Raw genomic sequence first — 55310 nt, forward strand, 5'->3', positions numbered from 1 at the left:
ATCCGGGACGGGTCGGCGGGTGATTCGGGCCGACTCGGCGGGAGGTTTGGGCCGGGTCAGCGAGACATTTGCGCCGGGTCAGCGCAGGCGGCGGGCGGTGAAGGTGGCGGGCGGGGTCGCGATCGCGTCCTGCGCGGCGACCAGCTGGATCTCGCGGGTGCCGGCGGCGAGGGTGGCCTCGAGGATGCCGAAGACCGAGGCGGTGGTGCGCTCGAGCGCGGTGCCGGGCGAGCCGGTGCTGCGCAGGTGCGCCAGGTAGAGCGCGGCGGTGACGTCGCCGCAGCCGTTCGGGCTGATCGGCAGCAGGGGAGTGGTGACCGCCCAGGCGCCCGTGTCGGAGACCGCGACGACCTCGAGGTGCTCGGCGGGCACCTCGTCGTGCAGCACGCTGGTGACCAGCACGTCGCGGGGGCCGCGCTCGCGCACGACGTCGACCGCGGCCAGCACCTCGTCGAGCGTGCGGGTCGTGGTGCCGGCCAGGAAGTCGAGCTCGAAGTGGTTGGGGGTGATCACGTCGGCGGCCGGCACGACGGTGTCGCGCATGAACTCGGGGATGCCCGGGCGCACGAACATGCCTCGCCCCACGTCGCCCATCACCGGGTCGCAGCAGTAGACGGCGTCGGGGTTGAGCTCCTTGACGCGCGCCACGGTGTCGAGGACGACGGCCCCCACGGCCGGGTCGCCCTGGTAGCCGGAGAGCACGGCGTCGGCGCTGCCGAGCACCCCGCGGTCGTCGATGCCCGCGATCACCTCGCGCACGTCGGCGGGGCCGAGCAGCGGCCCGCGCCAGGCGCCGTACCCGGTGTGGTTGGAGAAGTGCACCGTCAGCACCGGCCACACCTCGTGGCCCAGTCGCTGGAGGGGGAAGACGGCGGCGGAGTTGCCGACGTGGCCGTAGGCGACCGAGGACTGGATCGACAGGATGCGCACCCGGCCATTGTGGCGAGGTGTCCAGTCCGGCGGTGAACCGGAGCAGAAAACTAGAACAAGTTCCATTCGTGCCCTAGTGTGGGCGCCGACACATTCCGTGGGTATGTGAGGCCGTTCGTCGACTCGCACCGCCCGAGCGCATGGAGGCTCCGATGGCCAAGAAGGCACCCAGCAACGAGGCCGACTACGTCGTGGTCGGCTCCGGGAGCTCCGGCGCGACGATCGCGGGTCGGCTCGCGCAGTCGGGTGCGAGCGTCATCGTGCTCGAGGCCGGCAAGAGCGACGAGCAGTTCCTGACGAGGAAGCCCGGCATGATCGGGCCGATGCACGCGGTGCCGCAGATCAAGCGCACCGTCGACTGGGGCTACTACACGACCCCGCAGAAGCACATCCTCGACCGCACGATGCCGGTGCCGCGGGGCAAGGTGCTCGGCGGCTCCAGCTCGATCAACGGCATGGTCTACGTGCGCGGCAACCGGGCCAACTACGACTCGTGGGCGGCCGAGGGCTGCACCGGCTGGGACGCCGACTCGGTCAACCGCGCCTACCGGCGCATGGAGGACTACGAGGGCGGCGCCGACGAGTTCCGTGGCGAGGGCGGCCCCATCCGGGTCACCTACAACAAGGCGCCGCAGGAGGGGTCGCTGCAGTTCCTCGAGGCCACCGCCGACACCGTCGGCGCCCCGGTCCTCGACGACTACAACGGCGCCTCGCAGGAGGGGGTGGCGCGGATGCAGCAGAACGCCGCCGACGGCCTGCGCTACTCCGCCTCCCGCGGCTACATCCACCACCTCGCGCCCCCGACGCTCGAGGTCCAGTCGCGGGTGCTGGCCACCAGGGTCGTCATCGACAACGGTCGTGCCACCGGCGTGGTGGTGCGCGACAAGGACGGCACCAGCCGCACCGTCCGGGCCGCCAAGGAGGTCATCCTCTCCGCCGGCTTCGTGGGCTCGGCCCAGCTGCTGATGCTCTCGGGCGTGGGCCACGCCCAGCACCTGCGCGACCAGGGCATCGAGGTGGTCGCCGACCTCCCGGTGGGCGACAACCTGCACGACCACCTCTTCCACGCCCTGACCTTCCACGCCACGTCGTCGGCGCTGCGCGGCAGCGCCACCTTCTTCGGCAAGGGCGTGGCCAAGGAGGTCCTGCGACCGGGGTCGACGTTCCTGGCGAACTCCGTCTTCGAGGTGCTGGCCTTCCTGCAGACCTCGCAGGCCACCGGCGGCATCCCCGACCTGCAGCTGCACCTGCTGCCCTGGGCCTACGTCTCGCCCAACCAGGACGCCCCGGTGCGCCACGACGTCGACCAGCGCCCGGCGCTCACGGTGCTGAGCACCCTGATCTACCCCCGCAGCCGCGGGACGCTGCGCCTGGCCTCGGCCGACCCCACCGCGGCGCCGCTGATCGACCCGCAGTACCTCGCCGAGCCCGCCGACCTCGACCTGCTCGTCGAGGGCTCCGAGATCACCCGCGAGATCTTGGCCAACAAGGCCTTCCGCGGCGCGGTGAAGAGCGAGATCCACCCCGGCTCGCACCTGCGCGGCAGCGAGCTGCGCCAGGAGATCCTCAACCGCGCCACGTCGGTCTACCACGGCGTGGGCACCTGCCGGATGGGCGTCGACGAGCTCGCCGTCGTCGACCCCGAGCTGCGGGTGCGCGGGGTCGAGGGCCTGCGGGTCTGCGACGCCTCGATCATGCCGTCGATCACCGGCGGCAACACCAACGCGCCGGCCATCATGATCGGCGAGCGCGGCGCCGACCTCGTGCTGGGCCGGGGCTGAGCGATGAGCCTGCAGCGACCCACCGTCCTGACCGACGACTTCATGCGTGGCCTGGTGGCCCGGGTGCCCTCGACCTCGGGCGGCACCTGGAAGCTGACCGAGGTCTACACCGGCGAGCACCTCGTCGACCTGCCGCAGTCGACCCCCGCCGACATCGAGCGCGCCTTCGCCACCGCGCGCGAGGCCCAGCGCGCCTGGGCGGCCACCCCGCTGCGCCGCCGGCTGGCGGTCTTCAAGCGGGCCCACGAGATCTTCGTGGCCAACGCGCTGACCACCGCCGACCTCATCCAGGCCGAGAGCGGCAAGAACCGCCGGATGGCCGTCGAGGAGTCCTGCGACCCGCCGATGGTGATGAGCCACTACCTCAAGCGGGCGCCGCGGCTGCTCGCCCCCAAGCGGCACGGCGGCCCGGTGCCGGTGGTCTCGCACTCCACCGAGATCCGCCAGCCCAAGGGTGTCGTCGGCATCATCGCGCCCTGGAACTTCCCCTTCGCCACCGGCATCTCCGACGCGATCCCGGCACTGATGGCCGGCAACGCCGTCGTGCTCAAGCCCGACAACAAGACCGCGCTCTCCCCGCTGCACGGCATCGCGATGCTCGAGCAGGCCGGGCTGCCCGAGGGGCTCTTCCAGGTGGTCTGCGGGGAGGGACCCGACGTCGGGCCCACGCTCATCGACAACGCGTCGTACGTCATGTTCACCGGGAGCACCGCGACCGGGCGCACCATCGGCGAGCGGGCCGGTCGCAACCTGATCGGCGCCTGCCTGGAGCTGGGCGGCAAGAACCCGCAGATCGTGCTCGACGACGTCGACGCCGAGGAGTGGGTGACCAGCACGCTGTTCGGCGTCTTCGGCAACACCGGGCAGATCTGCATGCACATCGAGCGCATCTACCTGCCCGACAGCCGCTACGACGAGCTGAAGCAGAAGTTCGTGCGGGCCGCGGCGGCGCTCGACGTGCGCGCGGCCTACGACTTCGGGCCCGAGGTCGGCTCCCTGGTCTCGGTCGACCAGATGCACCGGGTGCTCTCGCACGTCGAGGACGCGGTGGCCAAGGGCGCGACGGTGCTGACCGGCGGGCGCCCACGCCCCGACCTCGGCCCGGCGTTCTTCGAGCCGACCGTGCTCGAGGGCGTGACCACCGACATGCTCTGCGGGGTCACCGAGACCTTCGGGCCCGTGGTCGCCCTGCACCGCTACCGCAGCGTCGACGAGGCGGTGGCACTGGCCAACGACACCGACTACGGCCTCAACGCCTCGGTCTGGGGCAGCGACCTGGAGCGCGCCCAGGCCGTCGCGGCGCGCATCGAGTCGGGCAACGTCAACGTCAACGACGCGCTGGCCACGGCGTACGCCTCGAAGTCGACGCCGTCGGGCGGGGTCAAGCAGTCGGGGGTCGGGGCGCGCCACGGCGACCAGGGGCTGCTGAAGTACACCGACGTGCAGAACCTGGCGGTGCTCAAGAAGCAGGTCCTCGGCCCGCGGCCGGGCCAGGACTACGACGCCTACGTCAAGCAGATGCTGAGCGGGCTGCGGATGATGCGGCGCACGCGACTGCGCTGAGCGGCTGCCGGTCCGGGCCGGGTCGACGCGAGATCCAGGCCGGGTCGGCGCGAAGTCTGGGCCGGGTCAGGGTGAGATCTGGGCCGGGTCGGCCGGGAGGGTCCAGTCGACCGGAGCGCCGCCCTGCTCGACCAGCAGCCGGTCGACCTGGGAGAAGGGCCGCGAGCCGAGGAAGCCCTTGTGCGCCGACAGGGGCGAGGGGTGCGCCGACGAGACGACCGGCACCGACCCGAGGTGGCGGCGCAGCCCGCCCGCCTTGGCCCCCCACAGCAGCGCGACGAGCGGACCACCGCGCGCCGCCAGCGCCCGCACCGCCTGGTCGGTGACCTGCTCCCAGCCCAGGCCGCGGTGCGAGTCGGAGACGCCCGCGCCGACGCTGAGCACCCGGTTGAGCAGCATCACCCCGGCGTCGGCCCAGGCGGTCAGGTCGCCGTGGACCGGGGCCTGGTGGCCGAGGTCGTCCTCGAGCTCGCGGTAGATGTTCGCCAGGCTGCGCGGCACCGGACGGATCGCCGCGTCGACCGAGAAGGACAGGCCCACGGGGTGCCCGGGCGTCGGGTAGGGGTCCTGGCCCACCAGCAGCACCCGCACCTGGCCCAGCGGGCGCTCGAAGGCCCGGAAGAGCCGGTCCTCGTCGGGCAGCCAGGCCCGTCCGGCGGCGCTCTCGGCGCGCAGGACCTCCTGCACCTGCTCGACCTGCCGGGCCACCGGCTCCAGGGCCTGCGCCCAGTCGGGAGCCATCCGGCCCTGGTCCACCAGCCTCGTCAACGCACTCATGACGCCGACGCTACGTCGTGGGACCGCGGCCTACACTGCGCCGCATGGCAGCGGGACGAGCACGGGAGCAGCGCGCGGAGCCCGCGGAGGGGACCGATCCGGCCCTGGGAGCGGTACGCCGCGTGCCCACGCAGGCGCGCAGCCGCCAGCGGGTCGGGGCGATCCTCGACGCTGCCGAGGCGCTGGTGCTCGAGCACGGGGTCGAGGCACTGACGACGCGGGCGATCGCCCAGCGCGCGGGCGTGCCCGTCGCCTCGCTCTACCAGTACTTCGGTGACAAGGAGGCCGTGCTGCTCGCGCTGGCCGGGCGCGACATGGCGGAGATGGACGAGCAGGTCGCCGCCGACCTGGCCGCGCTCGAGGAGCTCAGCGTGGCCACGGTGGTGCGCACGGCCATGGCGGCCTTCGTGACCGTCTACCGGCGCCGGGCCGCCTTCGTCGAGATCTACCTGCGCGGTCGCGGCAACGCCGCCGTCGCCCGCTTCGGGCGCGCCCACAACATCCGGATCGCCGCGACGCTGCGCGGCTTCGCGCTCGAGCACGGGCTGTGCCGTGACGACCTCAGCCCCGCGGCCGCCGAGCTGGCCGTCGAGGTCGGCGACCGGGTCTTCCAGCTCGCCCACGAGCACGACGCCGACGGCGACGCGCTGCTGGTCGAGGAGGGCGTGCTGATGATGACCGCCTACCTCGAGCGCTACGCCACGACCGCCGGGCTCGAGGGGGTCAGGACGACGGTCGGCTGAGCCGGTCGAGGAAGGCGATCATCAGCGCCTCGCGCATCTCGGGGGTGGCCAGGTCGAGCATCGCGTTGACCTCGGCCATCCGCTCGGGCAGCGCGATCGCGCCGCCGGCCCCGCCGTCACCGGCGAGCCCGGCGGCGACCAGCAGCGCGTCGAGGTCGGCGTCGCCCAGACCGGCCGGGTCCAGGGCGGCGATCACCGCGGCCACCTCGGGGTCCACGCGCACCGGCCCGAAGGCGCGCGCGGCCGCCACCGAGGCGGCCAGGGCCGCGACGAGCTCGTCGACGTGGGCCAGGGTCGCGGCCGAGAACGACAGGTGGATCGTCGCGGGCGCCCCGGCGTAGGACAGCTGCGGCTGCACGTGCCAGCCGCGGGCGGCCATCTCGTCGCAGACGGTGAAGGGGTCGAGGTCGTCGTCGGTGCCGAGCACCAGCAGCGTCGCGTCGGGCGGCGCGACCACCCGCAGCCCGGCCAGCCCGGCCACCGCGGCCACGACCCGGTCGGTCGCCTCCAGGGCCTGCGCGGTCAGCTGCTCGTAGCCCGCGTCTCCGAGCAGCTGCACCACGCTCCACGCACCCGCCAGCGGCCCGCCCGACTTCGTCGACTGCAGCGTCGAGTTCAGCATCGTGTAGCCCGGCCAGCGGGCCGAGGAGAACAGCTGGGGGCGCCGGTGCGCGCTGGTGCGGTGCAGCAGCAGGGAGGTGCCCTTGGGGGCGTAGCCGTACTTGTGCAGGTCGACCGAGACCGAGGTGACGCCCTCGACCGCGAACGACCAGGGCGGCACCTCGCGCCCCAGCCGCGCGGCGTACCCCAGGACCCAGCCGCCGATGCAGGCGTCGACGTGGCAGCGCACCCCGCGGGCCGCGGCGGCGGCCGCCACGGCCGGCACCGGGTCGACGACGCCGTGCGCGTACGACGGCGCGCTGGTCACCACGAGCACCGTGCGCTCGTCGATGGCCGCGGCCATCGCCGCGGGGTCGGCGCGGTGGTCGTCGCCGGTGGGCACCACGACCATCTCGACGCCGAAGTAGTGCGCGGCCTTGTGGAAGGCCGGGTGGGCGGTGTCGGGCAGCACCATCCGGGGCCCGACCACGTCGGGGCGGGAGTCGCGGGCGGACTGCACGGCCAGCAGGCACGACTCGGTGCCGCCGGAGGTGACCGTGCCCACCGCGCCGTCGGGCGCGTCGAGCAGCCGCAGCCCGGCGGCGACCAGGTCGTTCTCCATCTGCAGCAGGCTGGGGAACGCGGTCGGGTCGAGCCCGTTGGACCCGGCGAAGGCGGCCACCGCCTCGCGCGCCACCCGGTCGACCTCGTCGAGGCCGGAGTCGTAGACGTAGGCGAGGGTGCGTCCGCTGTGCACCGGGAGGTCCTGGGACTGCAGGTGCGCCAGCCGCTCGCGGACCTCCGCGGGGGTGCTGGGGGGAGTGCTCGTCGTCGTGCGGGTCACGCGTCCACGTCCTTCGCCTCGATGCGGTACCGGACCAGCCAGACCAGGCTGGCCAGGGTCAGTGCGGCCGGGAGCAGCGAGAAGCCCCAGGTGATGGCCGAGAGGGCCGAGTCGGGCTGCACCACGCCACCGCCCTGGCTGGAGACGTAGCCGCCCAGGGCCAGCACCACCGCGAAGGCGGCCGGGCCCAGCGCCAGCCCGAGGGTCTCGCCGGCCGTCCAGACGCCGGTGTAGACGCCGGCGCGGTTGCTGCCCGTGCGCCGCGCGTCGACCGCCGCCGCGTCGGGCAGCATCGCCAGCGGGAAGACCTGGCAGCCGGCGTAGCCCACCCCGACGAGCGCGACCGCGGCGAAGACCAGCCCCGGCGGCGCGACCCGCGCGGTCGAGGCGAGCAGGGCGCCGCAGGCCAGCACCACGGAGGCGGCCAGGTAGCCGTGCTTCTTGCCGACCCGTGCGCCCAGCCACGACCAGGCGGGGGTCAGCACCAGCGCCGGGCCCACGAAGCAGACGAAGAGGATCGTGGCCGCGCCGTCGCGGCCCAGCACCTCGCCGGCCAGGTAGTCGACCCCGGCGAGCATACAGCCGGTGGCCAGCGCCTGCAGCACGAAGGTGGTCAGCAGCAGCCGGAAGTCACGAGCCGCCGCCACCACGCGCAGCTGCTCGCGCAGCCCTCCCGGGCTCGGCTCGAGCACCGCGGTCGGTGCGCCCCGGGTGCCCCGGTAGGCCGCCAGCGCGCCGGTGGCGATGATCACCGCCATCACCACGCCCATCACCCGGTAGCCGTCGCGCCCGCCGACCAGGTCGCGGATCAGGGGCGCGCTCGCGCCGGCGACCATGATGGTCAGCGCCAGGATCGCCACCCGCCAGGTCATCAGCCGGGTCCGCTCGTCGTACGACGACGTCAGCTCGGCGGGCATCGCGACGTAGGGCACCTGGAAGAACGCGTACGCCGTCGCCGCGGCCAGGAAGCAGACCAGCACCCAGCCGGTCTCGACCACGCGCGAGTCGACGTCGGGGCCGGCGAAGACCAGCGCGAAGGTGGCCGCCAGGGCCAGCCCGGCCCGCAGCAGCCACGGCCGGCGCGGGCCGCGGGGGTCGCGGGTGCGGTCGCTGATGCGGCCCGCGACCGGGTTCAGCACGACGTCCCAGGCCTTGGGCGCGAAGACCACGAAGCCGGCGACCAGGGCGGCGACGCCCAGCTCGTCGGTCAGGTAGGGCAGCAGCATCAGCCCCGGCACGGTGCCGAAGGCGCCGGTGGCCACCGAGCCCGCGCCGTAGCCGAGGCGGACCCGGGTGGGCAGGCGCGTGGGGCTGGTGGCCGTCGACATGCGCCGCACGCTAGCGGCCCGCGAGCCCTCGCGGAGGCGGTTCAGCGCGACAGCGAGCGCGAGCCCCCCGACCCGTAGCGGCGCTGCGGGTTGGCGCCGATCGACTCCCTGGTGGCGGCCGTCCGCCTGGCCGGTGCCTTCTTGGCCGCTGCCCTCTTCGCCGGGGCCTTTCTGGCCGGCGTCACCGTCGGCTCCGCGTCCGGGGTGGACCACTCGGCCACCCACGCGTCGAGCACCCGCCAGGTGGTCTCGCGGGCCGCGCGACCGGTGAGCATGCCGAGGTGGCCGCCGGGCACGATCTCGAAGCGGACGTCGGGCGAGCCGGCGAGCAGCGGCACCAGCGCCTTGACCGCGGGCACCGGGGCGATGCCGTCGGTCGAGCCCCCGAAGACCAGCACCGGCACGTCGATGCGACCCAGGTCGATGGTGCGGTCGTCGAGCTCGAAGGTGCCCGTGCGCAGCACGTTGCCCTTGAGGAAGCGGTGGTAGAGCTGCCCGAAGGTGCGGCCGGGGTAGGCGATCATGCCGGCGGTGAACCGGTCGACGGCCTCGATCTGGGCCAGGAAGTCGGCGTCGTCGAGGTGGGTGGCCAGGGCGAGCGGCTTGGTGACGAGCTTCTGGAACGAGGAGAGCTGGAAGGCCCACTTCACCAGCGGCTTCGGCGCTCCGCCCATCGCCTGGTAGGCCCGGGTGACGGCGCCGCGACCGGCCGTGGGGTTGAGCTGGAGCAGCGGGCGCAGCGGCGCCACGATCGGCACCAACGAGGTGTCGACCGGGGAGCCCAGCACCGTGACCGAGGCGATCGGCAGGTCGGGGGAGTCCGCCGCGGTGAGCATCGAGAAGATGCCGCCCAGGCTCCAGCCGACGACGTGCACCGGCCGCCCGCCGGCGTGGGCCGAGGTCTCACGGATGGCGGAGGGGACCACCTCGTCGACCCAGTGCTCGAGCCCGAGGTTGCGGTTGCGGAAGGACACCTCGCCGTACTCCACGAGGTAGGTGGGCCGGCCCCCGGTCACGAAGTGCTGCACCAGCGAGCACCCGCGGCGCAGGTCGTAGCAGGTCGAGGGCGCCGCCAGCGGGGTCACCAGCAGCACCGGGTCGCCGACCTGCTTGGTCGTGGCCGCCGGCCGGTAGTGGTAGACCTCGCGCAGCTCGCCGTCGTCGATCAGCGTGCGCGGCATCGGGCGCAGGTCGGCGATGCCGCCGTACAGCACCTTGTGCGCCACGTTGCTGGCCGCCGACACCACCTGGTCGGGCTTGGGGATCAGGTCCACGATCCACCTCCTGCCCCGCAAACTACCCCGGCACCCGTGAGTTACGGGTGGCCCGCGCCACCCCTGCCCGCCAGGGCCGGGCGGAGGGGCGGGACGGCGGGTCAGGAGCGGCGGGCCGGGCGGACCGCCTTGCCGTGGGTGCCGACGTCGGAGAGCTCGGTCATGAACGAGTCGGCCCACGCGGCCACGTCGTGCTGGGTCACCGTGCGCCGCATCGCCCTCATCCGGCGCGTGGTCTCCTTCGACTCCGCCCGGTAGGCCTCGAGCAGCGCGCTCTTCATGCCGTTGATGTCGTAGGGGTTGACCAGCCAGGCCTGGCGCAGCTCGTCGGCGGCGCCGGCGAACTCCGAGAGCACCAGCGCGCCGTCGTCGTTGAAGCGGCAGGCGACGTACTCCTTGGCGACCAGGTTCATGCCGTCGCGGTAGGGCGTGACGACCATGACGTCGGCGGCGCGGTAGAGCGCCGCCATCTCCTCGCGCGGGTAGGAGGAGTGCAGGTAGGAGATGGCCGGGCGGCCGATGCGGCCCAGGTCGCCGTTGATGCGCCCCACGAGCCGGTCGATCTCGTCGCGCAGGATGCGGTACTGCTCGACCTGCTCGCGGCTGGGCACCGCGACCTGCACGAAGACGGCGTCCTCGACGTCGAAGTGGCCGTCGTCGATGAGCTCGCTGAAGGCCCGCAGCCGCGCGAAGATGCCCTTGGTGTAGTCGAGGCGGTCGATGCCCAGGAAGATCTTGCGCGGGTTGCCCAGCGCCTCCCGGATCTCCCTCGAGCGCTCGGCGACCGGCTCCGAGCGCGCCATCTCCTCGAAGCCGGCGGCGTCGATCGAGATCGGGAACGGCCGCGCCCGCACGGTGCGCCCGTCGGGCAGGTAGACCAGGTCGCGGTGGGTCTTGTGGCCGACCCGCTGGCGCACCAGCCGCACGAAGTTCTGCGCGCCACCGGGCATCTGGAAGCCGACCAGGTCGGCGCCGAGCAGGCCCTCGAGGATCTGCCGGCGCCAGGGCAGCTGCTGGAAGAGCTCGCCGGGCGGGAAGGGGATGTGCAGGTAGAAGCCGATGCGCAGGTCGGGGCGCAGGTCGCGCAGCATCTGCGGCACCAGCTGCAGCTGGTAGTCGTGCACCCACACCGTGGCGCCCTCGTTGGCCAGCGACGTGGCCTTCTCCGCGAAGCGCTGGTTGACCGAGACGTAGGAGTCCCACCACTCCCGGTGGAACTCCGGCTTGGCGACCAGGTCGTGGTAGAGCGGCCACAGGGTGCCGTTGGAGAAGCCCTCGTAGAACCCCTCGATGTCGGCCTGGCTCATCGTCATCGGCACCAGCTCGAGCCCGTCGTGCTCGAACGGCTCGAGGTCCTGGTCGGTGCCGCCGGGCCAGCCGATCCACACGCCGTGGTTGGCGCGCATCACCGGCTCGATGGCCGTCACCAGGCCGCCGGGGGAGGTGCGCCACCCCTTGGAGCCGTCGGGCAGCGCCACGCGGTCCACGGGCAGGCGGTTGGCGACGATCACGAGGTCGTAGGACGCGGGGGAGGGCACGGCCCGACCCTAGTCACCCGTGCCAGCCCCGCGCGTCGTCCGGTGGGGTGGTGGTGAGGTGTCGGGCCGGCCCCACCCGGGTTGTCGGGCTGGCAGGATCGTGACCGGCGCCCGAGCAGGGTTGCCTGGAGACCATGACCACCCAGACCACCAGCGAGATCCCGAGCCCGCCACCCATGTCGTACGACGCCCCCGCACCGCCGGCCCGGCCCGGACCCGGGCGGCGGCTGCTCCTGGACTCGGCGTACGCGCTGAGCGCCTTCTTCGTGGCGCTGCCGGCCTTCGTGCTCGCAGTCGTGCTGCTCTCCGCCGGCCTGGGCCTCGTGCTCGTCGTCGGCGGAGTGCTGCTGCTGAGCCTGGCGACCCAGGTCGCGCGCGGCGTGGCGCACCTGGAGCGCCACCGGCTGCGCACGCTGCAGCGGCGCCCGGCCCCCGCGCCGGTGCACCTGGCGCCGCTCCCATCGGCCGGCTTCTGGCGGCGGATGCTCACGCCGCTGCGCGACCCGCAGTCGTGGCTCGACGTGGCCTGGTCGCTGGTCGGGCTGGTCACCGGCACGCTCGCCTTCGCCGTGACGATCGCCTGGTGGGGGGTCGCCCTGGGCGGGCTGACCTACTGGGCCTGGCAGGGGTTCCTCCCCGACTCCGACGACGACCAGGGGCTGGCCGAGCTCCTGGGGCTGGGCGAGGGCAGGCTCGCCGAGAGCCTGCTCCAGCTGGTGCTGGGCGTGGTGGCGCTGCTCACCCTGCCGCTGGTGGTGCGGCTGGTAGCGCTGGTGCACGGCGGCACGGCCGCGCTGCTGCTGTGCGGCCGCGCCGAGCTGCAGTCGCAGGTGCGCCGGGTCGAGGGTGGTCGCGACGCCGCTCGGAAGGCCGAGGCCCAGGCGCTGCGCCGGCTCGAGCGCGACATCCACGACGGCCCGCAGCAGCGCCTGGTGCGGCTCGGCATGGACCTGGCGCGGGCCCGTCGCCAGCTGGAGCGCGATCCCGACCGGGTGCCCGAGATCCTCGACGGCGCGCTGGTGCAGGCCCGCGAGGCCGTGGAGGAGCTGCGCTCGCTCTCGCGCGGCATCGCCCCGCCGCTGCTGGTCGACCGCGGGCTGGCGGCCGCGCTGGCCGAGCTGGTCGAGCTCAGCGGCGTGCCGGTCGCGGCCGATGTGCGGCTGCCCGGCGACCTGGCCCTGGCCCCGCACGTCGAGACCGCGGTCTACTTCGTGTGCGCCGAGGCGCTGACCAACGTCAACAAGCACAGCGGCGCCGCCCGGGCGCGGCTGCTGGTGCACGCCGACGACGAGGCGGTGGAGGTGCTGGTGCACGACGACGGGACCGGCGGGGCCCACGTGTCCAAGGGCCTGGGCCTGGCCGGCCTGCAGCAGCGGCTGGCCGGGGTCGACGGCGAGCTGGCGGTGCGCTCGCCGGTGGGCGGCCCGACCGAGGTGCGCGCCCGCGTGCCCCGGGGGCGGCCCGCGGCGGGGGAGGCCGGCCCGTGAGGATCGTGCTGGCCGACGACTCGCTGCTGCTGCGCCAGGGCATGCAGCTGCTTCTGGCCGAGGAGGGCCACGAGGTCGTCGCCGCGGTGGGCGACGGGCCCGCGTTCGTCGCGGCGCTGCTCGAGCACCGGCCCGACCTCGGGGTCGTCGACGTGCGGATGCCCCCGACCCACACCGACGAGGGCCTGCGTGCCGCGGTGCAGGCACGTCGCTCCTGGCCCGGGGCGCGGGTGCTGGTGCTCTCCCAGTACGTCGAGGTCTCCTACGCCGACGAGCTGCTCGGCCCGGGCGAGGAGGGGGTGGGCTACCTGCTCAAGGACCGGGTCAGCGACCTCGACGACTTCCTGGCCGCGCTGGCCACGGTGGCCACCGGTGGCACCGTGCTCGACCCGATGGTCGTGCGCCAGCTGATGGGCCGGCGGCGCGACCCGCTGGCCGGGCTCACCGTCCGCGAGCGCGAGGTGCTGGCGCTCATGGCCGAGGGCCGGTCCAACGCCTCGGTGGCGGCCGCGCTCGTGGTCAGCTTGGGCGCGGTCGAGAAGCACACGCAGCGGATCTTCGCCAAGCTCGGCCTGCACGCCGACGAGGCCGCCCACCGGCGGGTGCAGGCGGTCGTGCGCTACCTGCAGGCCGGCTGAGCGGGCCGCCCGCAAGCCGCCCGCAAGCCGCCCGCAAGCAGCTCAGTCGTCGGCGGGGTAGCGCACCCCGACCTGGCGGCGTACGTCGTCGAGCTGGCGCATCAGGGTGAGCGTCTGGGAGTGCGGCACCAGCGGGCTCTCGCGCAGCCCCTCGCGCACGCAGCGGCTGACCTCGGCGACCTCGTGTGCGTAGCCGGAGCCGACCACCGGCTCGGCACCGCGGATGTGCAGCGGCTCCTCGCTGCCGCTCTCGTCGTTGGTGGAGCCGTCGGCGAACGGCGTGAAGACCGCCTCGTCGGGGTGGTGGAACTGCCCGCGCAGCTCGATGCGCCCGCGGTCGGTGGCGATGGCGGCCGAGCGGTCCGACCAGGAGGTCATCGAGGCGCTCAGCGTGGCGAGGACGCCGTCGGGGTAGCGGCCCAGCACCGCCACGTCGAGGTCGATGCCGGTGGGCGAGAGCACCGCGTCGGCCTGCAGGCGCTCGGCCTCGCCCAGCAGCAGGTGGGCGAAGGTGAGCGGGTAGATCCCCATGTCCAGCAGCGCCCCGGCGCCCAGGGCGGGGTCGAGGAGGCGGTCGTCGGGCAGGGCGTCGACGCGGAAGCCCAGCTCGGCGCGCAGGGTGCGCGGCCTGCCCAGCTCGCCGGAGGCCAGCCGGTCGCGCAGCTCGCGCACGACCGGGTGGCAGGCGGTCCACATCGCCTCCATCAGGAAGCGGTCGTGGTGGCGGGCCAGTGCCACCATCTCCTCGGCCTGGGCGGCGGTGAGGGTGACGGGCTTCTCGACCATGACGTGCTTGCCGGCCTCGAGCGCCATCCGGACGTGCTCGAGGTGCAGCGCGTGCGGGGAGGCGACGTAGACGACGTCGACGCCCTCGTCGGCGACCAGGTCGGCGTACGACGCGTGGGCCCGCGCCCCGGGGGCGTGCTCGGCGACGAACGCCTGCGCCGACTCGAGCCGGCGCGCCCCGACGGCGACCAGCTCCGAGCCCGGCACCAGCGCCAGGTCGGCGGCGACCTTGCGCGCGATCTTGCCCGTGGTGAGGAAGCCCCACCGCACCGTCTGCTGCTCACTCGTCATGCGCCCCACCCTAGGGACCCCTCGGGTGCCCGCGGGCGCGCGCCGGACACGCCTCGCGGTAATGACACGGGTGTAGTTCGGTGGTCTACGATGAGCAGCAGCCCACCCACCTCGTCAGCCCAGTCCGGAGATGCCGCATGGAGCCCCAGCGGGACGCCGCCCACGCCCAGCCCGTCACCGAGGGTCCGCTGCTCAGCGAGCGCGACAGCGAGATCCTGGCCTTCGAGCGCCAGTGGTGGAAGTACGCGGGCGCCAAGGAGAGCGCGGTGCGGGAGAAGTTCGACATGAGCTCCACGCGCTACTACCAGGTCCTCAACGCCCTCATCGACAAGCCGGAGGCCCTCGAGGCCGACCCGCTGCTGGTGCGCCGCCTGCGCCGCCTGCGCGCCGCCCGCCAGCGCCAGCGCTCCGCCCGCCGCCTGGGCTTCGAGGTCTGAGCGCCGTGGCCCCCCACCAGCGTCCCCGCACCGAGCGCGGCACCGTGCTGCCCTCGCCCGTGGTGATCCTCTCGGTCATCGCCGTGGCGATGGCCGCCTTCGCCTTCGTGGCCACCCAGGGCTCCGAGCCCACCGAGCGCGAGATCACCCCCGCGGCCCGGGAGGCGGTGCCCGACCAGGAGCCGGAGGTCGAGGAGAGCGAGCCGGCGAAGCCGAAGCCGACCAAGAAGCCCGCCCCGGCCATCAAGCGCGGCGAGGTCTACGTCGAGGTCTACAACAACTCCTCGGTGACCGGCCTGGCCGGCCGGGTCGCCCAGCGCGCCACCGGTGCCGGGTGGCAGGTGGTCGGCGAGGACAACTGGTACGGCACCGTGCCCGCGACCACCGTCTACCACCCGCCCAAGCTCGAGCGCGCCGCCAAGCTCCTGGCCCTCGACCTGGGCATCGACCGCACCCTGCAGGCCACCGGTGCGATGAAGCTCGACCGGCTGACGCTGATCCTGACCGGCGAGCTCGACTGAGCCTCGCGATGGAGTTCGTCTCCGCCGCGGCCGAGGGCCGGTACGCCGCCCTGGTGCGCGCCGCCGCCGAGAGCGTCGTGGGCCTCGACTTCGACGGCACCCTGTCGCCGATCGTCGACGACCCCGAGCAGGCGCACATCCACCCCGACGCGGCCGACGTGCTGGTCGCCCTGGCCGCGCAGGTGCGGGCGGTCGCCGTCGTCACCGGACGCCCGGCCCGCCAGGCGCTCGACCTGGGCGGCCTCGAGGAGGTCGCCGACGCGGTGCACGCCGCCGGCAAGGACCTCTACGTCTTCGGCCAGTACGGCAACGAGCGGTGGTCCTCCGACCAGCGGCGCATCGTCTCGCCGCGCCCGCCCGCGGGCCTGGCCAGCTTCGAGCGCGAGCTGCCCCGGGTGCTGCGCGAGGCCGGTGCCGCCGAGGCGTGGATCGAGGACAAGGGCCTGGCGGTGGCGGTGCACACCCGCCGGCTGCCCGAGCCCACCGCGGCGTTCGAGCGGCTCGAGGGCCCGGTCGGGGAGCTCGCGAGGGCCCACGACCTGGTGGTCGAGCCCGGCCGTCACGTGCTCGAGGTGCGCTCCCCGGGGATGCACAAGGGCCAGGCGGTCGACACCCTGGTCGAGCTGACCGGAGCGGCCGGCTTCCTCTTCGCCGGTGACGACCTCGGTGATGTCGAGGCCTTCGAGGCGGTGAGCGCCCACGGCCGGCGCGGGGCGGCCACCCTGCTGGTCGCCGTCGCCTCCGAGGAGCAGCAGGCCCTCGCCGCGCGCGCCGACGTGCTCGTCTCCGGGCCCGACGAGGTGCTCGAGCTGCTGCGCACCTTCGCCGCCGACGCCGAGGCCCTGCGCGCCTGAGCCGCCCCGGGGCGCCCACCCACCTCGGCGTCCGCATCCTGGATGCCCGGCTCGCATGTCGAGACGGCGACGGCGTACAGTGGCGCTCGCTCATCAAGAGGGACTGAGGGAACGGCCCGTCGACGTCCCGGCAACCGCCACGATCCTCCGCCCACCAGGGCGTCCGCCCCCCTGCGGACCACCTGCGCCAGCGGTTCGTGGAAACGGTGCTACATCCGGCCCGGTGCGAGAGACGCCCGGGGAAGATGAGGAGGAGGACTTCATGAGCGCTGTCATCACCGAGAAGCCCACCCTGCGCGAGGGTGCGTTCGGCCACGCCACCGGGCTGGTCTGCCGCGAGTGCGGTCACCAGGTCGAGCTCGGCCCGCACTACGCCTGCACCGAGTGCTTCGGCCCGCTGGAGGTCGCCTACGACTTCCCCGCGGTGACCCGCGAGGAGATCGAGGCCGGCCCCAGCAACATCTGGCGCTACAAGGCGCTGCTGCCGGTGCCCGACGACATCGAGCAGAGCCCCAACACCGAGCCCGGCTTCACCCGCCTCCTGGAGGCCCGCAACCTGGCCGCCGAGCTGGGCCTGACGAAGCTGTGGGTCAAGGACGACTCGACCAACCCCACCAACTCCTTCAAGGACCGGGTGGTGGCCTGCGCGCTGAGCGCCGCCGTCGAGCTCAAGGCCAAGGTGTTCGCGTGTCCGAGCACCGGCAACCTGGCCAACGCGGTCGCCGCCGCCGGCGCCCGGGCCGGGATCAAGACGGTGGTCTTCATCCCCAGCAACCTCGAGAAGCCCAAGCAGGTGAACTCGGCGGTCTACACCGACTCGCTGGTCGCCGTCGACGGCAACTACGACGACGTCAACAAGCTCGCCTCCGAGATCGCCGGCGAGGAGGAGGGCTGGGCGTTCGTCAACGTCAACGTGCGTCCCTTCTACGCCGAGGGCTCCAAGACGCTGGGCTACGAGATCGCCGAGCAGCTCGGCTGGCGCCTGCCCGACCAGGTCGTCATCCCCGTCGCCTCCGGCTCGCAGCTGACGAAGGTGCACAAGGCCTTCCGCGAGCTGGTGAGCCTGGGCCTGGTCGAGGACAAGCCGGTGCGCATCTTCGGTGCCCAGGCCTCCGGCTGCTCCCCGGTCTCGACCGCCTACAAGGGCGGGGTCGACGCCATCCGACCGGTCAAGCCCGACACGATCGCCAAGAGCCTGGCGATCGGCAACCCCGCCGACGGCATCTACGTGCTCGACATCTGCCGCGAGACCGGCGGCGCGGTCGAGGACATCGACGACGACGCCGTGCGCGAGGGCATCCTCCTGCTGGCCCGCACCGAGGGCATCTTCACCGAGACCGCCGGCGGCACGACCGTGGGCGTGCTGAAGAAGCTCGTCGAGACCGGCCAGCTCGACACCTCGCTCGAGACGGTGGTCATCAACACCGGCATGGGCCTGAAGACCCTCGACGCCGTGGCCGACTCCGTGGGCCCCGCGGCGACCATCGCCCCGTCGTACGCCGCCTTCGCGGCGACCGGCATCGCCTGAGGCAGGAGCAGCACAGATGAGCGTGTCCGTCCGGATCCCCACCATCCTGCGCACCTACACCGGCGGCGAGAGCGAGGTGCCGGCCTCCGGCGCGACGCTGGGCGAGGTCCTCGACGACCTCGAGTCGCGCCACCCCGGCATCCGCTCGCGCATCCTCGACGACAACGGCGCGCTGCGCCGCTTCGTCAACGTCTACGTCGGCAACGACGACGTGCGCTTCCTCGAGGACCTGGCCACCCCCACCCCCGACGGGGTGCAGGTCTCGGTCATCCCGGCCGTGGCGGGCGGCTGCTGAGTGGCCCGCGCCATGCGCGAGACCCGCCTGGTGGAGGTCGCCGAGATCCCGGCGGCGCCGGCACGCTTCACCAACGGCGTCGACCTGGCGATCACCCCCGAGCAGCTCTTCGAGGTGCTGGCCGACGCCGAGGCCTGGCCGCACTGGGCCACCGCGATCACGAAGGTGACCTGGACCAGCCCGGGTGCGGCCGAGGGCGACATCGCCGTGGGCGCGACCCGCACCGTCGAGATGCAGGGCGGGATCGTGGGCGAGGAGGTCTTCCTCGACTGGGACCCGCCGCGCACGATGGCCTTCTGCTTCACCCGCACCAACGCCCCGGGCATGGCCGCCTTCGGCGAGCACTACCTGGTCGTGCCCACGCCCGAGGGCTGCCGGCTGACCTGGACGCTGTCGATGTGGCCGACCGGTGCCCAGCGCTGGCTCCTCAAGCTCCTCGCGCCGGTCCTCGACATCACCTTCTCCTCCTTCCTCAAGAAGCTGCGCCGCTACACCGAGGGCCGCTTCGCCTGAGCGGCACGGCCGGCAGGTCGTCACGCGGCGTCGGCCTGGGACTCACCCGGGGTTCACGTGCCTGCGCTGTGGTGGGCCGGTGAGCCGCCGCCTGATCGTCCCCGCCGTCGTCCTGGGCGCCAGCGCCGGCGTCGCGTCGTACGCCGTGCGCGGGCTGCTGGCCCGCCAGGCCGCGGTCGCCCGCCGCCTGATCGGCAAGCCGCTGGGCGAGCAGGCGCCGCACGCCGACCGGGTCTGGAAGCGCGCCTACGGCGACCCCCTCGACCTGCTCCTGCTCGGCGACTCGATCGCGGCGGGGCTGGGCGCCGAGCGGCGCAAGGACACCCTCGGCGGCCGGCTCAGCAAGGGGCTGGCCAAGCACCTGCAGCGCGGGGTGCGGCTGCGCACCGCCGCGGTGGTCGGCGCCGAGAGCTCGACGCTGGGTGCCCAGCTCGACACGCTGCCGCGCGGCTACCGCGCCGACGTCGCCGTGGTCGTGGTGGGCGGCAACGACGTGACCCACCGGGTGCCGGTCGCCGAGGCCGCGGGCCACCTGGCCGAGGCCGTCGCCCGCCTGCGAGCCCAGGGCACCGAGGTGGTCGTGGGCACCTGTCCCGACCTGGGCGCGCTGCGCCCGGTGCCGCAGCCGCTGCGCCGCCTCGGGTCGCTCGCCTCGCGCCAGCTCGCGCGGGCCCAGGAGGAGGCGGCGGTGCAGGCCGGTGCGCACGCCGTGTCGCTCGCCGAGGTGGTCGGGCCGTTCTTCGTCACCGACCCCGACGCGATGTTCAGCCTCGACCGCTTCCACCCCAGCGCGCTGGGCTACCGGCGCACCGCCGAGGCGCTGCTGCCCTCGCTGCTGACCGCCGTCGGCGAGCACGACCGGGTGCCCCACGGGCACCGGCTGCCACGTTTGCACTCGACCCGGGCGAGTGCTAAACATGAGGCTGGCAGTCTCCTCATGAGAGTGCCAGACATCCCCGGTCCGGGGAGTTGAGGTCAGCAGCGTCGGCGGGAAGGGTCCGCCGGTTCGGCCTGGCCGTCCGTCGCGGGCAACGAACCGGTCCGTCCAGCTCTTGATTGCGAAGGATCGCAGCAGATATGCCGAAGCTGATTGCATTCGACGAGGAGGCCCGGCGCGGCCTCGAGCGTGGCATGAACACGCTCGCCGACGCCGTGAAGGTCACCCTCGGTCCCAAGGGCCGCAACGTCGTGCTCGAGAAGAAGTGGGGCGCCCCCACGATCACCAACGACGGTGTGAGCATCGCCAAGGAGATCGAGCTCGAGGACCCGTACGAGAAGATCGGTGCCGAGCTCGTCAAGGAGGTCGCCAAGAAGACCGACGACGTCGCGGGCGACGGCACCACCACCGCCACCGTGCTGGCCCAGGCGATGGTCCGCGAGGGCCTGCGCAACGTGGCCGCCGGTGCCAACCCGATGAGCCTCAAGCGCGGCATCGAGGCCGCTGTCGCCTCGGTGTCGGAGTCGCTGTCGAGCATGGCCATCGACATCGAGACCAAGGACCAGATCGCCGCCACCGCGTCGATCTCGGCCGCGGACTCGACCGTCGGCGAGATCATCGCCGAGGCGATGGACAAGGTCGGCAAGGAAGGCGTCATCACCGTCGAGGAGTCGAACACCTTCGGGCTCGACCTCGAGCTCACCGAGGGCATGCGCTTCGACAAGGGCTACATCTCGGCGTACTTCGCCACCGACATGGAGCGCATGGAGGCCGTCCTCGAGGACGCCTACGTGCTGATCGCCAACCAGAAGGTCTCGAACGTCAAGGACCTGCTGCCGATCCTCGAGAAGGTCATGCAGTCGGGCAAGCCCCTGCTGATCATCGCCGAGGACACCGACGGCGAGGCCCTGTCCACCCTGGTCGTCAACAAGATCCGTGGCACCTTCAAGTCCGTGGCCGTCAAGGCCCCCGGCTTCGGTGACCGCCGCAAGGCCATGCTGCAGGACATCGCGATCCTGACCGGTGGCCAGGTCATCTCCGAGGAGGTCGGCCTCAAGCTGGAGACCACCGGTCTCGAGCTGCTCGGCCAGGCCCGCAAGGTCGTCATCACCAAGGACGAGACCACGATCGTCGAGGGCGCCGGTGACGCCGCCCAGATCGAGGGCCGGGTCAACCAGATCCGCGCCGAGATCGAGAACTCCGACTCCGACTACGACCGCGAGAAGCTCCAGGAGCGCCTCGCCAAGCTGGCCGGCGGCGTGGCCGTCATCAAGGTCGGCGCGGCCACCGAGGTCGAGCTCAAGGAGCGCAAGCACCGCATCGAGGACGCCGTTCGCAACGCGAAGGCGGCCGTCGAGGAGGGCATCGTCGCCGGAGGCGGCGTGGCGCTCGTGCAGGCCTCGGCCACCGCGTTCGACAAGCTCGAGCTCGAGGGCGACGAGGCGACCGGTGCCAACATCGTGCGCGTCGCGACCGAGGCCCCGCTCAAGCAGATCGCCATCAACGCCGGCCTCGAGGGCGGCGTCGTGGCGGAGAAGGTGCGCAACCTGACCCCCGGTCACGGGCTCAACGCGGCCACCGGCGAGTACGTCGACATGATCGCCTCGGGCATCATCGACCCCGCCAAGGTGACCCGCAGCGCGCTGCAGAACGCCGCCTCCATCGCGGCGCTCTTCCTCACCACCGAGGCCGTCGTGGCCGACAAGCCGGAGAAGGCGCCCGCGATGCCGGGCGGCGACGGCGGCATGGGTGGCATGGGCGGCATGGACTTCTGATCCAGCCCCACCCGTAGCACCCAGCACGACCACAGCACGACCACAGCAGGGCCCCCCCCTCCGGGCGGGGGCCCTGCCTGCGTGCGGGGCCGGGGCGCGGACGTCATGCGTCGCGCAGCGACGGACGTCCCGACCGCATGACCTTCGTGGGACGACGTTTGGGGCGGGCACGCATGCGGCAGGCTGGGGCCGTGTCCGAGACCCCCCGCTCCGCCGACAGCCCCGCGACCGTCACCAGCTCGGGCCGCGGCCCCCTGACCTGGTTGGTCGCGGGGCTCGCGGTCGTGGTGATCGCGGTGGTCGGCGCGGTCGCGCTGCTCGGCGGCGACGACGCCGAGGTGCCGCTGGCCGAGGACACCACCACGGGCAGCGGCGCCGGGGCCGGCGACGAGGCCCAGGAGGCCGACGAGGCCGAGCCCACGGTGACCCGCCTCGACCAGGGCCAGGAGACCGGGCGCTGCATGCGCCCCACCGCCGAGGCGCTGGCCGAGCAGCCGCTGGCCCTCGAGGGCACCGTGGTCGGCATCGACGACGGCCTGGCGGTGCTCGAGCCCGTCGAGTTCTACGCCGGCCGGGCCACCGACCGCGTGGAGGTGGTGGCCCCGAGCGAGAGCGAGCAGGCGCTCATCGAGGGGGTCGCCCTCGAGGAGGGGGCTCGCTACCTGCTCGCCGCGGCCGACGGGCGACTGCTGGGGTGCGGCCTGAGCGGGCCCGCCGAGCCCGGGCTCGCCGAGATGTACGCCGAGGCGTTCAACCGCTGACGCGCCACCGCGGGTGCGGCACAGTGGGGGCGTGCAGACCACCGGACTCCTCCTCGCCGCCGGCGCCGGGCGCCGGATGGGCACCCCCAAGGCCCTGGTCGCCGACGAGCGCGGAGCCTGGCTGACCCGGGCCGTCGCGCTGCTGCGCGACGGCGGCTGCGACAGCGTCACCGTGGTACTCGGCGCCGCGGCCGACGACGCCCGGCGCCTCCTCGACGCCGCACCGGCCGACCAGCACGTCGGCGTCGGCGTCGTGGTCGCCGCCGACTGGGCCCAGGGCATGGGCGCCTCCCTCGGGGCCGGTCTGGCCGCGCTCGAGGAGTCGGCGGCCGACGCCGCCCTGGTCACGCTCGTCGACCTGCCCGACCTGGTGCCCGAGGTGGTGCGCCGGGTCCGCGCCGGCGGCGAGGGGCCCGCGGCGCTCGCGCGGGCGGCGTACGACGGCGTGCCGGGGCACCCGGTGCTCCTCGGGCGCGAGCACTGGGCGGGGGTGCGCGCCAGCGCGGTGGGCGACCAGGGCGCGCGCGACTACCTGGCCGCCAGGCCGGTGCGGCTCGTCGAGTGCGGCGACCTGGCCACCGGCCACGACGTCGACGCCCCGCGCTGAGCCAGGACCTCAGGCGCGACGGATCCGGATCGGCCCCTTGGCCGTCGACGGGTCGACCACGCGCCCGCCCTGGGTGACCTCGACCTCGCCCGCGGCCACCAGGCGGCGGGCGGCCCGGCGGGCCGGCTCCATCAGCTCGCGCCACGCCTCCCCGTCGTCCCCTGCGTCCCCGTCGCCGCCCCCGCCGCCGACGGCGCGCGCGGCCTCGGAGGGGCAGATGGTGCTGGCGCGGGAGCGGGCCGCGAGCAGGTCGAGGATGCTGGCCTCGAGCGCCCGGTCGGTGTCGGTGACGCCGTGGCGCCGGCAGGGCGTGGAGCAGTAGCGCACCTGCTCCCAGTCGCGCTCCCACTTCTTGCGCCACTCGATCGTGCGCCCGCACGAGACGCAGGTCCTCGGCTCGGGGGTGCTGGCACGGCTCACCGGTCCAGTCTGTGCGGGGCGTCCAACCGGCGGCCAACGACCTGCTGGCTAGCCTGGCCGCATGGAGCTCCCCGAGGTGCCCGATGCCGCCGACGTCGCGGCGCGCCTGCGCGAGACCGGCTACCTCTGCGACGCCGACCTGGCCACGGTGGTCTTCCTCGCGCTGCGGATGCAGCGGCCGCTGCTGCTCGAGGGCGAGCCCGGCACCGGCAAGACCGCGCTCGCCGAGGCGCTGGCGGCCACCCTCGACCTGCCGCTGGTGCGGCTGCAGTGCTACGAGGGGATCGACGCGACCCAGGCGCTCTACGACTGGGACTTCCCCCGCCAGGTGCTCCACCTGCGCGCCCTCGAGGCCGCCGGCGGCGATGTCGACGCCGAGGGCGCCGAGAAGAGCCTGTACGACGAGCGGTTCCTGCTCGCCCGCCCGGTCCTGGCCGCGCTGCAGCAGGCCCCGGCGGTGCTGCTGGTCGACGAGGTCGACCGCGCCGACGACGAGTTCGAGGCGTTCCTGCTCGAGGTGCTCTCGACCTACCAGGTCTCGATCCCCGAGCTGGGCACGGTGCGGGCGACCACCCCGCCGGTGGTGGTGCTGACCTCGAACCGCACCCGCGAGCTGCACGACGCGCTCAAGCGTCGCTGCCTCTACCACTGGATCGACCACCCGGGCCTCGAGCGCGAGGTCGAGGTGGTGCGCACCCGCGCACCCGAGGTCTCCGAGACGCTGGCCCGCCAGGTCGTCGCCGTCGTCCAGCAGCTGCGCACCGGCACCGCCGCCGGCCCTCTGCAGAAGCCGCCGGGGGTCGCGGAGACCCTCGACTGGGCCCGCGCCCTGCACCACCTCGGCGCCACCGAGGTCGACCTGGCCACGGCCGCGCGCACGGTGGGCGCGCTGGTGAAGTACCGCGAGGACGCCGACCGGGTGCGCCAGGCGCTCGACCGGATCCTCACCCCATGAGCACCGTGAGCACCGCGGCCCACGCCCCCGACGAGCTGCTGCTCGGCTTCACCCACGCGCTGCGCGCGGCCGGCGTCGGGGTCACCCACGACCGCGGTGCCTCCTTCCTGGCCGCGACCGCCCTGGTGGGCCTGGGCGACGTGGCCGCGGTGCGCGCCGCGGGCCGCTCGACGCTGTGCGCGGGTCCCGACGACCTCGAGCGCTTCGACCAGGTCTTCGCGGCCTGGTTCGACCCCCGCGGCGAGCTGCCCCGCACTCGCCCCGCGCCTGCCGGCGCACCCGCCCCGGCGCTGCTGCCCGAGAGCGACGCGGGCGCCGGCGGCGAGGGCGGCGACGACGAGGAGGTGGTGCGCGCCATGGCCTCCGACGTCGAGGTGCTGCGCCACCGCGACGTGGCCGCGCTGAGCCCGGGCGAGAAGGCGCGGCTCGCCGACATGTTCGCCTCGCTGGCCGTGCGCGCGCCGCTGCGGCGCACCTCGCGCCACGAGCGGTGGCGCCGCGGCGACGTCGACGCGGCGCGCACCGTGCGCGCCAGCCTGCGCCGGATGGGCGAGCCCGCCGAGATCGCCTGGCGCCGGCGCAGCGTGCGCCCGCGCCGGGTGGTGCTGCTGGTCGACGTGTCGGGCTCGATGAGCGGGTACGCCGACGCGCTGCTGCGCCTCGCGCACCGGCTCACCCACGCGCTGCCGGGCTCCCGCGTGGAGACCTTCACCCTCGGCACCCGTCTGACCCACCTGACCCGGCCGCTGCGCCTGCGCGACGCCGACCGGGCGCTCGTCGCGGCCGGCGAGGCGGTGCCCGACTGGTCGGGCGGCACCCGGCTGGGCGAGTCGCTCGGCGCCTTCCTCGACCGGTGGGGCCGCCGCGGGGCGGCCCGCGGCGCCGTCGTGGTGGTCTTCAGCGACGGCTGGGAGCGCGGCGACCCCGCGCTGCTGGCCGAGCAGGTCGCCCGTCTGCAGCGGGTGGCCCACCGCGTGGTGTGGGTCAACCCGCACCGCGGCAAGGCCGGCTACGAGCCGGTGCAGCAGGGCGTGCTGGCGGTCCTGCCGCACGTCGACGACTTCGTGGCCGGGCACTCGCTGGCCACCTACGCCGAGCTCTGCGAGGTGATCGCCCGTGCGTGACGTGCTGCCCGAGCTGATGAGGTGGTGGGAGGCCGGCGAGACGGTCGGCGTGGCCACCGTCGTGGCGACCTTCCGCTCCGCGCCCCGCCCGCCGGGCGCCTCGATGCTGGTGGGCCCCGACGAGACCGCGGTCGGCTCGGTCTCCGGCGGCTGCGTCGAGGGCGCCGTCTACGAGCAGGCCCAGGAGGTCGTCGCGGGCGGCATCCCCGTGCTCGAGCGCTACGGCGTCTCCGACGACGACGCCTTCGCCGTCGGGCTGACCTGCGGGGGCATCCTCGACGTGTGGGTCGAGCGGGTCTCGCGCGAGACCTTCCCCGAGCTGGGGGCGCTCGCGGCCGACGTCGAGGCCGGGCTCCCCGTGGCCCTCGCGACCGTCATCGACCACCCCGACCCCGCCTGGCGCGGGCGACGCATCGTCGTACGCCCCGAGGAGGAGCCGGTCGCGGGGTCGATCGGCTCGCCGCGCGCCGACGCCGCGGTGCACGACGACGCGCTCGGGCTGCTGGCCAGCGGCACCAGCGCGACGCTGTCCTACGGCCCCGACGGCGAGCGGCGTGGCGAGGGGATGCGGGTCTTCGTGTGGGCCTTCGCCCCCAAGCCGCGGATGCTGGTCTTCGGCGCGATCGACTTCGCCGCCGCCGTCGCCCGCGTCGGCAGCTTCCTGGGCTACCACGTCACGGTCTGCGACGCCCGGCCCGTCTTCGCCACCACCAGCCGCTTCCCCGACGCCGACGAGGTCGTGGTCGACTGGCCGCACCGCTACCTGGCCGCCGAGCAGGAGGCCGGGCGCATCGACCAGCGCACCGTGCTCGCGGTGCTCACGCACGACCCGAAGTTCGACGTGCCGCTCCTCGAGGTCGCCCTGCGCCTGCCCGAGGTCGCCTACGTCGGGGCGATGGGCTCGCGCCGCACCCACGACGACCGGCTCGAGCGGCTGCGCGCCGCCGGCCTCACCGACGCCGAGCTCGATCGGCTCTCCAGCCCGATCGGCCTCGACCTCGGCGCCCGCACCCCGGAGGAGACCGCGATCTCGATCGCCGCCGAGATCATCGCCGGGCGCTGGGGCGGCACGGGCGAGCCGCTCGCGGCCACCGAGGGCCGCATCCACCGCGACCTGCCCCACGACCTCGACTGAGCGACGTACGGCAGCTCGAGGAGTTTCATCGGCCGGCCGATGAAACTCCTGGGTGGCCGATGAAACTTCATCGTCCACCCGCCAGGTCCATCGGCCGGCCGATGAAACTCCCAGCAGAGGAGCAACCCATGCGGCCCCACCATCCCCACCGGCCACTCGCGTACGCCGTCGCCGGCGTCATGGCGCTGACGCTGCTGCTGGGCGCCTGCACCGGCAGCCCCGAGCCGACCGCGCCGTCCTCATCCTCCTCCGGCCCCTCGTCGCTCCCCACAGCCCAGCCGCCCGAGCCCGACCAGAAGACCGAGCCCACCGAGACCGCGCCCACGACCACCGCGCCGGGAGCCACGCTCGCCCCCGAGGAGCTGCCACGCGTCGACCACCCGGTCTCGCTGCCGGCGCTGATGCGCGAGGAGGTGCGGGCGGGGGCCATCGAGCGCACCGGGCGCCTCGGCGGCACCGAGAGGTGGACCGGCCACGCGGTGACCTACACCGTCGACGGCGCCACGGTCTCGGGCGAGCTGCTGGTGCCGACGGGGGAGGGGCCGTTCCCGGCGCTGGTGCTCAACCACGGCTACATCGACCCGGCGGTCTACACCCTGGGCCGCGGCATGTCGCGCGAGCAGGAGTGGTTCGCCAGCAACGGCTTCGTGGTGCTGCACACCGACTACCGCGGCCACGCCGGCTCCGACCCGGTCGGCGAGGTGGGCCGCGAGACCCGGCTGGTCTACACCCGCGACGCGATCGGGGCGGTGCGCGCGCTCGAGCAGGAGCCCTACGTCGACACCGAGCGGCTGGGGATGGTGGGTCGCTCGATGGGCGGCGGGGTCACCTACAACGCGCTGGTCGCGGTGCCCGACCTGGTCGACGCCGCGGTGGTCTTCGCGCCGGTCAGCTCGTCGTTCGTCGACAACCTGCGCCAGTTCACCGAGCCCAACCGGCCCGAGGGGGCCCAGGCGTTCTACGACCGGTTCGGCACCCCGCGGGAGTCGCCGGGCTTCTACCGCGCTCTCTCGTCGCGCACCTTCTTCGACCGCGTGCGGGCGCCGGTGCTGATCCACCACGGCACCGCCGACGACACCTGCCCGCCCGCCTGGTCGCGGCGCCCCCAGACGCTGCTGCGGCGGGCCGGCGCCGACTCCACCCTGGTCGAGTGGCAGGGGGAGGGCCACGCCTTCGGGCCGCGCTTCGCCGACTCGATGCGGCGCACCGTGCGCTTCCTGCGCAGCCGCCTCGACGTGTGACCTGCCTCACGGGTCGGGTGCTAGGTTCTGGCCATGGAAGCCGACCTGCGGGCTCGCCGGGTCGACGCCGTGCGCGCCTGGACCTCCTTCGTCGAGCACGGTGACGGTGCCGAGCAGCTGGTGCGCCCCGAGATCTGGTCGAGCTGGTCGCGCTCGGAGCAGACGATCGGGCCCGAGGTGCCGCACGCACCGCTCGACGACGAGACCGAGACGGCCGCCTACTGGCGCGACTCGCCGCTGCAGACCGCGGTCGAGCGCGTCGAGGAGGACCTGCGGCGCACCGCCGAGGACGGTGACCTCGTGGTCGCGGTCACCGACCCCCAGACCCGGATCCTGTGGACCTACGGCGGGCGCACGATGCGCCGCAAGGCCGAGTCGGTCAACTTCGTGCCCGGAGGGCGCTGGGACGACCGCTCCGCCGGCACCAACGCCCTCGACCTGGCCAACCGCCACGACCGGGCGGCGATGGTCTTCAGCGCCGAGCACTACGCCTCGATGGTGCACAACTGGGTCTGCTGGGCCGCCCCGGTCCACGACCCCGTGACCGGCGTCCAGCTCGGCGTCCTCGACCTGTCCACGACCTGGGAGCGCACCCACCCGATCGGCCTGGCGACCGCGCAGGTGATGGCCCGCCTGATCGAGCAGGCGCTGCCCGCCAGCGCCACCCCGCTGGGCCACGCCGCCCAGGCCGACGCGGGCGAGCCGGGCCTGGTGCTCTCGCTGCTCGGCACCGCCGAGGCGCTGCTCGACGGCCAGCGGCTGCTGCTCAACCGGCGCCAGAGCGAGATCCTGGCGCTGCTCGCGCTGCACCCCGAGGGGCTCTCCCTCGACCGGCTGCACGCGTGCGTCTACGGCGACCACGCGGTCACCTTCTCCACGCTCAAGGCGGAGGTCTCGCACCTGCGCCACGCCCTGGGCGGCCAGCTCTCGTCGCGTCCCTACCGGCTGACCATGCCGGTGGCCACCGACGTCGACCACGTGCTCGGCCTGCTGCGCCGGGGCCGGGTCGCGCAGGCCGTCGAGGCCTACGGCGGTGACCTGCTGCCCGGCACCGACTCACCGGCCCTGCAGGAGCTGGGGGAGTACGTCGCCGTCGCGGTCCGCGAGGCGCTGCTGGCCGACCCCGAGCCCGGGGCCGTGGCCCGCTACAGCGACCGGGCGCCGTACGACACCGAGGTCGTGGAGGCCGCGCTGGCCCGCCTGGGTGGCCGGTCCCACCCGCTGGTCCCGCTGCTCAAGGGGCGCCTGGCGGCAGCCCGGCGCTGAGCGGACGGGCGCCGAACGAGACCGAGTCGTTACCCTCGTGCGTCACAACTGGCCCGCAGCGGCCGCCCGGGCGGACTATGGTCGAAGGTGCCCACGGTCCCCTGCAGCGCGCTCGGGCGCACGCTGTGCACCGGCGGGCGGCTGACGGTCGTCGTGTGAGGGGGACGTGCGCTCCATCCTGCAAGCGATCGGAAAGTTGAACAGATGCGCCTAGGCAAGAAGTTGATGGCCGTGTCGGCCGGAGTGGCCCTGAGCCTCACCGTCACCGCGTGCGGCGACGACAGCAGCAGTGCGAGCGGCTCGAGCGACGAGCTCGACGGGGTCTCCCTGACCGTGGGGTCCAAGGACTTCACCGAGAACATCCTGCTCGGCGAGATGTTCGCCCAGGCCCTCGAGGCCCGTGGCGCCAGCGTCGACAACAAGGTCAACCTGGGTGGCACGTCGGTCAACCGCGACGCGCTGCTCAGCGACAACATCGACGTCTACCCCGAGTACAACGGCACCGGCTGGACGGTCCACCTCGGCAACGAGGAGCCCAGCCAGGACCCCCAGGAGCTCTACGACGTCACGGCCGAGGCCGACCTGGAGGAGAACGACATCAAGTGGGTCGGGCTCTCGCCCTTCAACGACACCTACGGCTTCGCGGCCAACGGTGACCTGGCCGAGGCCGAGGGCGGCTTCGACTTCCAGGGCATGGCCGACTACCTCGAGGCCAACCCCGACGCCACGGTCTGCATGGAGACCGAGTTCCCCGACCGGCCCGACGGCCTGGTGCTGTGGGAGGACGCCACCGGCTACGAGCTGCCGGGCAGCCAGTCGCAGATCCTCGACACCGGTCTGATCTACTCCGAGACCTCCGACGGCAACTGTGACTTCGGCGAGGTCTTCACCACCGACGGCCGGATCACCGCGCTGAACCTCGAGCTCGTCGAGGACCCGGGCGTCATGATCATCTACAACAGCTCCTTCACGATGAGCAACGAGATCTACGAGGAGAACGCCGAGACCTACGACGAGATCGCCGACGCGATCTTCGCCGACCTCGACAACGAGAAGATGGCCGAGCTCAACGCCCAGGTCGACGTCGAGGGCACTCCCGCCGAGCGCGTCGCCGAGCAGTACCTCGAGGACGCCGGCGTCCTCTGAGCCCTGCCCCACGCTGCGCCAGCAGCACCCGCACGCAGCGACGCCGCCCGGTCCTCTCGGACCGGGCGGCGTCGTGCGTGGTGGTGGTGGTGGCCTACAACCCGCGCGGGCGCAGGTAGCGCTCGGCCACCGCGCCGAGCCAGTCGAAGGTCAGCGCCACGATCGCGACCATCACCGCACCGACGATCAGCACCGGGTCCTGGTTGAGCTTCAGCCCCGAGCTGATGGTGATGCCCAGCGCGCCGCCGCCGATCAGGAAGGCCAGCGTGGCCATGCCGATGTTGAGCACCATCGCGGTGCGCACCCCGGCCAGGATCACCGGCACCGCGAGCGGCAGCTCGATGCGGGTCAGCACCAGCCGGCGGGTCATGCCCATGCCTCGACCGGCCTCGATCACGTTGCGGTCGACCCCGTCGAGGCCGACCATCGTGTTGCGCAGCACCGGCAGCAGCGCGAAGAGCGCCAGGCAGTAGACGACGGTCGCCGTCCCGTTGCCGAGCAGGAACAGTCCACCGACCAGCAGCCCGTACGCCGGGAACGCCTGGCCGGAGTTGGCCACCGTCATCAGCGTCGGCGCGACCCGGCGGAAGGCCGGGCGGGTCAGCAGGATCCCGAGGGGGATCGCGATCACGACCACCAGCAGCGTCGAGTACGCCGCGATCTCGAGGTGCTGCAGCGTCTGCGGCCAGAGCTTGTCCGACCAGCTCAGCGCCGAGCGCTGCTGGCGCACGGCGTTCTCGAGGTCGAGGCTGCGGTGGTAGAGCGCGAGCAGCCCGGCGAGCCCGGCGATCAGCAGCGGGGCCACCCACAGGCCCCATTGGTCGATGAGGGTCGCCGCACTGCGCCGCGGAGCGGGCTGCGGGGCGGTGTCGTCGGGATCTGCGGGGGGCGTGGCGCCGGCCCTGTTCGGCAGCGACAGGTCGGGGATCACGCCGCTCATGCGTTGGCCTCCATCTCCTCGTAGTGCAGCCGCGCCTCGTACTGCGCGCGGCGGATCGCCTTGTTGAGGTGCGACATCTCCACGACGCCGGCGAAGGCGCCGCGCTCGTCGACCACGATGCTCTGCCCGGCCGCGCTCTGGACCATCAGCTCGAGGGCGTGGAAGAGGCTGTCGTCGCTGTTGAGCATGTCGCCGACGTCCTCGCCGAGACCGTCGTACGACGCCGGCGACGTGGCCAGCTCGTCGCGGTGCAGCCAGCGCAGCGGGCGACGCTGAGCGTCGACGAGCACCAGCCACTCCAGCCCGGCCTCGTCGAGCTTGGCCACGCCGGTGGCACAGGGGTCGGCGTCGGAGATCGAGGGGTAGTCGGTCTTCTTCAGCGAGCTGACCTTGAGGAAGTTCAGGCCCTTGATGGTCGAGCCGGTGCCGATGAAGTCGTCGACGAAGTCGTCGACCGGGTAGGCCAGGATGCGCTCGGGCGTGTCGATCTGGCGGATCGTGCTGCGCTCGCCCAGGATCGCGATGCGGTCGCCCATCTTGATGGCCTCGTCGATGTCGTGGGTGACGAAGACGATCGTCTTGTGCAGCTCCTCCTGCAGGCGCAGGAACTCGTTCTGCAGCCGGTCGCGGGTGATCGGGTCGATCGCACCGAACGGCTCGTCCATCAGCATGATGTCGGGGTCGGCACCGAGGGCCCGGGCCACCCCGACGCGCTGCGCCTGGCCGCCCGAGAGCTCCTTGGGGAAGCGGTCCCGGTACTGCTCGGGGTCCAGCCCGACCGTCGACAGCAGGGACTCGACCTGCTCGGTGATGCGCTCCTTGTCCCAGCCCAGCATCTTGGGCACGGTCGCGATGTTCTGCGCGATCGTCTGGTGCGGGAAGAGGCCGATCTGCTGGATGACGTAGCCGATGCGGCGGCGCAGCTTGTCGGGGTTGGCCTTGGTGACGTCCTCGCCGTCGAGCAGGATGCGCCCGTTGCTGGGCTCGATCATCCGGTTGATCAGGCGCAGCGTCGTGCTCTTGCCGCATCCGGACGGACCGACGAGGACGAGGATCTCGCCCTCGTGGACGTCGAGGGTCAGGTCCTCGACCGCCGGGACCTTGGTGCCGGGGTAGGTCTTGCCCACCCGGTCGAGGTGGATCTTGGGCTCGGGGCTCATGGGTTCCTCTCGATGGAGCTGTGGTGGGTGGCGCTCAGACGAGCAGTCCGCGGGGCGTGAACACCCGCTGCACGGTCGCGAGCACGGCGTCGAGCACCAGCCCGAGCGCCACGGTGAAGACGACCCCGACGACGACCGAGTTGCCGGCGTTGGGGAAGCCGTTGCGGGTCAGGCCGTCCTGGATGAAGGAGCCGAGGCCGTCACCCCCGACGAGCACCGCGATGGCCGTCAGACCCACGATGAGCAGGGTGGAGACCCGGATGCCGGCCATCACGACCGGGAAGGCCAGTGGCAGCCGCACCTTGAGCAGCTGCTGGCGCGTGTTCATCCCCATGCCCCGGGCCGACTCCACGACGGCCGGGCTCACCGAGTCCAGGCCGGTCACGGTGTTGCGCAGGATGGGCAGCAGCCCGTAGAGCACCAGCGCCACGATCGCCGGGCGGTTGCCGATGCCGAAGAGCGGGATGAACAGCGCGAAGAGCGCCAGCGAGGGGATGGTCAAGAAGATGCCGGTGATCGACAGGGCGAGCGCCCGCACGATCGGCCGGCTCTGGGCCCAGGCGCCCAGCAGCACCGCCACGACGGTGGCGACGCCGACCGAGATGGCGACGATCTGGAGGTGGTTGACGAGCTCCTCGAGGATGAACTCGAGGTTGTCTTGGACATAGGTGAACCAGTTGCCGAGTGCTTCCACGCGTGCCTTTCTGGGGTCGGACAGCCATCCCACCTTACGGCGTCCCGGCCCGTGCGTGGGCCGTACCCGGGCTCACCCCCTCCCGGGCGCCTCGCCAACCGGCGACCAACCCGGTCGACCTAGCGTGAGCCGCATCACACCAGCACCTGCGCTCCGCGCACCTGCAGAGGGAGAGTCCATGACCCGGATCAGTCTCACCGTCGACGGCTCGAAGGTCGCCGACGACGTCGAGCCGCGGATGCTGCTCGTGCAGTACCTGCGCGAGCGTCTCGGCAAGACCGGCACCGTCGTCGGCTGCGACACCAGCAACTGCGGCGCCTGCACCGTGCACCTCGACGGCACCAGCGTGAAGTCGTGCAACGTGCTGGCCGTGCAGGCCGACGGCGCCGAGGTCACCACGATCGAGGGCCTGGCCACGGGGGAGGACCTGCACCCGGTGCAGGAGGCCTTCCGCGAGTGCCACGGGCTGCAGTGCGGCTTCTGCACCCCGGGGATGATCATGCAGAGCGTGGCGCTGCTGGAGGAGAACCCGCAGCCCAGCGAGGAGGAGATCCGGCTCGGCCTCGAGGGCAACCTGTGCCGGTGCACCGGCTACCACAACATCGTCAAGGCCGTGCAGCACGCGGCCGGGCAGGGGGCCTCGTCATGACCGCGACCCAGGAGCGCGCCGAGGTGGCCCACGAGATCGGCCGCGACCGCCGGCGCAAGGAGGACCAGCGCCTGATCACCGGCCGCACCCGCTGGACCGACAACATCACGATGCCCGGCATGCTGCACCTGGCCATGGTGCGCAGCCCCTTCGCCCACGCCACCATCACCTCGATCGACAAGAGCGAGGCCGAGGCCGCGCCCAACGTGGTCGCGGTGCTCACCGGCGCCGACCTCGGCGAGACCCAGGGCACGCTGATCAACGCCTGGGCCATCACGACCGACCAGGTCGCCCCGGCCCACCCGCCGATGCCCGCCGACCGGGTGAGCTTCGCCGGCGAGGTCGTGGCCGTGGTGGTGGCCCGCAGCGCCGCCGAGGCCCGCGACGCCGCCGAGCTCGTCGACGTCGAGTACGACGAGCTGCCGGCCGCCGTGGACCTCAAGGCGGCCGCGCGCGACGAGGTGCTGGCCCACCCCGACCTGGGCACCAACAAGTCGGCGTTCTGGAAGTTCGACTCCGCCGAGGCCGGCACCGGCGGCGACGTCGACGAGGCCATCGCGAAGGCCCGTGACGGCGGCGTGGTCATCGAGCGCGAGTACCGCCAGCAGCGGCTGATCCCCGCCTTCATGGAGCCGCGTTCGGTGGTCGTCGACCCGACCGGCGAGCAGATCACCATGTGGTCGGCGACCCAGATCCCGCACATCCTGCGCTTCGCGCTGGCCGCCACGACCGGCGTGCCGGAGTCGAAGATCCGCGTCATCGCCCCCGACGTCGGCGGCGGGTTCGGAGGCAAGCTGCAGACCACCCCGGAGGAGTGGCTGGTCTTCGCGATCGCGCGCCGGCTGGGCAAGCCGGTCAAGTACACCGAGACCCGCAGCGAGTCGCTGATGGTCGGCCACCACGGCCGCGACCAGTGGCAGAAGCTGACCCTGGCCGCCGAGAAGGACGGCACGGTGACCGGCCTCAAGGTCGAGCTGCTCGCCGACCTGGGCTCCTACGTCTCGCTCGTCGGCGGCGGGGTGCCGGTGCTCGGCGCGTTCATGTTCAACGCGATCTACAAGTTCCCGGCCTACCAGTTCAACTGCCAGACCGTGCTGACCAACAAGACCTGGACCGACGCCTACCGCGGCGCCGGACGCCCCGAGGCGACGTTCGCCATCGAGCGGCTGATGACCGAGCTCGCCGCCGAGCTCGACATGGACCCCCTCGAGCTGCGCGAGAAGAACTGGATCCGCCACGAGGAGTTCCCCTTCACCACCGTCGCCGGGCTCGAGTACGACACCGGCAACTACGAGGCCGCGACGGCGAAGGCCAAGGAGATGTTCGGCTACGACGAGCTGCGCGAGGAACAGCGCCGACGCCGCGAGGCCGGCGACAGCGTCCAGCTCGGCATCGGCGTCTCGACCTTCACCGAGATGTGCGGGCTGGCCCCCTCGCGGGTGCTGGGCCAGCTCAACTACGGCGCCGGCGGCTGGGAGCACGCCAGCGTGCGGATGCTGGCCACCGGCAAGGTCGAGGTGACCACCGGGGCCTCGGCCCACGGCCAGGGCCACGAGACCGCCTTCAGCCAGATCATCGCCGACCGGCTCGGGGTCCCCTTCGAGGACGTCGAGGTCCTGCACGGTGACACCCAGGTCGCCCAGCGCGGTCTCGACACCTACGGCTCGCGCTCGCTGGTCGTGGGCGGCGAGGCGCTGGTGCGGGCCGCCGACAAGGTGATCGAGAAGGCCAGGCCTATCGCGGCGCACCTGCTCGAGGCCTCGGTCGACGACCTGGAGTTCTCCGGCGGCCGGTTCTCGGTCAGGGGCACCGACCAGGGGATCGGCATCGCCGAGGTCTCGACCGCGGTCTTCACCGCCCACGACTACCCCGAGGGCATCGAGCCGCAGCTCGACTCCGACGCCACCTACGACCCGGTGAACTTCAACTACCCGCACGGCACCCACCTGTGCGCGATGGAGGTCGACACCGAGACCGGCCAGGTCACGATGCGCAAGTACGTCTGCGTCGACGACATCGGCACGATCATCAACCCGCTCATCGTCTCGGGCCAGGTGCACGGCGGCCTGGTGCAGGGCATCGCCCAGGCGCTGTGGGAGGAGGCGGTCTACGACGACGCCGGCACGCTCGTCTCGGGCTCCTTCACCGACTACCTGCTGCCCACGGCGGCCGACACGATCTCCTTCGACATCGACCACACCTCCTCGCCCTCGACCACCAACACGCTGGGCACCAAGGGGGTCGGCGAGGCCGGCACCATCGCCTCGACCCCGGCCGTGGTCAACGCGGTCGTCGACGCGGTGCGCCACCTCGGCGTCACCGACATCCAGATGCCGTGCACGCCCGAGCGCGTCTGGAAGGCCGTGCACGACCGCGACGCGGGCGGCGGCGACCCCACCACCGGTGCGGCGGCCCCGCACTTCGACTCCTCGACGGGCATGGACGGCACCGTCGACCGCACGACCGGAGGCGCGCTGTGATCCCCGCACCGTTCGACTACCTGGCCCCGACCTCGGTGGAGGAGGCGCTGGCCGCGCTCGCCGAGCACGGCGACGACGCGAAGGTGCTGGCCGGCGGGCAGAGCCTGCTGCCGGTGCTGCGGATGCGCCTCAACGCCCCCGAGGTGGTCATCGACCTCGGGCGCATCGAGTCGCTGCGCGGGGTGCGCGACGACGGCGACGCCATCGTCGTCGGCGCGATGACCCAGCACAGCGTCGTGGCCTCCGACCCGTTGGTCGCCGAGCACGCCGGGCTGGTCTCGCGAGCCGTCGAGCACCTCGCCGACGCCCAGATCCGCCACCGCGGCACGTTCGGCGGGGCGCTGGCCCACGCCGACCCGGCCGGCGACCTGGGCGCACCCGCACTGGCGCTCGGTGCGCAGTTCGTGATCGCGGAGCAGGGCGGCACCACCCGCACGGTCGAGGCCGACGACTTCTTCGTCGACCTCTTCGAGACCGCGATCGGCGAGGACGAGCTGCTCACCGAGGTCCGCCTGCCCAAGCACACCGGCTGGGGCGCGCACTACGAGAAGTTCGTGCGGGTGGCCCACCAGTGGCCCATCGTCGCGGTCGCCGCAGCGGTCAGGGCCGAGGGCGGCACCATCACCGAGGCGCGCGTGGGCCTGACCAACATGGGCTCCACGCCGCTGCGGGCCCGAGCGGTCGAGGAGGCCCTGCGTGGGCAGCCGGCCACCGAGGAGGCCGTGCGCGAAGCTGCCTCACGCGCCGCCGAGGGCTGCACGCCGCCCTCCGACCTCAACGGCGACGCCGACTACCGGCGCCACCTGGCGACGGTGCTGACCCGGCGAGCGGTGCTCGCGGCTGCGGGGGCGTAGTGGATCTCCGTCACCAGTTCAGCGTCCCTCTCGGCGTCGAGGAGACCTGGGAGCACTTCCAGGACATCGGCGCCCTGGCCGAGTGCTTCCCCGGCGCCACGGTGACCGGCGTCGAGGACGACACGTTCAAGGGCACGGTCAAGGTCAAGCTCGGCCCGATCGCGCTGCTCTACACCGGCTCGGGCACCTTCGTGGACAAGGACGACGCCGCGCACCGCTACGTCGTCGACGCCAAGGGCAAGGACAAGCGCGGCAACGGCACGGCCGGGGCGAAGGTGACCCTGTCGATGAGCGAGTCGGCGCCCGGTCGGACCGAGGTCGAGGTGGTCACCGACCTGGCGATCACCGGCAAGCCGGCCCAGTTCGGGCGCGGGGTGATGCAGGACGTCTCCGACAAGCTGCTGGGCCAGTTCGTCAGCTGCCTCGAGCAGCGTCTCGCGGCGCCCCAGGAGCCGGAGCAGGCCGACACGCCGCCCCCTGCGGCGCCCGCCCCTCCGGGCAAGCACATGGGTCAGGACCCGGGCGTGCCTGAGCCGGAGCCGGCCTCCAGCCCGGAGCCGCCCCGGCCCGTGTCGTCGGCCCCCTCGTCGGCGGGCACCGGCGACGAGGCGCTCGACCTGGGCTCGACCGTGCTGCCGGTGCTGCTGCGCAGCTACGGCCCCCAGGTGGGTGCCGGGCTGCTGGCGCTGCTCCTCGTGTGGTGCGTGACGCGACACCGCCGAGGCTGAGCCCCAGGCCCCCACGGCCGTCACCTGCTGAGGCCGCCCGCGGCTCAGAGCAGGGCGACGGCCAGGGCGGCCACCAGCACGGCCACCACGGCGAGGGCGACCAGCAGCCAGATCGTGCTACCGGCGCGCCTGCCGGAGTCCAGCGGCGTCTCCGGCAGGTGAAGCCGGTCCTCGGGCGAGGTGCCGAACCCCATCGAGGGGTCGGTGCTGGCCCCGACGGGGTGGTCGCCGCGCACGTGGCCCGCCGGCGGGCGCTCGTGGTGCTGGCGGTGCCGACCGGTCCCGCCGGCGTGCGGGTCCTGGTTGCTCATGGGGGTACCTCCGTCTCGAAGGCGTCCCGAGCGACGCCCTGGAACCCTCCATTGAACGCCTGTGCCGCCCGCGGCGCCATACCCGTCGAGGACTAGAAGACGTTGAGCGGGCGGAACTGGACCGAGAGCCGCGGGCCGGCGTGCGCGACCTTCGGCACCGCGTGCTCCCAGGTGCGCTGGCAGCTGCCGCCCATGACCAGCAGGTCGCCGTGGCCGGTCTCGAAGACCCGGCTCTCGCCACCGCCGCGCGGCCGCAGGTGCAGCTTGCGCGGGTCGCCCACCGAGACGATGGCCACCATCGTGTCCTGGGTGCTGCCCCGCCCGATGGTGTCGCCGTGCCAGGCCACCGAGTCGCGCCCGTCGCGGTAGTAGCAGCAGCCCGCGGTGCGGAACGGCTCGCCCAGCTCGGGCAGGTAGTGCTCGCTCAGCGCCTGCCTGGCCTGCGTCAGGACCGGGTGGGGCAGCTCCTCACCGATCATGTAGGTGTGCAGCAGGCGCGGCACGTCGACGAGTCGGTCGTACATCTGGCGTCGCTCGGCGCGCCAGGGCACCTGCTCGACGAGGCTGCTCATCACGTCGTCGGGCTCGGGCAGCCAGGAGCGGAGCACGTCGACCCAGGCGCCCTGGCCCAGGTGGTGGCGCTCGAGACCGGCGAGGCCCTCGACCAGGGCGGGCACCCCGCCGGACGGCGCCGCGAAGAGCGTGGTCTGGAAGTCCATGGCCCCATCGTACGACGCATCTCGAACGCGTGTTCGAGATGGTCCGCGGCGTGTCGTCGGCCCGGTACCGCGTCCGGTCGCGGGCCCGGTCGTTGGCCCAATCCCGGGAAAGCCCGGACGCAGGGCGCCGGACCTGTCTAGTCTGCCAGGCGTGGACGACGTGATGGCTCCCCCGGGACGTGCCCTCAAGCACGTGCAGGTGCGGGAGTACGTGCGGACCCTGGTGGGCAGCAGCTCGCCCGGCTCGCCCGCCCCCTCCGAGCGCGAGCTGGTCCAGCGCTTCGGCGTGGCCCGGATGACGGTGCGCCAGGCGATGGACGCGCTGGTCGTGGAGGGGCTCCTGGAGCGGATCCCCGGGCGGGGCACCTTCGTGGCGCGCCCCCGGCGCACCGCCAGCAAGATCACCGGCTACACCGAGGAGATGACGCGTCGCGGCCTGCTGGCCGAGTCGCAGACCCTGCTGGCCCGCCGCGAGCAGGCCGGGCCGGGCGTGGCCCGGGCCCTGTCGCTGACCGAGGGCGACGCGGTCATCCACTGGCGCCGGCTGCGCCGGGCCGACGGGGTGCCGATGTGCCTCGAGGACGCCTACCTCAACGAGGTGCTGCTGCCGGGGTTCCTGCAGCAGGGGATGCCCACCAGCCTCTACGACTCCCTCGACGCCCGGGGCCTGCGCCCGACCTGGGCCGAGGACTCCATCACCGCCGACAAGGCGACCGCCGAGGAGGCGGGGCTGCTCGAGGTCGAGCCGTTCAGCGTGGTGCTGCGCCACTCCCGGCGTGCGCTGTGCGACGACAAGGTCGTCGAGGTCTCACGGACGGTCTACCGCGCCGACCGGTTCACGCTGTGGGTCCAGCTGGGCCAGGACTGCTGAGGGTCCCCAGCGCCGCCACCGCGGTCCCGGACTCCTCGCACACCCACGTCGGGTCCGGCCCGCCGAGGTCGGGGTGGATGTAGAGCGCGTGCTCCGGGGCGTCGCCGCAGCCCAGGCACAGCGGCCAGCGGCCCACCTGCTCGAGCAGCGCGTCCTGCACGTCCTGGGCCACCAGCCCGGCGACGTAGACCACCCCCTCGGGCCACTGCTCGGCCCACCAGGTGCGGGAGGAGACGGCGTCCTCGAGGAGCGAGACGGCCCCCGGGGTCGCGTGGCCGCGGGCCTGGAGGTCGGCCAGCACCCGGGCCCGGGCATCGAAGATCAGGGTGTCGTCCACGTGCCCATTGTCCCCCCGGGGCAAGTCGCACCGGCGCGGCACTGCCCGGCGGCTCGTAGGGTGGCGGGCGTGGGCATCCTCATCGACCCGCCCAACGCGGCCGGGCACGGTCGCCTGTGGTCGCACGTGGCCAGCGACACCTCCTTCGACGAGCTGCACGCCTTCGCCCGCCTGCTCGGGATCCCCGAGCGCGGCTTCGACCGCGACCACTACGACGTGCCCTCCGAGTGGTACGACGACGTGGTCGCCGCGGGCGCCGCGCCGGTCAGCAGCCGCGAGCTGGTGGCCCGCCTGGTCGCCGCCGGCCTGCGCCGGCGCAAGCGCCCCCGCTGACCCGGCCCGAACTTCGCCCCGACCCGGCCCGAACTTCGCCCCGACCCGGCCCGAACCGCCTCAGGACACCTCGCGGTCGGGGACCTCATGGACGCCCAGGCGCGCCAGCTCGGCCTCCAGGTTGGCGCGCGCCGGCGCCTCCCAGCGCTCGCGTGCGTAGGCGGTGTGGAAGAGCGCCGGCTTCCGCGCCAGCCCCACCAGCACCTGCGCGCGGCCCTGGGCGAAGGTCGCGTCGTCGAGGTGGGCGAACTCCGCGCGCACCGCGGCGACGTACTCGTCGTAGCGCTCGCGCGGGGCGGCCAGGATCGCCAGGTCGGCGTCGGAGAGCAGGCAGCCGGAGGTGTCGTCGTCCTCGGGCGTGTGCGTCTCGGTCAGGCGCACGAGCCGCGCCACCTCCTCGACCAGGTCGTCCTCGACCCGACCGGCCAGCGAGTCCTCCGCCCACGCCGCGGACCGCTCCTCGGCGTCGCGCTCGCCGTCGTAGACCGCGTCGTGGAACCACGCCGCCAGCACCACGGGCAGGTGCCGCACGACCGCGCCGTGCTCGCCGATCTCGTCGAGGCGGGTCAGCACCTCGACCAGGTGCTGGACGTCGTGGTAGCCGCGCTGGGGGGAGGCGTAGGCCGCCACCAGCTCCTCGCGCAGGTCGTCGGCGTCGGTCAGGGGCCACCAGGGCCGGGGGTCGTGCAGCATGTGCGGGCGTTCCTCGATCGACGGACGGTGGTGCCGGCAGTGCCGGAGGAGCCATTCAAACGCGCCCGGCCCGCGCACGCTACTCTCGCCGCACCCCACCGAACTGGAACGTGTTCTGGTCGGTGTCGACGACGACGTAGAAGGAGTGGACGTGGCAGCGAGCAACGAGCGGATCCGTGAGGTCGTGGAGTCCTACGTGGCCCTGGTGGCGAGCGGCACCGCTGCCGAGATCGTGGACCTCTTCGCGCCGGGAGCCACCGTCGAGGACCCGGTCGGCTCCGCGGTGCGCACCACCCGCGAGGAGATCGCCGCCTTCTACGGCACCCTCGAGGGGCTGCAGCAGGAGACGAGGCTCGTCGAGTGCCGCATCGCCGGGGGCGAGGCGGCCTTCCACTTCGAGGTCCGCACCACCACCGACGGTGCGACCTTCACCCTGGCGCCCTTCGACGTGATGACCTTCGACGACGAGGGGCGGATCACCAGCATGCGCGCCTTCTGGTCCGACGCCGACATGACCGTCTCCTGAGCCGGCGCTGAGCCGTCTCCGAGCCGGCGGTTCAGACGCGGGTGCTCGGCAGCCGCAGCGACGCCGCGCTCGCGCGCGGGAGGCTGGCGCGCGCCGGCCGGGGCCGTCGTGGCGAGCGGGTCAGGCGCACCGTGCCGAGGTCGACCAGCTGGCCGGCCCCGACGGCGAGGCCGCGCAGGTGCACGCGGTCGACCACGACGTCGCCGGGCCCCGACTTGACCACCACGGTCAGGCCGGCGCGGTCGGGCAGGTCGCCGCCGACCACGAAGCGTCCCTCGCGGTCGGAGCGGGTGCGGGCCAGCAGGGTGCCGCGCGCGTCGCGCAGCTCCACCACCGCGGCGTACGACGCCCGCTCGCCGTCGGCGTCGAGCACGAGGCCGCGCAGCGCACCGCCGACGACGGGGTCGACCCCGCCGGGACGCGAGGCGCCGAGCAGGGGCTGGGCCAGGCGCAGCACCAGCCGCGGAGCCGGGGCGGGGCCGATGCGCACCAGCAGGGGAGTGGCCTGGTGCCAGCGGCTGCGGGCGCCGACGAGCAGGTCGACGCCCCTCGGGAGCCCCGCCAGGGTGAAGACCCCGAGGGCGTCGGAGCGGGTGTGCACCCGGGTGCCGTCGGGGGTCGTCGCCTCCACGAGCGCCTGACGGGCGCGGCCGTCGGCTGCGGTGCGCACGCTGCCGGTCACGGTGGCGCCGGGCGCCAGGCGGACCTCCGCGGCGGTGCGCCAGCCGGCACGGACCTCCACCTGCGCCCGTCCGGGGGCGAGCCGGGCCGGGTCGTGCGAGGAGCGGGCGTCCTCGACCTCGACGCGCCAGGAGCCGGGCGGGACCCGCAGCAGCGTGGTCGTGTCGTGCACCCGCTTGTCGCCCGCGAGGCGCCCGTCGGCGGACCACCAGCGCACCCGGGCGACGCAGGGCCGCGCCCGCACCAGGCGCAGGTCGATGCCGGTACCTGGGGTCATCGTCCAGGTCGTGGCGCGCGAGGAGCGGTGGCGTCGGGGCCGCAGTTGGACTTGTTGTCCTGCTGCGAGGTGGGCAGCTGGGGCAGCTCGAGGATCCCGACGACGGTGTCCTCACCGGTCCGCACCCGGACCCCGTCCGTCTCGGCGGCGGCGTACTTGCAGTAGAAGGTGCCCTGCAGGTAGGGCGGGTTGGCCCCTCCCGGCTGGATCTTGACGGTGATCCCCTCCTGGGAGGTGATCGGGCCGGTGACGGTGAAGATCCCCTCGTCGTCGGTCGTCGCCGAGCCGAGGAGCGCCCCCGCGGCGCTGAAGGCCTGCACCAGCACGTCCTCCATGCCGGCGTCGGGGTGCTCCTGGTCGACCACGGCGCCGGTGATCGTCGCGCCACGCTTGGTCCAGGTGAAGCTGCTGGCCAGGTCGTCCTTGCCGGACTTCACCTTGGCGCCCTTGATCACGCCGCTCTGCGGGAGGTAGCGGCCCACGCCCGGTGCCACCATCCGGTAGCCGCCGGGGAAGAGACCGGAGAAGATGGCCTCGCCACCGCGGGCCCTGACGGTCCAGAACTGCCCGGTCGCCTTGCTGACGGCGGTCACGAACACCTTCTGCTTGACCCGGCCGTCGAGGGTGCTGAGGTCGACCAGCAGCCGGCCGGCCCGGGTGCCCAGGGTGATCGCGGTGTTGCGCACCTGGCCGAGCCCCATCTGGGACAGGTAGGTCGAGCGGCCGACGTACTGCTTCTTGCGGTCGTAGGTGAACAGGGAGTAGCTCCCGGCGGGCAGGCCCCCGAGCGCGAAGCGCCCGCGCTTGTCCGCCTTGACCCGGTAGGACTGCTCGGAGGCGTTGGCGGCCACCACCTCGGCGCCACCGGCGACCTTGCCTCCGGCGCGCACCGTGCCGGTGATCGCGGCTCCGCGCTTCATCCGCACGTTCTTCTGCACCGGCTTGTTCGCGACCTTCACCCTGATGTCGGTCGGTGCGTACTTGCGCACGTTGTACGCCGGGCGCAGGTCGACGAACTGCAGGTAGTAGGTGCCCGGCTGCAGGCTCAGCGAGTAGATGCCGCCGGTGACCTTGCGCTCGTCGAGGTAGGTCCAGTCCTTGGTGAACCACCGCACGCGGTACTTCACGCCCTTGTCGGCGGCCTTGATGCTGCCCCGGACCTTGGTCGTGCGCTCGGCGGTCGCGGGCGCCTGGCGAGCCGCTGCACGGGCCTCGCGCTCGGCGGTGGCCTGGCCCGGCTGCAGGGTCGGCGTCGGCTCTGCCGCTGCCGACGCGGCCGGTGCCAGCAGCAGGGCGGCGGTCACGGCGGCGACGAGCGCGGCGACCAGCGGGCGCTGCGGGCGGCGCGGGAGGTGGTGCCCCATGACGTGTCCTCGGGCTCGGGGGGTGGTGGTTGCACCACTGTGGCAGTCCCACCTCGGGACAGGCTCAAGATCGTGCAAGGCTTCGCTCAAGAATCCCCGTATCCTCCGCGGGTGCCCGCCAGCGACGACCTCCGCGTCCCGGTCGCCCGTCCCCGCCGGGTGCTGGTGGCGGGGCTGAGCGGCGCCGGCAAGACCACCCTCGCCAGGCGCCTCGCGACCCTCCTCGACCTGCCGCACACCGAGCTCGACGCGCTGCACCACGGGGCCTCCTGGGTGCCGCGACCGCAGTTCCTCGACGACGTGCGCGCCCTGGCCGACTCGCCCGCCTGGGTCACCGAGTGGCAGTACTCCGCGGCCCGGCCCGTGCTCGCCGCCCGGGCCGACCTGCTGGTCTGGCTCGACCACCCCTACCCGGTGGCGCTGGCGCGGCTGGTGCGACGCACGGTGCGCCGGCGCGTACGCCGCGAGGTGCTGTGGAACGGCAACGTCGAGGGGCCGCTGCGCGAGGTGCTCACCGACCCCGAGCACGTGGTGCGCTACCAGTGGACGCACCGCCGCAAGTACCGCGACGACCTGGTGCCCCGACTGCGGCGCGAGCGCCCCGGGCTGCCGGTCGTGCGGCTGGGCGGCGACCGCGACGTCGAGCGGTGGCTGGCGGGCCTCGCCTCAGGCCTCGAGCGCCGCTGAGCTCGCCGGTCCCTGGGCGCCCATCGCCCACCGGATCGTCCCGGTCGCCAGCGAGCCGAGCGCCCGCACGACGGTGCGCTCCGAGACCGGCATCCACGGCAGCCGCAGCGGACCGCGCGTCCAGCGGGGCATCATCCCCACGGCGGCCGCGACCAGCACCAGGTAGGGCGCGCGGGCCACTGCCGGCAGCGGCGGCTTGAGCAGCAGGAACCGCACGGCCTCGCGGGCCTCGGGGCTGCCGCGCAGCTCGGGGCGGTAGGCGGCCAGGACCTCGCGCAGCTCGGCCTCGGTGCGCGGCGGGTCGACGGCGCCCAGCCGCCGCGCGACCTCGCCGGCCTGCTCGACGTACTCGTCGCGCCGGGCCTGGTCGAGCGGACGCGCGCCGTAGGTCTGGTGCGCCAGCAGGAACGAGTCGACCTGGGCGGCGTGCACCCAGCCGAGCAGGTGCGGGTCGGAGGCGGCGTACGCCGACCCGTCGGGCATGGTGCCGCGGATCCGCTCGTGGATGCGGCGCACGGCGTCGACGGCCGCCTGGGCGTCGTCGGCGTGGCCGAAGGTCGTCATCGCCAGGTAGGTGCTGGTGCTGGCCAGGCGGCCCCACATGTCGGTGCGGTAGTCGCTGTGCTCGGCGACCCCGCGCATGGCGGCGGGATGCAGGGTCTGCAGCAGCAGCGCGCGGATGCCGCCGACGAACATCGATGCGTCGCCGTGCACCTGCGCGATCGCGCTGTCGGGCGCGAACCAGCGGGGCCCGGGGCGGCCGTGGATGCGGTCGCGCTGACGGGGCCCGTCGGGGCCGGCCACCCGGGCGAAGAGCACGGAGCCCAGGCGCTCACGCACCTCGTCGAGCGGTGCCCCCACCGCGCCCACGGGCACGCGCAGCACCCCTCGAAGCGCCGGGATGCCCTGGCTGCTGGTCATGCCACGAGCCTACGGACGGCCCCTCACCCTCCAGGGCACGCCGACCCGGCCCGGACTTCGCCCCGACCCGGCCCAGACTTCGCCCCGACCCGGCCCGGATCGACCGACCCGGCCCGGATCGACCGCCGAGCCGCTCAGACGTCCCAGGTGCGGACCCAGCGGCAGTGCTCGTTGGCGGCCAGCGCCTCGACCACCTGCGCCGGGATCGCCTCGGTGGAGTCGGTGACCACGTAGCCGAGCTCGCCGGTGGTGGCCAGGTACTGGCCCACGACGTTGGCGCCGGCCTCGGCGATGAGCTGGTTGACCGCCGCCAGCACCCCGGGCACGTTGTCGTGCAGGTAGCCCAGCCGGTGACCGGTCTGCAGCGCCGGGGCGCTCACGGTCGGGAGGTCCACCGAGAGCTCGGTGCGGCCCTCGAGCGCGAAGCCGGCGAGCTTGTTGGCCACGAAGTAGCCGATCTCCTCCTGCGCCTCCTGGGTGGAGCCGCCCACGTGCGGGGTGAGGATCACGTTGTCGAGCCCCCGCAGCGGCGACTCGAAGACGTCGCCCTGGGCCTTGGGCTCGATCGGGAAGACGTCCATGGCGGCGCCGGCGATGTGGCCCGAGAGGATGTGCTCGCGCAGCGACTCGGTGTCGACCACCATGCCGCGGGCGGCGTTGATGAACAGCGAGCGCGGCTTCATCTTCGCGAACTGCTCGGCGCCGAAGAGCCCGGCGTTGCCGGGGCGGCCGTCGACGTGCAGCGAGACCACGTCGGCGCGCTCGAGGAGCTCGTCGAGGGTCTTCATCCGCTGGGCGTTGCCGTGGGCGAGCCGGTCGGCGGTGTCGAAGAAGATGACCCGCAGGCCCATCGCCTCGGCGAGGTTCGACAGCTGGGTGCCGATGTTGCCGTAGCCGACGATGCCCAGGGTGCGCCCGCGGATCTCGTGGCTGCCCTGCGCCGACTTGTCCCAGACGCCGGCGTGCATCTTCTCGGTCTTCTCCGCCAGCCGGCGCGCCAGCACGATGATCTCGCCGATGACCAGCTCGACGACGCTGCGGGTGTTGGAGAACGGTGCGTTGAAGACCGCGACCCCGCGTTCGGCGGCGCCGGCCAGGTCGACCTGGTTGGTGCCGATGCAGAAGCACCCCACCGCGAGCAGGTCGGGCGCGGAGTCGAGCACGCGGGCGGTCACGTTGGTGTTGGAGCGGATGCCGAGCAGGCTCACGCCGGGCAGGGCCTCGACCAGCTCGTCCTCGCTCAGCGAGCGCGTGAGCAGCTCGACCTCGAATCCGCGGCCCTCGAGGATCTCGACGGCCAGGGGGTGGATGTTCTCCAGCAGCAGCGCCTTCACGGCCTCCACCCTAGAGACCTCGGCGGCGTACGACCGACTCGCGGTGCTGGCGTGGACAGCAGGCGGGCCCACCGGCCGTCCGGGCGAGCGTCGGGTGGCGGTCAGGTCGCCAGGTCGGGGATGTCCTCGGCGTCGACGATGCGGTAGGCGTAGCCCTGCTCGGCCAGGAAGCGCTGGCGGTTCTGGGCGAACTCGGCGTCGACGGTGTCGCGCGAGACGACCGTGTAGAACCGGGCCACCTTGCCGTCGTGGCCCGGGCGCAGCAGGCGCCCGAGCCGCTGGGCCTCCTCCTGGCGCGAGCCGAACGACCCGGAGACCTGGATGGCCACCTCGGCGTCGGGCAGGTCGATGGAGAAGTTGGCGACCTTCGAGACGACCAGCAGCCGCTCCTCGCCGGAGCGGAAGGCGTCGAAGAGCCGCTGGCGCTCCTTGACGCTGGTCTCGCCCTTGATGACGGGGGCGTCGAGGGCGGCGGCGAGCTCGTCGAGCTGCTCGAGGTACTGCCCGATGACCAGGGTCGGCTGGTCGGAGTGGCGTTCGACGAGGTCGCGCACCACCTCGGTCTTGCGGTGGGTGCAGGAGGCGATGCGGTAGCGCTCCTCGGGCTCGGAGGTCGCGTAGGCCAGGCGCTCGTCGTCGGGCAGCGTGACGCGCACCTCGACGCAGTCGGCCGGTGCGATCCAGCCCTGCGACTCGATGTCCTTCCAGGGCGCGTCGTAGCGCTTGGGCCCGATCAGCGAGAACACGTCGCCCTCGCGGCCGTCCTCGCGCACCAGGGTGGCGGTCAGCCCGATCCGGCGCCGGGCCTGCAGGTCGGCGGTCATCCGGAAGATCGGCGCGGGCAGCAGGTGCACCTCGTCGTAGACGATCAGGCCCCAGTCGCGGGCGTCGAGCAGCTCGAGGTGGGGGTAGACGCCCTTCCGCTTCATCGTCAGCACCTGGTACGTCGCGATGGTCACCGGACGCACCTCCTTGACCGCGCCGCTGTACTCCCCGATCTCGTCGGCGGTCAGCGAGGTGCGCCGCACCAGCTCGTCCTTCCACTGCCGCGCCGAGACGGTGTTGGTGACCAGGATCAGCGTGGTGGCCTTGGCGTGCGCCATGGCCGAGGCCCCCACGAGGGTCTTGCCGGCGCCGCAGGGCAGCACCACGACACCCGAGCCGCCGTGCCAGAACGACTCGGCGGCCTCGCGCTGGTAGTCGCGCAGCGTCCAGTCGCTCTCGTCGAGGTCGATGGGGTGCGCCTCGCCGTCGACGTAGCCCGCGTAGTCCTCGGCGGGCCAGCCGATCTTGAGCAGCGCCTGCTTGAGGTTGCCGCGCTCGGAGGCGTGCACCACGACGGTGTCGGGGTCGACGCGCTCGCCGAGCATGCCCTGCACCTTCTTGGCGCGCAGCACCTCCTCGAGCACCGGTCGGTCGGTGGTGGCCAGGGTGAGCCCGTGGGTCGGGTGCTTCTCGAGGCGCAGGCGGCCGTAGCGCGCCATCGTCTCGGCGACGTCGACCAGCAGCGAGTGCGGCACGGCGTAGCGGCTGAACTCCAGGAGCGTGTCGACGACCTGCTCGGCGTCGTGGCCCGCGGCGCGCGCGTTCCACAGCCCCAGCGGGGTCAGGCGGTAGGTGTGGATGTGCTCGGGGGAGCGCTCCAGCTCGGCGAACGGCGCGATCGCCTTGCGGCAGTCCTGTGCGCGCTCGTGGTCGATCTCGAGCAGGAGGGTCTTGTCCGACTGGACGATGAGAGGGCCGTCTGTCACCGGGCAAGCCTACGGGCGCCCCGGGCGGGGCGTGCGGGCCGAGCCCGCCGAGGGTCGCTCAGGGCGCGACGGGGGCGACCGAGGTGATCCGGTGCACCGCGAAGGAGCGCAGGTCGTCGGCGCGGTGGTCGTGCGCGGTGAGGGTGCCGCCCTCGACGCTGCGCGGGTCGACGACCCGCTCGGAGCGGGTGCCGTGGTTGTCGACGTAGCCGATCAGCACGCTGGCGCCGGTCTCGACGGCCTCGCGCAGCGCCGCCAGCGAGCCGGAGGGGCTCAGCGCCTGGCCGGCTCCGGCCGGTCGGCTCGAGGCGGCCCGGTCGCCGGCGCGCACGGCGGTGACCACGGCCGAGACGGTCGCGCTGCCGCGGGCGGCCCGCAGCCCCTCGGGGCGGCGGTCGCGGGGCGTGCGCGCGCGCAGCTGGTCGGGGCGGGCGACGCGCACGGTGCCGTCGGGCCCCTCGACCACGGGCGCGGCGCCGAGCTCGCGCAGCCGCGGCAGCAGCACGTCGAGCGGGGTGGTGGAGACCAGCACGGTGGGCGCGATGCGGCGCAGGCCGAGGGAGGCGGCCCGGGGGTGGTGCAGCACCTCGCTGAGCGCGGCCTCGTCGTCGGCGCGCAGGAACGCCTCGGCGTGCCCGACGCGGATCGAGCCGAAGGTGCGGGCGGTGTCGTCGACGAGGTAGGTGAGCGGCTGGGGCACCGGGGTGCGCGAGACCGAGGAGATGAAGTCGTGCACCTCGACGGCCGACCACCCGGTGTCGAGCGCGCGGCGCACCGACGAGGAGGTGAAGCGGTAGACCGTCGCGCCGCCGCGCGACTCGACGTCGGCCAGCAGCTGCAGCCGCTTGGCGAGCGTCGACTCCAACGGCCCCGGCGCCACGGCGGTGAGGTCGGCCTGCAGCAGCACGTGGTCGACCGGCGCCGGCACCAGCGCGTCGAGGGCCGCGACACCGGCGGCGGTCTCGTCGCCGCCCGCCAGCGCCCGGGCGTACGACGCCAGCCCGCCCAGGCCGCCGACCCCGAGCGCCTCGGCCTCGCCGACGGCCCACGCGACCTGGTCGGCGCGGGTGCGGGGCCGGCGCGGGCGCAGCCAGGCGACCCGGGCCACGAGCGCGGGCAGGCCGGTGCCGGAGGCCAGCACCTGCCCGGGAGGCAGGGCGGCCAGCTCGCGCAGGGTCAGCTGCCGGGTCTCGACCTGGTGGACGCCGGAGAGCTCGGGCGCCAGGGCGTTCCACGTCTTGCCGGCGGGGTCGCGGGTGCCCACCAGCCCGGGCAGCCGGTTGCTGTCCCACCAGGCACGGGCCAGCACCCACCAGCGCTCGGCGGGCGAGCGGGTGCTCCACCGGTCGAGCTCGTCGGTCGGCAGCCACGCGGCCTCGCCCTCGGCTGCGTGGCCGGTGGCCAGCAGGCCGGCGGCCGACGCGGTCTCGACCAGCAGGGCCGTCGTGGTCTCGTCGACGTGCAGCAGCACCGACGCGGCGCGCAGGTCGCGCACGGCCAGCCCGCCGCTGCGCAGCGCGGCCGGCGGGTGGGTGCCCCAGTGGTCGAGCAGCAGCTCCACGCGGCGTACGGCCTCGAAGGCGGCGCCGGCGGCGACCTTGTCGACCATGGCCGCGGACCGCTCGACCGTGGGCAGGGCGGGCACGTCGTCGACGCGGTCGGTGGTGGTGCGCCCGCCGCGCAGCACCAGCCCGACCTCGCCGGGCAGCACCACCGACCCGCCGCCGCGGGGCACCAGCAGCCGCCGGGCCAGCAGCTCCTCGGCGGGCGTGGCGGCCTCGGCGGGGGTGACGGTGTGGCGCGAGGTGCCGGTCGTGGCCTCGCCGCCGTGGTCGAGGACGTGCTCGAGCAGGGTGCGCGCCGGGGCCGAGAGCTCGTCGAGCCGCTGGACCACCACCTCGGCCGCCATCGGCTCGGGCGAGCGGCTGCGCAGGCCGCTGACCCCCGCGCCCGGTCCGCCGGCCAGGCCCTCGGCGACCCCGCTGAGCGCGCGTGGCCCGGTGGGGGAGTCCCACACGAGCGCGAGGTCGGTGAGGTGCTCGAGCGCGGCCGTGGTGGCGGCGGGGTCGGCGTGCACGATCGAGACGAGTTCGGCGCGGGTGGTTTGGCCCGCGACGACGAGGGCATCTAGGACGCAGAGCTCGAGCCGGGTCAGCTGGTCGAGCGCACGCAGCAGCGAGGACCGGGTGGCGGCACGAGACGCCAGCTGGCCGGAGTCGTGAGGGGCCGGAGTGGCGAGATCGGGACGGGCCAGCAGCAAGCGGGACAGGCGCGCGTCCGGCCAGCTGCGCAGCTGGTCGGCGAGCGTGCGGAACCCCTCGGCAGACATCCCTCCCACGCTAGCGGCACCGGCCCAGGAGACGGCACGCGACGCCGTGGTCGAGACGGTGGCCGGCTGATGCGCGTCGAGCTGCACCACGGGGCCGCCACCGACGTCGGGCTGGTGCGCGAGGTCAACGAGGACGCCTTCCTGGTCGCCCCGCCGGTCTTCGTCGTCGCCGACGGGATGGGCGGCCACGACGGCGGGGACGTGGCCAGCGCGATCGTCGTCGAGGAGTTCGCCCGCCTCGCCGACGCCGGCTACGACCCGCGGCGCGGCGCCGAGGTGGTGGCCGCGACCCTCGAGGAGTGCCGACGCCGCATCGAGGCGTACGGCGCCGAGCAGCGCGCCGCCGGGCAGAGCGCCTTCTCGGCGGGCACCACCGCTGTGGTCGGGCTGCTCGTCGAGGACGACGGCCAGCCCCAGTGGCTGCTGGCCAACCTCGGCGACTCGCGTGCCTACCGCTTCGACGGTGGGCGCCTCGACCAGGTCAGTGTCGACCACTCCGTGGTGCAGGAGCTCGTCGACGCCGGTGCCATCACCGCCGACGCGGCCGCCCACCACCCCGAGCGCCACGTGATCACCCGGGCGCTCGGCAGCACCGAGAGCTCCGAGGCCGACTACTTCCTGCTCCCGCTGCCGGCGGTCGAGCGGCTCGTGCTCTGCAGCGACGGCGTGAGCGGGATGATCGAGGACGACGAGCTGGCCGGCATCCTCGCCGCGACCGCCGACCCGCGCGACGCCGCCGATGCCGTGGTGGCCGCGGCCCTGGCCGCCGGGGGCCGTGACAACGCCACCGTCGTGGTCGTCGATGTGGTTGGGTTGGCCCACGACCATCCCTACGACTCCGAGCAGCAGCGACTGAGCCTGGAGCAGAAGCTGGGAGCCCTGCCGTGACCTCCCCCGACGCCGCCGCGGTCCCGCCCCGGGCCTACCTGCCCGGTGACTGGTACGTCGTCCTGGGCCCGCGCGTGGTCGTGGCCCTGCCGGCCTCGGAGCCGGAGCGCGCTGCGCGGGCGTGGTCGCTGCTCGACGCCGGCGCCGGCGCCGACGAGCTGCTCGACGCCCTGCTCGGGAGCGGGCTGAGCACCCTGGCCGGGCTCGCCCTGGTCAGCGAGCACGACGACGCCACCACCCGGGTGCTGCTGCGCGGCGCCGCACGGTGGTCGGCCCAGGCGCAGGACGGCGAGGCCCGGGGCAGCGGCGAGGGCGCCTCGACCTGGAGCGAGGTGCTGGTGCGCGACGTCGGGTCCTGGCGGCTCGACCTCCCCGGCGGCCCCGGCGGCCACGGCGGCCCCGGTGCCCACGCCGGCGCCTCCGACGAGCCGGGGCTGCGCGTCGCCGGCGGCCTCGTGCGGGCCTCCTGCGTGCTCCACGGGGAGCCCGACGCGGACCCCGATCCGGAGCCGCAGCTGCAGCCGGAGCCGCACCCCGACCCCGACCCCGAGCTCGACCCAGAGCCGGAGCCGGAGCAGACGACCCCGACCCCGCCGGCGGCTCCCGTCGAGGCGGGCCCCGCCGGCGAGGCTTCGGCGGCCCCCGAGGCCTGGGGTCCCGGGGAGTCCGACCACGACGGGATGACCAAGGGCGGTGAGTGGGGCGAGGACCTCTGGCGGCACCGGCCGGGCATCCCGGGCCAGCCGCAGCCGCCCAGCGTCACCGCCAGCCCCGTGGCCCGGCTGGTGGTCTCCCACGGCGAGGAGGTCGAGGTCGACCGCGTGGTGCTGGTCGGCCGCGCCCCCGAGGCCCGCCGCTTCACCTCGACCGAGCAGCCTCGCCTCGTCACGGTGCCCAGCCCCCAGCAGGAGATCTCCTCCACCCACCTCGAGGTCCGACCGGGCTCGGGCGCCGACCACGGCAGCGCCGTGGTCACCGACCTCGGCTCGACCAACGGCACCGTGCTGGTGCAGCCCGGGCTGCCGCCCGAGCCGCTGCAGCCCGGCATCGCGGTGCAGCTGATCCCCGGCGCGATCCTCGACCTCGGTGACGGGGTCAGCATCCAGGTCGTCCGGCCCTGAGCGCCGTGCCAGCCTCCACCGTGCCGCCGGGGCCCCCGCCGCCCGCGCCCCCGCTGCCGGCGCCGCCTCGGTTGCCGGTCGCCGACCTCGAGCGCCGTTACTACGCCCACGCGGTCGACCGCGGCCTGGCCTGGTCGTCGTACGCCGCCGTCGGCGGGCTGGCCGGGTGGCTGCTCGACGACCCGCTGGTGGTGGTGGCCCTGGTGCTGGGCTGGGTGCTGGCGCTCCAGGTCGCTCTCGCGGTGCTGCTGGGCCTGCGCGGCCTGAGCCCCGGCAAGGCGCTGCTGGGCCTGCGGGTCGTCTCCGAGCGCACCGGCGGTCCGGTCGGGGTCGCGCCGGCACTGCTGCGCGGCCTGGTCGTGGGCCTGGCCGGAGTGCCGACGCTGCTCCTCGGCGCCGCGACCCTCGCCTGGACCAGCGCCGCCGACCGGGACCGTCGGCGCCGCGGTTGGCACGACCACCTCGCCGGCAGCGTCGTGGTCGACCTGCGTCCGGTGCCCGTCAGCGAGGAGGTCGAGGAGGTCCGGCCCCGGTCCATCGTCAACCTCACCGCGATGCGCCTGATGCCGACGCCGCAGCCGGCCCCCACCACTCCGGGCACCGGCACCGGCACCGGCACCGTCTCGCCCGCCCCGGCGCAGCCCGCGGCAGCGTCGAGCGCGCCCCGCCCGCCCGGAGCGCGTCGCCGGGCCGTGCCCACCGACAGCCCGACAGCCGGCCCGACGGCTGGCCCGGCACCCGGTCCGGCACCCGCCCCGGCGGGCGGATGGGTCGTCGAGCTGGACTCCGGGGAGCAGGTCGCGGTCGAGGGCCTGGTCCTGCTGGGTCGCGGCCCCGTGGCCCGCGCCGGCGAGCAGGTGCGCCGCCTGGTGCCGCTGCGCTCGCAGGACATGTCGGTCTCCAAGACCCACGCCCAGCTCCAGGTCGCACCCGACGGCGCCCTGGTGGTGATGGACCGCGGCTCCACCAACGGCTCGGTGGTGGTGCGCTCGGGGGTGGCCCGCGAGCTGGCCGCGGGCAAGCCGGTGACCCTCCTCGACGGCGACGTGGTGCGCCTGGGCGACCGCTCGCTGCGCGTGGGCCGCGCCCGCTGAGCGCGGCGTCCTCGCTACGGTGGAGGGCCTGATGACCCACGTCTGGTACGTCGCCTACGGCTCCAACCTCAGTCTCGACCGCCTCACCTGCTACGTCGAGGGCGGCTGTCCGCCCGGCGGCACCCGCGCCCACCCCGGGGCCCGCGACCGCACCCCGCCGCTGCGCAGCATCCCCGTCGACCTGCCCGGCACCACCTACTTCGCGGGACGCTCCGCGCAGTGGGGTGGGGCGGTGGCGTTCTACGACCACGCGACCCCCGGGCGCACCGCCGCCCGCGGCTACCTGGTCAGCGCGGGCCAGTTCGCCGACATCGCCGCCCAGGAGATGCACCGCGACCCGCGCGCCGACGACCCGCTCGAGCAGCTGGTGCTCGCCCCGTTGCCCGACGGCCGCCACGAGGTCGGCCCCGGTGGCTACGAGACCGTCGTCGACGTGGGCCGCCACGACGGTGCGCCGATGCTGACCTTCACCGCGCCGCACACCGCGGCGACCGCCGAGCGCTCGCGTCCCTCCGCGGCCTACCTCGCCACGATGGCCCGCGGGCTGGGCGAGGCGCACGGCTGGGAGGAGCCGGTCGCGCACGACTACCTGGCGGGATTGCAAAATCTGGCCTAGGTTCCACCGTCATGGCCTTCGCGCACACCGAGACCGCCTCGACCTCCGCCTCGCCGGAGCACGTCTGGGCGCTGTGGTCCGACACCTCGACCTGGCCCCAGTGGGACCCGAGCGTCGAACGGGTGGTGCTCGACGGGCCGTTCCGCCTCGGCACCACCGGCACCATGAGCCTGTCCGGCGGGGTGCGCGCGCCCTTCACCCTCGTCGAGGTGAGTCCCGACGCGCGCTACTGCGACGAGCTGGTCGTCGGCGAGCTGTGCATCCGCATCGACCACCGGGTCGAGGCGACCGGCCAGGGCGCGGAGATCACCGTCGAGACCACCGTCGAGGGCCCGGGGGCCGACGACGTCGGTCCGATGGTCGTGGCCCACGCCCCGCAGGCGCTGCGGACGCTGGTCGAGCTGGCCCAGGCGCGCGCCGCGGCCGCCCAGCGCGTCAGCGGCTGAGCTGCACCGGCACGCGGGTGCGGGTGCCGTCGCCGCCGCGCCACAGCACCACGCCGTCGTCGCTGGTGCGGGTGCCTCCGGCGACCCGCACCGTGTAGGTCGCCGACTCGCCCGGGGCCAGGCGCAGCGCAGCGGGGCTCACGCTGACGTCGTGCGCCTCGAAGCCGGCCGTGGAGGAGGAGAAGTAGCGCGCCCTGCTGCTGGTGTTGGTCACGGTGCGGGTGGTCGTCGACCGAGCGCCGCTCAGCAGCACCGAGGGCAGGTTCAGGGGGCGGCCGGAGGGCAGCGCACCCTCCAGCCAGGTGCGGTAGTCCTCGACCGCCAGGTCGTGGACCAGCCCGGGGCGCAGCGCCCGGACTCCACGCACCCGGCCCGACCCGGCCGCCAGGGCCGGGGTGCCCGGCACGGCGT

Annotated in this window: 56 protein-coding genes and 1 riboswitch (1 of these 57 running past the window's edge); of the genes, 34 read left to right on the top strand and 22 right to left on the bottom strand. The window is 73.9% G+C overall.

Annotation, left to right across the window (positions count from 1 at the left end; genetic code table 11):
• Window positions 1–78: 78 nt before the first annotated feature.
• On the bottom strand, window positions 79–930 hold the full coding sequence (gene pdxY, locus ABKW28_RS07935; RefSeq protein ID WP_348608026.1) for a pyridoxal kinase PdxY: 852 nt from the start codon (window positions 928–930) through the stop codon (window positions 79–81).
• Window positions 931–1082: 152 nt separating this feature from the next.
• Here pdxY and ABKW28_RS07940 point away from each other — a divergent pair, with 152 nt between their 5' ends.
• The gene (locus tag ABKW28_RS07940; RefSeq protein WP_193668558.1) at window positions 1083–2711 is read left to right on the top strand and encodes a GMC family oxidoreductase N-terminal domain-containing protein; all 1629 of its coding nucleotides are present in this window, start codon (window positions 1083–1085) and stop codon (window positions 2709–2711) included.
• A 3-nt stretch (window positions 2712–2714) separates the two neighbouring features.
• Window positions 2715–4274 carry a succinic semialdehyde dehydrogenase gene (locus ABKW28_RS07945; RefSeq protein ID WP_348608029.1) on the top strand — a complete coding sequence of 520 codons (1560 nt, stop codon included), beginning with the start codon at window positions 2715–2717 and terminating at the stop codon, window positions 4272–4274.
• 66 nt (window positions 4275–4340) lie between these two features.
• Here the strand turns inward: ABKW28_RS07945 and ABKW28_RS07950 are convergent, their stop codons facing one another.
• Window positions 4341–5051, bottom strand: a complete 711-nt coding sequence (locus ABKW28_RS07950) for a uracil-DNA glycosylase (protein WP_348608032.1) — start codon at window positions 5049–5051, stop codon at window positions 4341–4343.
• Between the two features lie 44 nt (window positions 5052–5095).
• Here ABKW28_RS07950 and ABKW28_RS07955 point away from each other — a divergent pair, with 44 nt between their 5' ends.
• A complete protein-coding gene (locus tag ABKW28_RS07955) occupies window positions 5096–5794 on the top strand; it encodes a TetR/AcrR family transcriptional regulator (protein WP_193668555.1) in 699 nt (232 codons plus the stop codon).
• Here the strand turns inward: ABKW28_RS07955 and ABKW28_RS07960 are convergent.
• From ABKW28_RS07960 to ABKW28_RS07975, 4 genes are all read right to left on the bottom strand, one after another.
• Complete coding sequence (locus ABKW28_RS07960; protein ID WP_348608035.1) at window positions 5775–7238, bottom strand: aminotransferase class V-fold PLP-dependent enzyme; 1464 nt, start codon at window positions 7236–7238, stop codon at window positions 5775–5777. The genes ABKW28_RS07955 and ABKW28_RS07960 overlap by 20 nt on opposite strands.
• Window positions 7235–8566, bottom strand: coding sequence for an MFS transporter (locus ABKW28_RS07965; protein WP_348608038.1), 1332 nt, complete (start codon window positions 8564–8566; stop codon window positions 7235–7237). Before ABKW28_RS07965 ends, ABKW28_RS07960 begins: the two co-directional genes overlap by 4 nt.
• Before the next feature lie 41 nt (window positions 8567–8607).
• Entirely contained in the window at window positions 8608–9840 is a 1233-nt protein-coding gene (locus ABKW28_RS07970; RefSeq protein ID WP_348608041.1) for an alpha/beta fold hydrolase, read from the bottom strand.
• Between the two features lie 101 nt (window positions 9841–9941).
• Window positions 9942–11378 carry a trehalose-6-phosphate synthase gene (locus tag ABKW28_RS07975; RefSeq protein WP_348608044.1) on the bottom strand — a complete coding sequence of 479 codons (1437 nt, stop codon included), beginning with the start codon at window positions 11376–11378 and terminating at the stop codon, window positions 9942–9944.
• A gap of 134 nt (window positions 11379–11512) precedes the next feature.
• Between ABKW28_RS07975 and ABKW28_RS07980 the strand changes: the two genes are divergently transcribed.
• Together ABKW28_RS07980 and ABKW28_RS07985 are read left to right on the top strand one after the other, a co-directional pair.
• Window positions 11513–12865, top strand: a complete 1353-nt coding sequence (locus tag ABKW28_RS07980) for a sensor domain-containing protein (protein WP_348608047.1) — start codon at window positions 11513–11515, stop codon at window positions 12863–12865.
• Entirely contained in the window at window positions 12862–13503 is a 642-nt protein-coding gene (locus tag ABKW28_RS07985; protein WP_193668550.1) for a response regulator transcription factor, read from the top strand. The genes ABKW28_RS07980 and ABKW28_RS07985 overlap by 4 nt, the downstream gene beginning before the upstream one ends.
• 42 nt (window positions 13504–13545) lie before the next feature.
• Here the strand turns inward: ABKW28_RS07985 and ABKW28_RS07990 are convergent, their stop codons facing one another.
• A complete protein-coding gene (locus ABKW28_RS07990; protein WP_193668549.1) occupies window positions 13546–14580 on the bottom strand; it encodes a Gfo/Idh/MocA family oxidoreductase in 1035 nt (344 codons plus the stop codon).
• A 137-nt stretch (window positions 14581–14717) separates the two neighbouring features.
• Here ABKW28_RS07990 and ABKW28_RS07995 point away from each other — a divergent pair, with 137 nt between their 5' ends.
• The 10 genes from ABKW28_RS07995 (at window position 14718) to ABKW28_RS08040 (ending at window position 22808) form a co-directional block, all read left to right on the top strand.
• Window positions 14718–15017, top strand: coding sequence for a DUF3263 domain-containing protein (locus ABKW28_RS07995; protein ID WP_193668548.1), 300 nt, complete (start codon window positions 14718–14720; stop codon window positions 15015–15017).
• 5 nt (window positions 15018–15022) lie between these two features.
• Complete coding sequence (locus tag ABKW28_RS08000; RefSeq protein WP_307823022.1) at window positions 15023–15538, top strand: LytR C-terminal domain-containing protein; 516 nt, start codon at window positions 15023–15025, stop codon at window positions 15536–15538.
• An 8-nt stretch (window positions 15539–15546) separates the two neighbouring features.
• Window positions 15547–16392, top strand: a complete 846-nt coding sequence (otsB, locus tag ABKW28_RS08005) for a trehalose-phosphatase (RefSeq protein WP_348608050.1) — start codon at window positions 15547–15549, stop codon at window positions 16390–16392.
• 87 nt (window positions 16393–16479) lie between these two features.
• Window positions 16480–16644, top strand: a riboswitch (SAM riboswitch).
• Window positions 16645–16654: 10 nt separating this feature from the next.
• Window positions 16655–17920, top strand: coding sequence for a threonine synthase (gene thrC, locus ABKW28_RS08010; RefSeq protein ID WP_193668546.1), 1266 nt, complete (start codon window positions 16655–16657; stop codon window positions 17918–17920).
• Between the two features lie 16 nt (window positions 17921–17936).
• The gene (locus ABKW28_RS08015; RefSeq protein ID WP_193668545.1) at window positions 17937–18215 is read left to right on the top strand and encodes a MoaD/ThiS family protein; all 279 of its coding nucleotides are present in this window, start codon (window positions 17937–17939) and stop codon (window positions 18213–18215) included.
• A gap of 12 nt (window positions 18216–18227) precedes the next feature.
• Entirely contained in the window at window positions 18228–18728 is a 501-nt protein-coding gene (locus tag ABKW28_RS08020) for an SRPBCC family protein (RefSeq protein WP_348608053.1), read from the top strand.
• Window positions 18729–18807: 79 nt separating this feature from the next.
• A complete protein-coding gene (locus ABKW28_RS08025) occupies window positions 18808–19701 on the top strand; it encodes an SGNH/GDSL hydrolase family protein (protein WP_193668543.1) in 894 nt (297 codons plus the stop codon).
• Window positions 19702–19805: 104 nt separating this feature from the next.
• Window positions 19806–21440 carry a chaperonin GroEL gene (gene groL, locus ABKW28_RS08030; protein WP_179614286.1) on the top strand — a complete coding sequence of 545 codons (1635 nt, stop codon included), beginning with the start codon at window positions 19806–19808 and terminating at the stop codon, window positions 21438–21440.
• Between the two features lie 191 nt (window positions 21441–21631).
• Window positions 21632–22201 (top strand): hypothetical protein, encoded by a 570-nt coding sequence (locus ABKW28_RS08035; protein WP_348608056.1) that lies wholly within the window; start codon window positions 21632–21634, stop codon window positions 22199–22201.
• Window positions 22202–22232: 31 nt separating this feature from the next.
• A complete protein-coding gene (locus ABKW28_RS08040) occupies window positions 22233–22808 on the top strand; it encodes a nucleotidyltransferase family protein (protein WP_193668541.1) in 576 nt (191 codons plus the stop codon).
• A gap of 9 nt (window positions 22809–22817) precedes the next feature.
• Here the strand turns inward: ABKW28_RS08040 and ABKW28_RS08045 are convergent, their stop codons facing one another.
• Window positions 22818–23228: a DUF2256 and DUF3253 domain-containing protein gene (locus ABKW28_RS08045; RefSeq protein ID WP_348608059.1), complete on the bottom strand. Its 411-nt coding sequence runs from the start codon at window positions 23226–23228 to the stop codon at window positions 22818–22820.
• Between the two features lie 61 nt (window positions 23229–23289).
• On the opposite strand from ABKW28_RS08045, the gene ABKW28_RS08050 reads away from it, so the two are divergent.
• The 6 genes from ABKW28_RS08050 to ABKW28_RS08075 all read left to right on the top strand — a co-directional run bounded on the left by ABKW28_RS08050 (window position 23290) and on the right by ABKW28_RS08075 (window position 30095).
• Window positions 23290–24183, top strand: coding sequence for a MoxR family ATPase (locus ABKW28_RS08050; RefSeq protein WP_348608062.1), 894 nt, complete (start codon window positions 23290–23292; stop codon window positions 24181–24183).
• Window positions 24180–25307: a VWA domain-containing protein gene (locus ABKW28_RS08055; RefSeq protein WP_348608065.1), complete on the top strand. Its 1128-nt coding sequence runs from the start codon at window positions 24180–24182 to the stop codon at window positions 25305–25307. The genes ABKW28_RS08050 and ABKW28_RS08055 overlap by 4 nt, the downstream gene beginning before the upstream one ends.
• Window positions 25300–26442: an XdhC/CoxI family protein gene (locus tag ABKW28_RS08060; RefSeq protein WP_348608068.1), complete on the top strand. Its 1143-nt coding sequence runs from the start codon at window positions 25300–25302 to the stop codon at window positions 26440–26442. The genes ABKW28_RS08055 and ABKW28_RS08060 overlap by 8 nt, the downstream gene beginning before the upstream one ends.
• A gap of 128 nt (window positions 26443–26570) precedes the next feature.
• Entirely contained in the window at window positions 26571–27683 is a 1113-nt protein-coding gene (locus tag ABKW28_RS08065) for an alpha/beta fold hydrolase (RefSeq protein WP_348608071.1), read from the top strand.
• 33 nt (window positions 27684–27716) lie between these two features.
• On the top strand, window positions 27717–28949 hold the full coding sequence (locus tag ABKW28_RS08070) for a helix-turn-helix domain-containing protein (RefSeq protein ID WP_227491587.1): 1233 nt from the start codon (window positions 27717–27719) through the stop codon (window positions 28947–28949).
• Between the two features lie 204 nt (window positions 28950–29153).
• Window positions 29154–30095, top strand: coding sequence for a glycine betaine ABC transporter substrate-binding protein (locus ABKW28_RS08075; RefSeq protein WP_204797245.1), 942 nt, complete (start codon window positions 29154–29156; stop codon window positions 30093–30095).
• Between the two features lie 94 nt (window positions 30096–30189).
• Here the strand turns inward: ABKW28_RS08075 and ABKW28_RS08080 are convergent, their stop codons facing one another.
• The 3 genes from ABKW28_RS08080 to ABKW28_RS08090 are packed head-to-tail and all read right to left on the bottom strand — an operon-like array spanning window position 30190 to window position 32889.
• A complete protein-coding gene (locus ABKW28_RS08080) occupies window positions 30190–31035 on the bottom strand; it encodes an ABC transporter permease (RefSeq protein ID WP_193668535.1) in 846 nt (281 codons plus the stop codon).
• Window positions 31032–32195 (bottom strand): betaine/proline/choline family ABC transporter ATP-binding protein, encoded by a 1164-nt coding sequence (locus ABKW28_RS08085; protein WP_193668534.1) that lies wholly within the window; start codon window positions 32193–32195, stop codon window positions 31032–31034. Before ABKW28_RS08085 ends, ABKW28_RS08080 begins: the two co-directional genes overlap by 4 nt.
• 34 nt (window positions 32196–32229) lie before the next feature.
• Window positions 32230–32889, bottom strand: coding sequence for an ABC transporter permease (locus ABKW28_RS08090; protein WP_193668533.1), 660 nt, complete (start codon window positions 32887–32889; stop codon window positions 32230–32232).
• Window positions 32890–33067: 178 nt separating this feature from the next.
• On the opposite strand from ABKW28_RS08090, the gene ABKW28_RS08095 reads away from it, so the two are divergent.
• Genes ABKW28_RS08095 through ABKW28_RS08110 form a run of 4 tightly spaced genes read left to right on the top strand, consistent with a single transcriptional unit; the run spans window position 33068 to window position 37600 of the window.
• Window positions 33068–33538: a (2Fe-2S)-binding protein gene (locus ABKW28_RS08095; RefSeq protein ID WP_193668532.1), complete on the top strand. Its 471-nt coding sequence runs from the start codon at window positions 33068–33070 to the stop codon at window positions 33536–33538.
• Entirely contained in the window at window positions 33535–36018 is a 2484-nt protein-coding gene (locus tag ABKW28_RS08100; RefSeq protein WP_348608074.1) for a xanthine dehydrogenase family protein molybdopterin-binding subunit, read from the top strand. The genes ABKW28_RS08095 and ABKW28_RS08100 overlap by 4 nt, the downstream gene beginning before the upstream one ends.
• Window positions 36015–36872: a xanthine dehydrogenase family protein subunit M gene (locus ABKW28_RS08105; RefSeq protein WP_348608077.1), complete on the top strand. Its 858-nt coding sequence runs from the start codon at window positions 36015–36017 to the stop codon at window positions 36870–36872. Before ABKW28_RS08100 ends, ABKW28_RS08105 begins: the two co-directional genes overlap by 4 nt.
• Complete coding sequence (locus ABKW28_RS08110) at window positions 36872–37600, top strand: SRPBCC family protein (RefSeq protein ID WP_193668529.1); 729 nt, start codon at window positions 36872–36874, stop codon at window positions 37598–37600. Before ABKW28_RS08105 ends, ABKW28_RS08110 begins: the two co-directional genes overlap by 1 nt.
• A gap of 44 nt (window positions 37601–37644) precedes the next feature.
• Here the strand turns inward: ABKW28_RS08110 and ABKW28_RS08115 are convergent, their stop codons facing one another.
• Both ABKW28_RS08115 and ABKW28_RS08120 read right to left on the bottom strand, forming a co-directional pair.
• The gene (locus tag ABKW28_RS08115) at window positions 37645–37911 is read right to left on the bottom strand and encodes a hypothetical protein (RefSeq protein ID WP_348608080.1); all 267 of its coding nucleotides are present in this window, start codon (window positions 37909–37911) and stop codon (window positions 37645–37647) included.
• A gap of 92 nt (window positions 37912–38003) precedes the next feature.
• Entirely contained in the window at window positions 38004–38630 is a 627-nt protein-coding gene (locus tag ABKW28_RS08120) for an alpha-ketoglutarate-dependent dioxygenase AlkB (protein WP_193668526.1), read from the bottom strand.
• Window positions 38631–38781: 151 nt separating this feature from the next.
• Here ABKW28_RS08120 and ABKW28_RS08125 point away from each other — a divergent pair, with 151 nt between their 5' ends.
• Window positions 38782–39501 (top strand): GntR family transcriptional regulator, encoded by a 720-nt coding sequence (locus ABKW28_RS08125; RefSeq protein WP_307823023.1) that lies wholly within the window; start codon window positions 38782–38784, stop codon window positions 39499–39501.
• Here the strand turns inward: ABKW28_RS08125 and ABKW28_RS08130 are convergent.
• Window positions 39467–39838: a hypothetical protein gene (locus tag ABKW28_RS08130; protein WP_348608083.1), complete on the bottom strand. Its 372-nt coding sequence runs from the start codon at window positions 39836–39838 to the stop codon at window positions 39467–39469. The two genes, ABKW28_RS08125 and ABKW28_RS08130, sit on opposite strands and share 35 nt — an antisense overlap.
• Before the next feature lie 69 nt (window positions 39839–39907).
• Here ABKW28_RS08130 and ABKW28_RS08135 point away from each other — a divergent pair, with 69 nt between their 5' ends.
• The gene (locus ABKW28_RS08135; protein ID WP_193668524.1) at window positions 39908–40171 is read left to right on the top strand and encodes a DUF4031 domain-containing protein; all 264 of its coding nucleotides are present in this window, start codon (window positions 39908–39910) and stop codon (window positions 40169–40171) included.
• Between the two features lie 60 nt (window positions 40172–40231).
• On the opposite strand, the gene ABKW28_RS08140 is transcribed toward ABKW28_RS08135, so the two are convergent.
• A complete protein-coding gene (locus tag ABKW28_RS08140) occupies window positions 40232–40864 on the bottom strand; it encodes a hypothetical protein (protein WP_193668523.1) in 633 nt (210 codons plus the stop codon).
• A 151-nt stretch (window positions 40865–41015) separates the two neighbouring features.
• Between ABKW28_RS08140 and ABKW28_RS08145 the strand changes: the two genes are divergently transcribed.
• The gene (locus ABKW28_RS08145; protein ID WP_193668522.1) at window positions 41016–41390 is read left to right on the top strand and encodes a nuclear transport factor 2 family protein; all 375 of its coding nucleotides are present in this window, start codon (window positions 41016–41018) and stop codon (window positions 41388–41390) included.
• Between the two features lie 31 nt (window positions 41391–41421).
• Here the strand turns inward: ABKW28_RS08145 and ABKW28_RS08150 are convergent, their stop codons facing one another.
• Both ABKW28_RS08150 and ABKW28_RS08155 read right to left on the bottom strand, forming a co-directional pair.
• A complete protein-coding gene (locus ABKW28_RS08150; RefSeq protein ID WP_348608086.1) occupies window positions 41422–42348 on the bottom strand; it encodes a hypothetical protein in 927 nt (308 codons plus the stop codon).
• Entirely contained in the window at window positions 42345–43712 is a 1368-nt protein-coding gene (locus ABKW28_RS08155; protein WP_193668520.1) for a carboxypeptidase-like regulatory domain-containing protein, read from the bottom strand. Before ABKW28_RS08155 ends, ABKW28_RS08150 begins: the two co-directional genes overlap by 4 nt.
• A 111-nt stretch (window positions 43713–43823) precedes the next feature.
• Here ABKW28_RS08155 and ABKW28_RS08160 point away from each other — a divergent pair, with 111 nt between their 5' ends.
• A complete protein-coding gene (locus ABKW28_RS08160) occupies window positions 43824–44399 on the top strand; it encodes an AAA family ATPase (RefSeq protein WP_193668519.1) in 576 nt (191 codons plus the stop codon).
• Here ABKW28_RS08160 and ABKW28_RS08165 read toward each other — a convergent pair.
• The 4 genes from ABKW28_RS08165 to ABKW28_RS08180 form a co-directional block, all read right to left on the bottom strand.
• On the bottom strand, window positions 44379–45320 hold the full coding sequence (locus ABKW28_RS08165; protein WP_348608088.1) for an oxygenase MpaB family protein: 942 nt from the start codon (window positions 45318–45320) through the stop codon (window positions 44379–44381). The two genes, ABKW28_RS08160 and ABKW28_RS08165, sit on opposite strands and share 21 nt — an antisense overlap.
• A gap of 134 nt (window positions 45321–45454) precedes the next feature.
• Window positions 45455–46654, bottom strand: a complete 1200-nt coding sequence (gene serA, locus ABKW28_RS08170) for a phosphoglycerate dehydrogenase (protein ID WP_193668517.1) — start codon at window positions 46652–46654, stop codon at window positions 45455–45457.
• A 101-nt stretch (window positions 46655–46755) separates the two neighbouring features.
• Entirely contained in the window at window positions 46756–48405 is a 1650-nt protein-coding gene (locus tag ABKW28_RS08175; RefSeq protein ID WP_348608091.1) for a DNA repair helicase XPB, read from the bottom strand.
• 58 nt (window positions 48406–48463) lie between these two features.
• Complete coding sequence (locus ABKW28_RS08180) at window positions 48464–50734, bottom strand: helicase-associated domain-containing protein (protein WP_348608094.1); 2271 nt, start codon at window positions 50732–50734, stop codon at window positions 48464–48466.
• Between the two features lie 69 nt (window positions 50735–50803).
• On the opposite strand from ABKW28_RS08180, the gene ABKW28_RS08185 reads away from it, so the two are divergent.
• From ABKW28_RS08185 to ABKW28_RS08205, 5 genes are read left to right on the top strand one after another with little or no spacing between them, the layout of a single operon-like run.
• Window positions 50804–51622, top strand: coding sequence for a protein phosphatase 2C domain-containing protein (locus ABKW28_RS08185; RefSeq protein WP_348608097.1), 819 nt, complete (start codon window positions 50804–50806; stop codon window positions 51620–51622).
• Entirely contained in the window at window positions 51619–52743 is a 1125-nt protein-coding gene (locus tag ABKW28_RS08190) for an FHA domain-containing protein (RefSeq protein ID WP_348608100.1), read from the top strand. Before ABKW28_RS08185 ends, ABKW28_RS08190 begins: the two co-directional genes overlap by 4 nt.
• 5 nt (window positions 52744–52748) lie before the next feature.
• Complete coding sequence (locus ABKW28_RS08195; RefSeq protein WP_348608103.1) at window positions 52749–53837, top strand: RDD family protein; 1089 nt, start codon at window positions 52749–52751, stop codon at window positions 53835–53837.
• Between the two features lie 31 nt (window positions 53838–53868).
• Entirely contained in the window at window positions 53869–54453 is a 585-nt protein-coding gene (locus tag ABKW28_RS08200) for a histone deacetylase (RefSeq protein ID WP_348608106.1), read from the top strand.
• 11 nt (window positions 54454–54464) lie between these two features.
• Window positions 54465–54899: an SRPBCC family protein gene (locus ABKW28_RS08205; protein ID WP_193668511.1), complete on the top strand. Its 435-nt coding sequence runs from the start codon at window positions 54465–54467 to the stop codon at window positions 54897–54899.
• Here ABKW28_RS08205 and ABKW28_RS08210 read toward each other — a convergent pair.
• Window positions 54889–55310: the end of a S8 family serine peptidase gene (locus ABKW28_RS08210; RefSeq protein WP_348608108.1), read on the bottom strand. The gene runs 1759 nt beyond the window's last position; 422 of the gene's 2181 nt are visible here — the last part of the coding sequence; the start codon falls outside the window, past its right edge — the gene reads right to left on this strand; it ends in the stop codon at window positions 54889–54891. The two genes, ABKW28_RS08205 and ABKW28_RS08210, sit on opposite strands and share 11 nt — an antisense overlap.

Source organism: Nocardioides sp. 31GB23 (genome assembly GCF_040012395.1).
Classification (GTDB): Bacteria; Actinomycetota; Actinomycetes; order Propionibacteriales; family Nocardioidaceae; genus Nocardioides; species Nocardioides salarius.

Coding starts and splice junctions, on each gene's coding strand:
- ABKW28_RS08055 (WP_348608065.1), top strand. CDS start 24,180: ATGAGCACCGTGAGCACCGCGGCCCACGCCCCCGACGAGCTGCTGCTC.
- groL (WP_179614286.1), top strand. CDS start 19,806: ATGCCGAAGCTGATTGCATTCGACGAGGAGGCCCGGCGCGGCCTCGAG.
- ABKW28_RS08020 (WP_348608053.1), top strand. CDS start 18,228: ATGCGCGAGACCCGCCTGGTGGAGGTCGCCGAGATCCCGGCGGCGCCG.
- ABKW28_RS07995 (WP_193668548.1), top strand. CDS start 14,718: ATGGAGCCCCAGCGGGACGCCGCCCACGCCCAGCCCGTCACCGAGGGT.
- ABKW28_RS07940 (WP_193668558.1), top strand. CDS start 1,083: ATGGCCAAGAAGGCACCCAGCAACGAGGCCGACTACGTCGTGGTCGGC.
- ABKW28_RS07955 (WP_193668555.1), top strand. CDS start 5,096: ATGGCAGCGGGACGAGCACGGGAGCAGCGCGCGGAGCCCGCGGAGGGG.
- ABKW28_RS08140 (WP_193668523.1), bottom strand. CDS start 40,864: ATGCTGCACGACCCCCGGCCCTGGTGGCCCCTGACCGACGCCGACGAC.
- ABKW28_RS08205 (WP_193668511.1), top strand. CDS start 54,465: ATGGCCTTCGCGCACACCGAGACCGCCTCGACCTCCGCCTCGCCGGAG.
- ABKW28_RS08015 (WP_193668545.1), top strand. CDS start 17,937: ATGAGCGTGTCCGTCCGGATCCCCACCATCCTGCGCACCTACACCGGC.
- ABKW28_RS08050 (WP_348608062.1), top strand. CDS start 23,290: ATGGAGCTCCCCGAGGTGCCCGATGCCGCCGACGTCGCGGCGCGCCTG.
- ABKW28_RS08075 (WP_204797245.1), top strand. CDS start 29,154: ATGCGCCTAGGCAAGAAGTTGATGGCCGTGTCGGCCGGAGTGGCCCTG.
- ABKW28_RS07980 (WP_348608047.1), top strand. CDS start 11,513: ATGACCACCCAGACCACCAGCGAGATCCCGAGCCCGCCACCCATGTCG.
- ABKW28_RS07990 (WP_193668549.1), bottom strand. CDS start 14,580: ATGACGAGTGAGCAGCAGACGGTGCGGTGGGGCTTCCTCACCACGGGC.
- otsB (WP_348608050.1), top strand. CDS start 15,547: ATGGAGTTCGTCTCCGCCGCGGCCGAGGGCCGGTACGCCGCCCTGGTG.
- ABKW28_RS08120 (WP_193668526.1), bottom strand. CDS start 38,630: ATGGACTTCCAGACCACGCTCTTCGCGGCGCCGTCCGGCGGGGTGCCC.
- ABKW28_RS07950 (WP_348608032.1), bottom strand. CDS start 5,051: ATGAGTGCGTTGACGAGGCTGGTGGACCAGGGCCGGATGGCTCCCGAC.
- thrC (WP_193668546.1), top strand. CDS start 16,655: ATGAGCGCTGTCATCACCGAGAAGCCCACCCTGCGCGAGGGTGCGTTC.
- ABKW28_RS08150 (WP_348608086.1), bottom strand. CDS start 42,348: ATGACCCCAGGTACCGGCATCGACCTGCGCCTGGTGCGGGCGCGGCCC.
- ABKW28_RS07945 (WP_348608029.1), top strand. CDS start 2,715: ATGAGCCTGCAGCGACCCACCGTCCTGACCGACGACTTCATGCGTGGC.
- ABKW28_RS08080 (WP_193668535.1), bottom strand. CDS start 31,035: ATGAGCGGCGTGATCCCCGACCTGTCGCTGCCGAACAGGGCCGGCGCC.
- ABKW28_RS08085 (WP_193668534.1), bottom strand. CDS start 32,195: ATGAGCCCCGAGCCCAAGATCCACCTCGACCGGGTGGGCAAGACCTAC.
- ABKW28_RS08155 (WP_193668520.1), bottom strand. CDS start 43,712: ATGGGGCACCACCTCCCGCGCCGCCCGCAGCGCCCGCTGGTCGCCGCG.
- ABKW28_RS08095 (WP_193668532.1), top strand. CDS start 33,068: ATGACCCGGATCAGTCTCACCGTCGACGGCTCGAAGGTCGCCGACGAC.
- ABKW28_RS08200 (WP_348608106.1), top strand. CDS start 53,869: ATGACCCACGTCTGGTACGTCGCCTACGGCTCCAACCTCAGTCTCGAC.
- ABKW28_RS08070 (WP_227491587.1), top strand. CDS start 27,717: ATGGAAGCCGACCTGCGGGCTCGCCGGGTCGACGCCGTGCGCGCCTGG.
- ABKW28_RS08065 (WP_348608071.1), top strand. CDS start 26,571: ATGCGGCCCCACCATCCCCACCGGCCACTCGCGTACGCCGTCGCCGGC.
- ABKW28_RS08115 (WP_348608080.1), bottom strand. CDS start 37,911: ATGAGCAACCAGGACCCGCACGCCGGCGGGACCGGTCGGCACCGCCAG.
- ABKW28_RS08185 (WP_348608097.1), top strand. CDS start 50,804: ATGCGCGTCGAGCTGCACCACGGGGCCGCCACCGACGTCGGGCTGGTG.
- ABKW28_RS08100 (WP_348608074.1), top strand. CDS start 33,535: ATGACCGCGACCCAGGAGCGCGCCGAGGTGGCCCACGAGATCGGCCGC.
- ABKW28_RS08180 (WP_348608094.1), bottom strand. CDS start 50,734: ATGTCTGCCGAGGGGTTCCGCACGCTCGCCGACCAGCTGCGCAGCTGG.
- ABKW28_RS07965 (WP_348608038.1), bottom strand. CDS start 8,566: ATGTCGACGGCCACCAGCCCCACGCGCCTGCCCACCCGGGTCCGCCTC.
- ABKW28_RS08165 (WP_348608088.1), bottom strand. CDS start 45,320: ATGACCAGCAGCCAGGGCATCCCGGCGCTTCGAGGGGTGCTGCGCGTG.